The organism is Pseudomonas sp. AU12215 (genome assembly GCF_001675465.2).
Classification (GTDB): Bacteria; Pseudomonadota; Gammaproteobacteria; order Pseudomonadales; family Pseudomonadaceae; genus Pseudomonas; species Pseudomonas nitroreducens.
Genome location: NZ_MACM02000013.1, coordinates 1 through 57671, shown reverse-complemented (window position 1 = coordinate 57671; position 57671 = coordinate 1). Strand labels below are relative to the sequence as shown.

At 54.1% G+C, this 57671-nt stretch carries 53 protein-coding genes and 1 pseudogene (1 of these 54 running past the window's edge); 8 read left to right on the top strand and 46 right to left on the bottom strand.

Annotated features, from left to right (window positions below):
- The 22 genes from A9513_RS04555 to A9513_RS36375 all read right to left on the bottom strand — a co-directional run.
- On the bottom strand, window positions 1-1756 hold the 5' portion of the coding sequence (locus tag A9513_RS04555; protein WP_065327353.1) for an adenosylcobalamin-dependent ribonucleoside-diphosphate reductase. It extends 1106 nt beyond the left edge of the window; only the first 1756 of its 2862 coding nucleotides appear in the window; its start codon is at window positions 1754-1756; the stop codon falls past the left edge of the window.
- A 501-nt stretch (window positions 1757-2257) separates the two neighbouring features.
- On the bottom strand, window positions 2258-3142 hold the full coding sequence (locus A9513_RS04550; protein WP_065327352.1) for a DNA adenine modification methylase: 885 nt from the start codon (window positions 3140-3142) through the stop codon (window positions 2258-2260).
- Window positions 3143-3217: 75 nt separating this feature from the next.
- The gene (locus A9513_RS04545; protein ID WP_083195981.1) at window positions 3218-3706 is read right to left on the bottom strand and encodes a JAB domain-containing protein; all 489 of its coding nucleotides are present in this window, start codon (window positions 3704-3706) and stop codon (window positions 3218-3220) included.
- Window positions 3707-3907: 201 nt separating this feature from the next.
- Window positions 3908-4153, bottom strand: a complete 246-nt coding sequence (locus tag A9513_RS04540; protein ID WP_065327351.1) for a hypothetical protein — start codon at window positions 4151-4153, stop codon at window positions 3908-3910.
- A gap of 145 nt (window positions 4154-4298) precedes the next feature.
- Window positions 4299-4652, bottom strand: a complete 354-nt coding sequence (locus A9513_RS04535; RefSeq protein ID WP_065327350.1) for a hypothetical protein — start codon at window positions 4650-4652, stop codon at window positions 4299-4301.
- 84 nt (window positions 4653-4736) lie between these two features.
- On the bottom strand, window positions 4737-5405 hold the full coding sequence (locus A9513_RS04530; RefSeq protein WP_065327349.1) for a hypothetical protein: 669 nt from the start codon (window positions 5403-5405) through the stop codon (window positions 4737-4739).
- Between the two features lie 252 nt (window positions 5406-5657).
- Window positions 5658-6029 (bottom strand): hypothetical protein, encoded by a 372-nt coding sequence (locus A9513_RS34670; protein WP_176707218.1) that lies wholly within the window; start codon window positions 6027-6029, stop codon window positions 5658-5660.
- Between the two features lie 271 nt (window positions 6030-6300).
- Complete coding sequence (locus A9513_RS04520; protein ID WP_065327348.1) at window positions 6301-7845, bottom strand: DNA cytosine methyltransferase; 1545 nt, start codon at window positions 7843-7845, stop codon at window positions 6301-6303.
- A 112-nt stretch (window positions 7846-7957) separates the two neighbouring features.
- On the bottom strand, window positions 7958-8458 hold the full coding sequence (locus A9513_RS35965; protein WP_065327347.1) for a hypothetical protein: 501 nt from the start codon (window positions 8456-8458) through the stop codon (window positions 7958-7960).
- Between the two features lie 241 nt (window positions 8459-8699).
- Window positions 8700-9461 (bottom strand): hypothetical protein, encoded by a 762-nt coding sequence (locus A9513_RS04510; protein ID WP_065327346.1) that lies wholly within the window; start codon window positions 9459-9461, stop codon window positions 8700-8702.
- A gap of 71 nt (window positions 9462-9532) precedes the next feature.
- The gene (locus A9513_RS04505) at window positions 9533-9736 is read right to left on the bottom strand and encodes a hypothetical protein (protein WP_065327345.1); all 204 of its coding nucleotides are present in this window, start codon (window positions 9734-9736) and stop codon (window positions 9533-9535) included.
- 302 nt (window positions 9737-10038) lie between these two features.
- Window positions 10039-10560 (bottom strand): hypothetical protein, encoded by a 522-nt coding sequence (locus A9513_RS04500; protein ID WP_065327344.1) that lies wholly within the window; start codon window positions 10558-10560, stop codon window positions 10039-10041.
- A 74-nt stretch (window positions 10561-10634) separates the two neighbouring features.
- Window positions 10635-12347 (bottom strand): VWA domain-containing protein, encoded by a 1713-nt coding sequence (locus A9513_RS04495; RefSeq protein ID WP_065327343.1) that lies wholly within the window; start codon window positions 12345-12347, stop codon window positions 10635-10637.
- Window positions 12348-12412: 65 nt separating this feature from the next.
- On the bottom strand, window positions 12413-13519 hold the full coding sequence (locus A9513_RS04490; RefSeq protein ID WP_065327342.1) for a DUF3150 domain-containing protein: 1107 nt from the start codon (window positions 13517-13519) through the stop codon (window positions 12413-12415).
- A gap of 202 nt (window positions 13520-13721) precedes the next feature.
- The gene (locus A9513_RS04485; RefSeq protein ID WP_065327341.1) at window positions 13722-14165 is read right to left on the bottom strand and encodes a hypothetical protein; all 444 of its coding nucleotides are present in this window, start codon (window positions 14163-14165) and stop codon (window positions 13722-13724) included.
- A gap of 9 nt (window positions 14166-14174) precedes the next feature.
- Window positions 14175-15179 (bottom strand): AAA family ATPase, encoded by a 1005-nt coding sequence (locus A9513_RS04480; protein WP_065327340.1) that lies wholly within the window; start codon window positions 15177-15179, stop codon window positions 14175-14177.
- Window positions 15180-15379: 200 nt separating this feature from the next.
- Window positions 15380-16396, bottom strand: a complete 1017-nt coding sequence (locus A9513_RS04475) for a lambda-exonuclease family protein (protein ID WP_065327339.1) — start codon at window positions 16394-16396, stop codon at window positions 15380-15382.
- A 67-nt stretch (window positions 16397-16463) separates the two neighbouring features.
- The gene (locus tag A9513_RS04470; protein WP_065327338.1) at window positions 16464-17654 is read right to left on the bottom strand and encodes a recombinase RecT; all 1191 of its coding nucleotides are present in this window, start codon (window positions 17652-17654) and stop codon (window positions 16464-16466) included.
- 71 nt (window positions 17655-17725) lie between these two features.
- Window positions 17726-18211, bottom strand: a complete 486-nt coding sequence (gene ssb / locus A9513_RS04465; RefSeq protein ID WP_065327337.1) for a single-stranded DNA-binding protein — start codon at window positions 18209-18211, stop codon at window positions 17726-17728.
- 258 nt (window positions 18212-18469) lie between these two features.
- Window positions 18470-18667, bottom strand: a complete 198-nt coding sequence (locus A9513_RS04460) for a hypothetical protein (protein ID WP_065327369.1) — start codon at window positions 18665-18667, stop codon at window positions 18470-18472.
- Between the two features lie 119 nt (window positions 18668-18786).
- Entirely contained in the window at window positions 18787-19107 is a 321-nt protein-coding gene (locus A9513_RS04455) for a hypothetical protein (protein ID WP_065327336.1), read from the bottom strand.
- Window positions 19104-19238, bottom strand: a complete 135-nt coding sequence (locus tag A9513_RS36375) for a hypothetical protein (RefSeq protein WP_255302819.1) — start codon at window positions 19236-19238, stop codon at window positions 19104-19106. The genes A9513_RS04455 and A9513_RS36375 overlap by 4 nt, the downstream gene beginning before the upstream one ends.
- Window positions 19239-19546: 308 nt before the next feature.
- Between A9513_RS36375 and A9513_RS04450 the strand changes: the two genes are divergently transcribed.
- A complete protein-coding gene (locus A9513_RS04450) occupies window positions 19547-20257 on the top strand; it encodes a DUF1845 domain-containing protein (RefSeq protein ID WP_065327335.1) in 711 nt (236 codons plus the stop codon).
- Window positions 20258-20426: 169 nt separating this feature from the next.
- On the opposite strand, the gene traN is transcribed toward A9513_RS04450, so the two are convergent.
- The 20 genes from traN to mobH form a co-directional block, all read right to left on the bottom strand.
- Window positions 20427-23840 (bottom strand): conjugal transfer protein TraN, encoded by a 3414-nt coding sequence (traN, locus tag A9513_RS04445; RefSeq protein ID WP_065327334.1) that lies wholly within the window; start codon window positions 23838-23840, stop codon window positions 20427-20429.
- 6 nt (window positions 23841-23846) lie between these two features.
- Window positions 23847-24902, bottom strand: coding sequence for a TraU family protein (locus A9513_RS04440; RefSeq protein WP_176707217.1), 1056 nt, complete (start codon window positions 24900-24902; stop codon window positions 23847-23849).
- Window positions 24903-24905: 3 nt separating this feature from the next.
- Window positions 24906-25547 carry an EAL domain-containing protein gene (locus A9513_RS04435; protein ID WP_255302818.1) on the bottom strand — a complete coding sequence of 214 codons (642 nt, stop codon included), beginning with the start codon at window positions 25545-25547 and terminating at the stop codon, window positions 24906-24908.
- A 28-nt stretch (window positions 25548-25575) separates the two neighbouring features.
- Complete coding sequence (locus A9513_RS04430) at window positions 25576-26742, bottom strand: TrbC family F-type conjugative pilus assembly protein (protein ID WP_176707215.1); 1167 nt, start codon at window positions 26740-26742, stop codon at window positions 25576-25578.
- Window positions 26743-26774: 32 nt separating this feature from the next.
- Window positions 26775-27281, bottom strand: a complete 507-nt coding sequence (lepB, locus tag A9513_RS04425; protein ID WP_065327331.1) for a signal peptidase I — start codon at window positions 27279-27281, stop codon at window positions 26775-26777.
- Entirely contained in the window at window positions 27274-27615 is a 342-nt protein-coding gene (locus tag A9513_RS04420; RefSeq protein ID WP_065327330.1) for a hypothetical protein, read from the bottom strand. The genes lepB and A9513_RS04420 overlap by 8 nt, the downstream gene beginning before the upstream one ends.
- Window positions 27615-30032 (bottom strand): type IV secretion system protein TraC, encoded by a 2418-nt coding sequence (traC, locus tag A9513_RS04415; protein ID WP_065327329.1) that lies wholly within the window; start codon window positions 30030-30032, stop codon window positions 27615-27617. The genes A9513_RS04420 and traC overlap by 1 nt, the downstream gene beginning before the upstream one ends.
- A gap of 1 nt (window position 30033) precedes the next feature.
- A complete protein-coding gene (locus A9513_RS04410) occupies window positions 30034-30744 on the bottom strand; it encodes a DsbC family protein (RefSeq protein ID WP_176707214.1) in 711 nt (236 codons plus the stop codon).
- 113 nt (window positions 30745-30857) lie between these two features.
- Entirely contained in the window at window positions 30858-37625 is a 6768-nt protein-coding gene (locus A9513_RS04405; protein WP_065327328.1) for an Ig-like domain-containing protein, read from the bottom strand.
- A 79-nt stretch (window positions 37626-37704) separates the two neighbouring features.
- Window positions 37705-38061, bottom strand: coding sequence for a TraA family conjugative transfer protein (gene traA, locus A9513_RS04400; RefSeq protein ID WP_255302817.1), 357 nt, complete (start codon window positions 38059-38061; stop codon window positions 37705-37707).
- Between the two features lie 29 nt (window positions 38062-38090).
- The gene (gene traV / locus A9513_RS34665) at window positions 38091-38618 is read right to left on the bottom strand and encodes a type IV conjugative transfer system lipoprotein TraV (protein WP_083195984.1); all 528 of its coding nucleotides are present in this window, start codon (window positions 38616-38618) and stop codon (window positions 38091-38093) included.
- A gap of 79 nt (window positions 38619-38697) precedes the next feature.
- A complete protein-coding gene (locus tag A9513_RS04395) occupies window positions 38698-40050 on the bottom strand; it encodes a TraB/VirB10 family protein (RefSeq protein WP_065327327.1) in 1353 nt (450 codons plus the stop codon).
- Window positions 40051-40063: 13 nt separating this feature from the next.
- Entirely contained in the window at window positions 40064-41149 is a 1086-nt protein-coding gene (locus tag A9513_RS04390; protein ID WP_065327326.1) for a type-F conjugative transfer system secretin TraK, read from the bottom strand.
- A complete protein-coding gene (locus A9513_RS04385; protein ID WP_065327325.1) occupies window positions 41139-41777 on the bottom strand; it encodes a TraE/TraK family type IV conjugative transfer system protein in 639 nt (212 codons plus the stop codon). The genes A9513_RS04390 and A9513_RS04385 overlap by 11 nt, the downstream gene beginning before the upstream one ends.
- 8 nt (window positions 41778-41785) lie before the next feature.
- Window positions 41786-42070, bottom strand: a complete 285-nt coding sequence (traL, locus tag A9513_RS04380) for a type IV conjugative transfer system protein TraL (protein WP_065327324.1) — start codon at window positions 42068-42070, stop codon at window positions 41786-41788.
- Window positions 42067-42876 (bottom strand): thioredoxin domain-containing protein, encoded by an 810-nt coding sequence (locus A9513_RS04375; RefSeq protein ID WP_065327323.1) that lies wholly within the window; start codon window positions 42874-42876, stop codon window positions 42067-42069. Before A9513_RS04375 ends, traL begins: the two co-directional genes overlap by 4 nt.
- Before the next feature lie 112 nt (window positions 42877-42988).
- Window positions 42989-43642, bottom strand: coding sequence for a DUF4400 domain-containing protein (locus A9513_RS04370; RefSeq protein ID WP_065327322.1), 654 nt, complete (start codon window positions 43640-43642; stop codon window positions 42989-42991).
- Window positions 43642-44082 carry a hypothetical protein gene (locus tag A9513_RS04365; protein ID WP_065327321.1) on the bottom strand — a complete coding sequence of 147 codons (441 nt, stop codon included), beginning with the start codon at window positions 44080-44082 and terminating at the stop codon, window positions 43642-43644. Before A9513_RS04365 ends, A9513_RS04370 begins: the two co-directional genes overlap by 1 nt.
- A 2-nt stretch (window positions 44083-44084) precedes the next feature.
- Window positions 44085-45944: a conjugative transfer system coupling protein TraD gene (gene traD / locus A9513_RS04360; protein WP_065327320.1), complete on the bottom strand. Its 1860-nt coding sequence runs from the start codon at window positions 45942-45944 to the stop codon at window positions 44085-44087.
- Window positions 45937-49392, bottom strand: coding sequence for a MobH family relaxase (gene mobH / locus A9513_RS04355; RefSeq protein ID WP_176707213.1), 3456 nt, complete (start codon window positions 49390-49392; stop codon window positions 45937-45939). Before mobH ends, traD begins: the two co-directional genes overlap by 8 nt.
- Window positions 49393-49529: 137 nt before the next feature.
- Here mobH and A9513_RS04340 point away from each other — a divergent pair, with 137 nt between their 5' ends.
- Window positions 49530-50072, top strand: coding sequence for a hypothetical protein (locus tag A9513_RS04340; protein WP_065327316.1), 543 nt, complete (start codon window positions 49530-49532; stop codon window positions 50070-50072).
- A 50-nt stretch (window positions 50073-50122) separates the two neighbouring features.
- On the opposite strand, the gene A9513_RS04335 is transcribed toward A9513_RS04340, so the two are convergent.
- Window positions 50123-50494 carry a hypothetical protein gene (locus A9513_RS04335; protein ID WP_065327315.1) on the bottom strand — a complete coding sequence of 124 codons (372 nt, stop codon included), beginning with the start codon at window positions 50492-50494 and terminating at the stop codon, window positions 50123-50125.
- 232 nt (window positions 50495-50726) lie between these two features.
- On the opposite strand from A9513_RS04335, the gene A9513_RS04330 reads away from it, so the two are divergent.
- On the top strand, window positions 50727-51797 hold the full coding sequence (locus A9513_RS04330) for a hypothetical protein (RefSeq protein WP_065327314.1): 1071 nt from the start codon (window positions 50727-50729) through the stop codon (window positions 51795-51797).
- 42 nt (window positions 51798-51839) lie between these two features.
- Here the strand turns inward: A9513_RS04330 and A9513_RS04325 are convergent, their stop codons facing one another.
- Window positions 51840-52316 carry a hypothetical protein gene (locus A9513_RS04325; RefSeq protein WP_065327313.1) on the bottom strand — a complete coding sequence of 159 codons (477 nt, stop codon included), beginning with the start codon at window positions 52314-52316 and terminating at the stop codon, window positions 51840-51842.
- Window positions 52317-52772: 456 nt separating this feature from the next.
- Between A9513_RS04325 and topA the strand changes: the two genes are divergently transcribed.
- From topA to A9513_RS04305, 5 genes are all read left to right on the top strand, one after another.
- On the top strand, window positions 52773-54899 hold the full coding sequence (topA, locus tag A9513_RS04320; protein ID WP_065327312.1) for a type I DNA topoisomerase: 2127 nt from the start codon (window positions 52773-52775) through the stop codon (window positions 54897-54899).
- 97 nt (window positions 54900-54996) lie between these two features.
- Window positions 54997-55203, top strand: coding sequence for a hypothetical protein (locus A9513_RS35380; protein WP_141678336.1), 207 nt, complete (start codon window positions 54997-54999; stop codon window positions 55201-55203).
- Window positions 55204-55277: 74 nt separating this feature from the next.
- Window positions 55278-55550, top strand: a complete 273-nt coding sequence (locus A9513_RS04315) for an HU family DNA-binding protein (protein ID WP_065327311.1) — start codon at window positions 55278-55280, stop codon at window positions 55548-55550.
- 107 nt (window positions 55551-55657) lie between these two features.
- Window positions 55658-56146 carry a DUF559 domain-containing protein gene (locus A9513_RS04310; protein ID WP_065327310.1) on the top strand — a complete coding sequence of 163 codons (489 nt, stop codon included), beginning with the start codon at window positions 55658-55660 and terminating at the stop codon, window positions 56144-56146.
- 41 nt (window positions 56147-56187) lie between these two features.
- Window positions 56188-56427, top strand: a complete 240-nt coding sequence (locus A9513_RS04305; protein WP_065327309.1) for a hypothetical protein — start codon at window positions 56188-56190, stop codon at window positions 56425-56427.
- 255 nt (window positions 56428-56682) lie between these two features.
- On the opposite strand, the gene A9513_RS04300 is transcribed toward A9513_RS04305, so the two are convergent.
- Together A9513_RS04300 and A9513_RS36275 are read right to left on the bottom strand one after the other, a co-directional pair.
- Window positions 56683-57375 carry a hypothetical protein gene (locus tag A9513_RS04300; RefSeq protein WP_065327308.1) on the bottom strand — a complete coding sequence of 231 codons (693 nt, stop codon included), beginning with the start codon at window positions 57373-57375 and terminating at the stop codon, window positions 56683-56685.
- Window positions 57376-57581: 206 nt separating this feature from the next.
- Window positions 57582-57671: pseudogene (locus tag A9513_RS36275) on the bottom strand (ATP-binding protein); the annotation flags it as partial.

The window sequence follows — 57671 nt, the reverse complement described above, 5'->3', positions numbered from 1 at the left end:
CACCGCGGACGTCACTCGGACGGTAGGTTGCCAGGCCTTTCAGCTTGGCTTTCCACGCATCCATGTACAGCGACTTGAACTCGTCGAAGGGGTAATCCTCCGGCACGTTCACAGTCTTGCTGATGCTGGTATCGATGAAAGGCTGCACCGCTTCAAGCATGGCCATGTGGCTACCCGCCGAGATCGACAGAGCCGTCACAAAGTACTCCGGAAGATTCTCTTCCGAACCACCTCGTGCGAGCCAGACACGGTAGGCGTGATCCATCACCTTGTACTGCTTGGTGGAACCATCGCTTTCACGCTTGTTACGCGGATACCACCAGCTGAACGGAGGCTCAATGCCGTTGGATGCATTGTCTGCGAACGCCAGGCTGATGGTGCCAGTCGGAGCGATCGACAGCAGGTGCGAATTGCGGATACCGCTTTCACGGATGCGATTCTTGAGGTTCTCAGGGAGACGCTGAATGAACGGCGACTGCAGATACCCCTCAGCTTCGAAAATCTCGAAAGCACCTTTTTCTTGCGCCAGCTCGACAGAAGCCTCGTAAGCAACATCTCGCATGAACTCAGCAATCTCTGCTGCGAGCATGCGCGCCTCTTGAGTGTCGTACTTCGAACACAGCATCAGCAGCGCGTCACCGAGGCCAGTGAAACCGAGCCCAATGCGGCGCTTAGCCATTGCTTCTTTACGTTGTTGCTCGAGGGGCCAGAAGGTCAGATCGAGCACGTTGTCCAGCATGCGCACTGCAACGGTGACCAGGTTACGCAGTTGCTCCCAGTCGATAACAGCATCGTCAGAGAAAGCGTGCTTCACCAAGGCAGCCAGGTTAATAGAGCCCAGGCAGCAGCAGCCATACGAAGGCAGCGGCTGTTCCGCGCAAGGGTTGGTCGCCCGGAGCACTTCCCCGAGACCCGCGAGATTGTTTTCCTCGTTCATACGGTCGATGAACAGGATCCCAGGCTCGGCAAAGTCGTAGGTCAGAAGCATCACTTCTTCGTACAGAACTTTGGCGTCCACAACCTCATAGACCCACACACCATCTTCGAAGAAAGCACCTTTCTGCTTTTGAATCTCCGACGGTTCGGCCGCATGAACCAGCTTGAACTGGCCACCCGCCTCCACCGCTTCCATGAAAGCGTTCGTCACACCCACGGACACGTTGAAGTTGGTCAGAACCCCAGCCTCACGCTTTGCACGACAGAACTCACGAATGTCCGGATGGTCCACTCGCAAAACCCCCATCTGTGCACCTCGACGACCACCTGCAGACACTACGGTCGCACAGGATTTATCGAAGACATGCATGAAGCTGACAGGGCCGCTTGCGTCCGATTTAGTGCCTTTCACAAGGGAACCTTTCGGGCGAATCGCAGAGAAGTCGTAACCGACACCACCCCCGCGACGCATCGTCTCACCGGCCTCAGAAAGCGCCGGATAGATGCCTGGCACACCGTTTTCGTCCACACCGAGGAAGCTGTCGCCAACGGGTTGAACGAAGCAGTTCATCAATGTGCTACGGATACCAGTACCAGCTGCGGACATGATCCGACCAGCCGGGATGAAGCCACCACGCAGAGCGTAGAGGAAAGCCTCTTCCCAGTGAGCAGGATCTTTTTCAATGGATGCCAGCGCCTTTGCGACGCGAGCAAAAATCTCCTCCTGGGTAGTTTCGCCGTCTTTGGCGTACTTCTCGAGAAGGACATCAGTAGAGATCGATTGCGGAATGCTGAGATCGATCGTGGTTTCATGTTTCATGGGTATTCTCCAGTGTTGAGCCCGAACCAGGACCACACCGAAGAACCCGAGGCGGGGTCTTTGGAGTGGCCCCGGTCCGGGGGTTGGAGACCCCCTGCCCCGAACGGGGAGGTAAGTCCCCAGTTGGGTAGTTGAGTGCTGCAAGACGGAGCAGCTGCCGTTTCCCTGACCCGAACATTCGGGGCAGAAGAATCCGCTTTGGTAATGGCTCACCATTACCGAAGTGTCTTCGAGGAGAAGGGACGCCAACGACTGCACAGTAATGCGGCCGCCGATCAAAATATGGTCAATTCGCCCCCAGGACAGGGGCAGAAGAACAGATGTGCTGATTCACAGCTTGGGACGTAGCTTAGGGCAGCACCAGCAACCGGTCTACCCACTGATACCGCCTGCCGCCGAGCGGCATCACTCAACATGCGCTCATCCAGTGGCCAGCATTGTTACCTGTTTGCCTCTCTCCTCCCCCTTGGCACAAGCCAAAGAGGAGGAGCGAGACTGTCTTCAAGCAGCCAGGCGGTAAACACCCGGACTGACACGCTCAAAGTATTTTTCAGCTTGGCAGACCTGTCGCACCTTGGCCTCCCAGTTGCTGTTATCCCGAGTACGCGCAAAAGGCTCAATTTCCTTATAGATCTCACTTAGGTGCAATGTCTTCCCACCTAAAAGTATCTTGCGAACTGCTGCTCGCCAGGTAATGCCTTTCATTGCCGCGGCTCGTTGTTCAACTGCTGCAAGAAAGAACAACTCATGTTTATCCTTCTTAAAAACAAGCAACTTCTCGTGGCTAATTCTTACCAAATTACCACGATACTGCCGCGAGTCCGAAACGCAGTTGTGTTGAATCTTAATCACCTCATCCACGAGCTTACCTGGGGTAACTCGCTCAACGAGAGAAGAAAGATTGTAGTATTCACCGTCACGACGAAGGTTGCCCATGAGGACCCCATAGTGACCGCCTTTTTCCATCGCAGCATGGATATTCATTATCGCGAGCTCCAAGGCTTCGGTGAACTCAGCCAAGTTCATTCGCGACATATCCCATTTATTTGCCTCTCCCCACATATTCCCTGAGTAAGTAATCATATCCGCGTAGGCTGGGTGCCAAAAACAGGTATGAGCTTCCTCATTAAGAAATGTGGAAAAATTATCAAGCAAAAGGTTGAATCCCTGGTGAAGGTCTGTCCCTTTGAAGCGCAGCCCCATCTCAGCGGCCACATCAACCGAGGTACCACCACCAATGCTCGGATCGCAGGCAAGTCCATTGGAACGACGGTGGTAGGTTTCAAAGAAGCCTTTCACCACGTGCCCTGAACAATTACCGCGATATTTTGCGTTACCCCAGCTTCCGCGATCCGGAAAAGAAATAACACTGGATTGGAATTTCATATGGTGCATCTCCGATTAAGAGGACACCATAGCCCCATGGGCATTGGTGCCCATAGTGGGTTTATTGGTTATTGCTTAAATGTCGCAGTTCTCGGTCATGCTGTAACAGACCTTTCCCACAACAAAGTGGTCAATCACTTTTACGCTAAACATTTCCATTGCATCACGAATTTTCATGGTGGTGGAAATGTCTGACTCGCTAGGAGTACAACACCCGCTCGGGTGGTTGTGCGCGAGAATTAGTGCAGCTGCATTATGAAACAACGCTCGCTTAGCTATTTCTCTAACGTGAACCTGGGCAGCCGTTAAAGAGCCACGGAAGAGCTCCTCGTAGGCAACCATTCTGTGCTGGCTATCCAAAAATACTACCGCAAACACTTCGTGAGGCTTATCCCCAAGCTTGTGCTTGAAGTAATGACGCCCCACATCAGGGTTATTGAAGCAGGCTCCTTTAGCGAACCGGGAATCCATAATCTCGCGTGCAGCTTCGAGAATTTCATCTGCAGAAACTGTCTCTGAGAGAACGCGATACACACCAGGATTCTCAGCAATTTCAATAATCATGTATTAGCCTCCAGGTAAGAGGCCTGCCCGCGAGGGAGCAGAAGCCCCCGGACGGGTGATTGGAATGCTTGTAACCACAAGCTGGGATTAACTGCCAGCGCCATGCGCTGACAGAGAATGCTCATGAATAGTCCATTCAGGATGGTCATTCATGAAGATTCTCAGCTTGGCATCGGCCCCCAGTGGGGGCCGGCCATATTCTTAAGCAACACTCGACAACTTTGGCACGAACACTTTTGCATTTCGGGAGTAGTAGTCCACCAGCACCTGAAACCCTTCATGGCGTTCCTTCAGGCTGAAAAAACCCTTCTTCCCGCGGATCAATTCAAGTGTGGCGCCGTCATCGAGCTGCCAGAGGAAAACGGTTGAGTCATCTTTCTTGGCAGTGCCAGTACAGACAATTTTCCGTTTCCCCATCAGCTGCGCTGCTTCTTGTATTGGGTTCATGCTCATTCCCCAACAACGGGCGAATGAGCAGCCCTAGCGGGGAGCTCACCCGCCAGGGTTTAAAAATGGCCTCAAGGTTTCCCCCAATGCCGCATGTGATGTTGAGCCAAGCTAGATGCAGCTCGCCTCATAGCTGTGTTGATCATCAGTGTCGTGTGTACTCCTTCTTCAACGGAGCGCTTGCCGAGCACTCTTGAAACGGCGGAGCCAACGGCACCTCTCTTTCCCGAACGACCAGGGCGCCAGTTCCATCACGCAGAGCGATCAGGGACGCATTGGTTTTGCTGCGCGGCAAGCCTTCATCACTAACGAAGACCTCGCGCTTCTTGTATCGCTGATTTCGCTTAAAGGCCTTGCTGTCCAACCCTTCAAAACGCTCTTCAGCAAGTCGCTTAAGCTCGCTCGGGCAGATATTCGCAGGCACCTCCACAACCTCTGAGTACTCCGTGCGGGTGTACTTGTAGAGATGTAAGGTAACCAGCTTGGTTTTAGGTCTCATAGGAAAGCTCCAGTTTGCGCCGGAGCCCTTCCCCTACCGGGGATGGACCCGGTGGGTTTGTAGGTAATGCGTGTGATGCGAGGGCTAGCCCGCAGTGAACACGGTGCCGGCCAGGCGACTGTCGATTTGGATGAGATCAGCACGGATCTCTTCTACGTTCTCGACTACCTGTCCGTCATGAAGCGTCAGTCGCCCCAATTCATCTTGACCTTTGTAAGCCAAGTCATCCGGATGCACGACGTTGTAGATCTTCACCGCCACATGCTTAGGAACACCTTTAGCCTCCACGTGCAAAACAGCTCCATCGTCTAAGACAACGGTCACGCGAGAGGCCACATGGGAAAGCTCATTGTGGTTCTGAAGGATCTGAGTAACGTTACCTTGAGCAACCGGCCACAACTCCACATCAGTGGTGCCGATCGTAGTCTCCAGGTAACGCTCTACAGCCGAGAGCTTGCGCATAGTCGGCCCACAGATCACGTAGTACTGCTCCCCCTCGTACCCAACCAAGAGAAGCGTGCACGCCAGTTCGACGTCGTTGTCGACGATATCCCCCAACAGGAGGGCATCATTGCCGAACAACGCAAGCGGAACCATTTCCGGGACCAGATCTTTGTTCTCCTGGGAGATCGAAGCCATGGAGATGGCGTAGCTCATCTTCTGCTCGATCGGCCAAGGCGCCGCATTACCGCCGTCATCGACAACCAATACACGGTGGTTCATCGGGCTGTTGTCATGGACATAAACTTTCATGGATCACTCCTTGGTAGAAGCGAAGCCATGCCCCTACACGGGACATGAAGCCCCGCGGGGGATTTGAAATTGCTGACTGCCGGCCAGCTTCGGTTTCACCTACCTCCACATTGGAGCCAGGTCGAATCTTCTTTGGGCAGAAGGTCTATCCAAAAAAGACTCAAGGGCTGTCGCCAGCCCCGGTCTTACCTCTCCGCCTCGAAGGTTCTTTGCGCGATGTGGCAAAACCACTCGCATCGTACCCAGCGGATTTCACTTGTAGTAATTACAGAAGTCGATGCTTTCCTGCAGCGACCCCGGATTTAGCGCGTCGTGTTTGATCATGCCCAAGGACGAGTTAATCGCATTTACCGCGTCGGAATGAGGGTAGAAAGGAAACTCCGCCCTAGGGCCTGCCCAGTAGTCACCAAACACAGAAAACAATTCTCGCAGTTCAAGGATCGAACCACGGAGCAATGCGCCCTCCATCCCCTTGGCATACGACGCATCTTCACTCGCCTTTGAGATGGCTTGACCCAAAAGCACCAGCGAATCATCCCAACGAGTTGCCGTAAGCACGAAGCGCAACTTTTCGAGCGTCTCAGCCAGAGTGTAGTGGTCCTCAAGCTTTATCTTGCGGTTCATGTCCCTTTTCCTAGATCAGTGAAAGGGACGATCACCCTAAGGGCGATTGCACCCCTCAGAGTTGATATGAATTAGTGGCTGCGCCCTACATGGAGGGCTGAAAATCCAGCGACACCGAGATCGCATAGATTCAAAGGATGCTGGGAGTCCAGCTTCTGATACAGACCGAGCATTCGGCTGCGAAGAGCCTTTATTCTGCAGTTTTGCCTGCCTTGAAGCAAGAAGGGCCCGAAGGCCCTTCCTGTTCCAGGGTGCAATGTGGACGGGCTAGTTAAGCCGCCTCAAACTCGAACAGCTGCTGCTGGTACATCGGTCGACCATCACGCACCGCGATGGCCTCCTCTGTCTCCTCGAGCTCCACTTCTGATTCGTTCACACGACGCGGTTGAAGAGATCGAATAGCCAAGCCAGAACGGAAATCCAGGACCTTACAGGGATCTCGGTATTTCATGTTCATGGCCAAGCCCAGCTCCCGACCCAACGATACAAAGAGCGGGAATACCACAGACTGCCCCAGCACCTCGTGAGCCACGGTCATCGACAGGCCAGCGATCATCTCCAAAGGTATCCCCTTCACTCTTGCATGCTCCGCCGGCGTTAGCAGGCGGGTCAATTCAGGGTCAAAGGGATGCATAAGGAAGATACCCGTCGACTGTGCCTTGGCGTAGGTCTTGGTTACCGTCGGAACTCTCGTCGAGTCCGGTGTAACCAAGGTGCGCGCAAAGCCTTTACCTTCAGCCTTATCGCGCAGTTCCTTTTCGACCAGGTAGTCGTAGGTTTTCCACGCCGGAGAATCCAGGGGTACATCGTCAAGAATCTCCCCTAAGGTCTCTGGCTTGACGGCCGTGGGCCGCAGGTTGTCGAAGCTGAAGTCAGTCTCGAGACCCCGCGATATCGCCACCAGGACCATCCGCGATCTACCTTCCAGCACACCGAAATCGTTTCCATCGAGCACCTCCTCAAAAAGGTGGTACCCATACGACTCCAGCTTGCTTCTGATGACAGCCATGGATGCGGACTTCTGGTAGCCAGTGACGTTCTCAAGCAGCGTAATCGCCGGATTGAAAACCTTCACAGCCTCGAGGTAATCCACAAACAGTGACCCAACCTCAGAATGCTCTTCAGCAAACTCAAGGTTGTTTTTCGCAACGCCAGCGATTGACGCACCTGTGCAGGGAATCCCGGCCCAGAGTAGATCCGTCTGCTCGTCTGCATACTCGACCAGGTCCAAGTCACGTATGTCCGAGCACGCTGCTATCGAATGGTCAGCCCAAATCTCCGAGTTGTTCCGTAGCGAGGACTCAAGGTACTCAGGCTCCATCTCAACCCCCAGCTGGATGACGCTCGCAACACCTGCAGCCATCAACCCAACATGGAGAGCCTTATCTATCACTCCACCGCCGTGAAAAAGAGAAACTACGTTGAGCTTTTCTTTTGCAGCCAGCTTCAGCTGAAGACGGCGGACTCGCTCCCGAATCATGACCTCGATCCGAAGAGCGGTGACGACGATGCGCCCCTTGCGAATCGCAACTCGAACTTTTTCCATGCCACTGAAAAGTGACGACAGCAGAGCCGTCCGAATCTCCATCAGTGGACGGATGATGCCCTTGCGCACGCGCTTAGACACCTTGCAGGTTGCCGCAGATGCCGCGGACTCGGCTAGCGGAATGAGTTCTAGTCGACCGTCTTCAGGCTGCTCCCGAATACGGTATTTCGAACCAATCGATACGCCGGCTCGAGCCAGCTTCTCGCCCTCTAGCCAAATCCGCGGAACACCTTTGGACTCACCAATTTTGCAAGTTAGAACTGTTGTCATGTGAACCTCCAGAAAGGAGGAACACCCACCCCTAAGGGAGAGTGTCCCTGCGGGGTGTGCTGCGTAGCAGCGGTTTAGAACTACTGGCCAGCCTAGACTGGCTTTTATGGTGCTAGGCAGCCTGCACCTGGCCGGCAGCCGTAGGAACAACGGCCTTGTAGAGCGAGGTGGCGCGATTGACTGGGATACCAGCCAGGTCGCGTATCTGCTCAAAGGAATACAGCGCCGTCCAGCCATGCTTCTGACTGAACGTTGCAGGCAGAAAGACCGTGAACGTGTTTTCTGGCGCCAGCGGGTCGTACTCCCCATAACGCTTCGGATTGGAAAGGATCGTAGACACTTGGCCATCGAAGAATTCAAACCGATGACGATTGAAATCTACTGCGATTTCCAACGTGAGCATCTCTGGTGAGCCCGTATAGCAGCCTATCTTGCTGATCACGTGTTTCTCGTAATCCGCGCCTTTGTAGCAGCTGATGCTGCGGTGGTAATCCGACTCAGGATAGTGAGTGTCCACACGACGGTTGCCCGAACGCGTGCGGATCATGTAGGACTGGATGCCGGCATAGGAGCTGATGAAATCAACGCCCAACACATCGTTTTGACTTTTCATGGTTCTCTCCAGATGAAGGGCAGAACCAAGCCCGTACGGGGTTGATCCCGCTCGGGTTATCGGCCAAAGGCCGTTGCTGCAGATGCAGCTTATTCACTGGTGGGCTCAAGCTCGCCAGGTGAAATCGCATACCAGAAACTGGCTCTGGGATGAGATCTCGTGACTGAAAATTGCTATGCACTGGAAAAGCCAAAGCCCGGCATAAGCCGGGCTTTGGTGAAGGTAAGCAAGTGGCACGGATTTAACCGATACGCTTGGCTACCCAGGTTTTGCGCTTTCCAGGACGGAGGATGACAGTTTCATTACCCTGATCATCATAGCCAACCTCCTCAATGGTGACTGGCATCATTCCGATGCACTTCAGGGCGATGCGATCACCCTTCTTGAACTTGTGCTCCTTCATGATCCGCTCGAGGTCAACGCCCCAGTGATCCTTCGTACCAAGACGAATGACATAGCTGGGCTTTTTCTTTTGGTTCTCCGGCTTGAAGAGATACGCATACTTTCCGTAAAAGCTGATCTCACCCGTGAAGGCGTCAGACCAATCGATTACTTGAGGTTGCGCAGCCTCCCCTTCTGGACCGACTGGAATACTCTTGTCGCACTCAGGTTCAATTTCGACACCTGCGTACATCTCGTCGTGAACCAGGGTCTGATCAAACTCCGGCGGAACATCACTCTCGACCTTCGGAACCACAGCCACGGGCTCAGAGGTCGCTTTTACTGCATTGTTCGCAACCCCGCGGGCCATTGCCTTCAACAGGCCCAGGTCGACAACGCACTCATCACGCACATCCAGACTCGGCGTGGGATAAGAGCGAATCGAACCGCCATCGGACTTGAGCTTATCCAGGCGCTCCTGGAACAGCTTCTGAGACTTACCTGCCAGCTTTTGCTGCTGACGAGCAAAGTCTTCGATCTCACTCCGCGAACGGAACGACATCGGCTGGAGGTAGGGCCAGGTTTGCAGGGCGGCTTCGGGGAACTTAGTAGATTTTTGCATGCTGAACTCCGGGGATACAGAGAAGCATGCCCCCTGAGGGGAAATGCCCCTCTAGGGTTTTAGGTACTGAATCAGGCTGCAGCGGTCAGGTGGTTCTTCACCTGGGCAACTGTCATCCACGAGTAGTTTGGATACTCGAAGCCGGGAATGGCGTCGAGAAGCGCAGTACGAAGCTCTTCGTCATCGTCGTAGATCGCTGCCAGCCTTTCAGAAGGACGGTAGCGATCCAACGCCGAGAAGACGAGATCGTTCTTGCAAGTTCTTTTTCGGGGCATGGAACCTCCTTTCTGAAGGAACCATTCCCATAGCGGGTTTGATTCCCGCGTGGGTGGATGCTGGTAACACCAGCTGGTATCTCACCAGGCAGACATCTGCCTAAGTGAAGAATCGACATACGAAAACCTAGGCTTTCGTGTGTGGACTCCGCCTAGAGACTATCGGGAAGCCGTTTACATCTCAAGCTGATCGGCCATCCACCCCTTACGGAGTGGATGGCCATATCTCAGTTTTCCTACACCAAAGTGGCATACGTCGCCACTCACAGAGCAGGTTAGTTTCATCAAGGAACTCGCGTCAGTTAACCCTCTCGGAAGAGGCGGAAGTCATTCGCAACGGAATACTCCTTGGACGCGATCCAATCTGTGTTCTGACGGCGATCACTAAGGACCTGGTCGAGCAGGCTGCGCGCAGCCTCATTCCCGAGTGGCATGCCATTCCGCTCACAGAGCAGGACGACTTCCTCACGGAACTGAAGCCAGTCACAGCCTTCGGCCGCAACACACGTCCTGAACGAGAAAGGACCTTCCTCATCGCTGAAGATCCAATCAATGCTTTCCTGCCGCCGTTTCGCACTAGCACGCAGGTCCAGAAGGACACGCGCAGCATCGTGCAGAACGTAAAGGCGAAGATCAGCAATCTCGTCATCAGTCCATTCTTCAACCGGGCCCAGCTCACTTTCTGGCAGGGTCAGCAAGTCGAGAAGCGACAGCTGCCTTTCTACCTTCGGGAGAACCGTTCTCCGGTATGCCCGCTTGATCCTCGCCTGAAGTATCGGGAAAGGACCTTCGTGGGTTTCATCGAGAAGCATGGCAAGTTGCATAGTGGTACCTCCAGAAAACGGAGAGCACCACCCCCAGAGGGGGTGAATGCCCCCTCGTGGGTTTTAAGCTGCGCTTACGCTGCAGCCTTTTGGGTTAGAACGTTCTTGACGACTTCGTACAGCGCATTTCGCAGCTGATCTACAGAGGCCAGGAACTTCCAGTTTTTGCCGTACACAGCATTGAGTTTGTCGATGTTGATTCGGCCGAAAGCGATTGCGAACACTTCAATGCCACTGGCAGAGCAGCGCGCAACCATATCTCGAGCCTCATCGGCACAATTAGGGTCGCCGTCGGTGACTACCATCATCACCTTCCGCTCCCCCTTTGCATAAAGCAGTTCACCCGCAGCAGGCCAGATGGCCTCAGCGAGCGGTGTTCCGCCCTCTGCAGTCATGCCAAAGCGGTTCTCCGCAATAGCCACACGCAGAGGTTGGTTGTGGCGCTTGAGAACGCCTACCGAGACCTTACGATTGACCATCCGCGGAAAAACCATTGCACCAGTGGAGACATGAGGAATCGTCTCCAGCGCGCTTAGGACAGCTACAGCAGCCTCTTCAGCACGCTGCATGGTTCCGCCCTTTTCCATGGAACCTGACCCATCCAGGAGAATCTGGAAGGCCGCATTCACACTTTGCACGGGCTCCTGTTTCCGGAAGATCCGGGTTTCCCCAACCCGAACCTGTGCTAAGCGTTTTGCGTCAATTGAGCGCCCTTGCCGCCGCGTTTCTACGCGGCTGTTCTGGGAGCCCTGGATCAAGCCCATGAGCACTTGGCGAAGCCCTATGGAAGCGGCCTGCCCCGCGGATACCACCTGCGAGCCGAGCATCTCGGATCCCACCGGCGCATCGACAACAGATGCTGGCGTAGCTTTACGTACATGGCTTTTGAGTTTTCCGAGTCGCGCTGCAACTTCATCGCCTAGGTCGGAGACCAGGCCATCAAGCACATCGGAACCCGCTGCAAGCACTTTCTGCTTGAGGGTTTGGCCGGAGCCATCACCATCGTCGCTTTCAGCACCAGCAGGATCGTTGCCGCCATTGCTCGCCCCTGACTGAGGGTCCGCTGGATTGGCACTGTTAGGTTGAGGAGCGCCAGCGCTGGAGTCATCAGAAGGAGAATCCTGCTGAGAGCTCTGCGGATCCTGTGGCTCCTGATTCGGCTGCTGATCTTCCGGATCCTCTTCATCCAGCACATCAATTATTGCGTACCCGAGGGCGGCAACATCTTTTGTGCTGGCGAGTGTTGGAACCTTGCCTAACAGAGCAAGGATCTTTGTCGTACGGCCTGGACCAAAACGCCCTTTCAGTTCCTGCATCAAGGCCTTGGCCTCTTCCTGCAGGGGCTGACCGAGCAACCTCGCCCGACCGACAATCAAGCACGCATCATGCAGAACCGCCGCATCATGCAAACCTGATAGATCACGCACGCCACCTAGCACCTTTCTCACCACAAGGGAGATGTCGGAAACAGTAGCGGGGTGCTGCTTGAACATGAGCCCTTCGATACGGATATCTTCGAGCGCGTTGACCAAGCTTTTAACAAACGGCGGATGGTCCTTAGGCAGGTGATCGACGATCAACCCATCCGTGAACTTTTCGTGTGCCGACTCATGCCCGATGTACCCGAGGGCCATCACAGTCGACTCCAGGGAGTCGTCTAGATCGGGAAGCCCGATCATGCCAGGCGTGTGGTAAGCACCGCTTGCACCAAACTCGACGCGCATCCCGAGGTTGTCACAGTAGTACCGCGCAACGATCGGTAATGCATTTTTCAGAGAAGCTTTCATGAGTGACCTCCGGGTTACGGAGACACTCACCCCCAGAGGGGGCAAGTGCCCCCAGTGGGGTGTGGTTAAAGGCAGAACTCTTCGGCATCTACCTGGGTATCAGCTACCTCAGGCAAATTAACAGCACTCTCAACAGACTCGACCAAACCTTGGCCAATGCTGTGAGCCACGATGCCAGGAACGACAGCCACCGTGTCGAGATCGAGGGTAGAAGCCACGAAATCCACGTAGGACTCAGCACCAACTTCCTCTTGTACAGAAGCAGCTATATCAGCCGGCGCAACTGCATCCTCCTCGACCAGGCTTTGATCAACCTGGACACCACTTTGCGCACTGTCGAACAGCTGGATCAGCTTGGCGATCTTGGTTTCGTCGCTGAGGTTAGTTAGCAGAGAGACGAGCTCCTGCAGCTTTGCCCCCTCGACATCGCCCCTGGTAGGGAACTGAGCCAATTTCGCTTGTACATGATCAGCAAGGGCCAGCACCGTAGGATCCAGAAACGCCAGAGACAGCAGCTTCTCGTGGATACGACGGATGCAGTTAACGGCTTTCTGCCCAACCTTGTCTTTGCCAGAAAAGCTCTTTACGAGCAGCTCTTCAGATGTGTCGGCAATCTCCTGGAACAGCTGGCCATGAAGGCCTTGAACTTCGCGATCAAGCTGCTTGCTCAATTCCGGGGTTTTGTCGGGCATCACGCGGCAAAGCGAAAAACGGAAGGCGATCCGCTCGGCAACGATAGCCTTAGGAACAATGGCGCGAACGATGGCTTCTTTCAAAGCCGGCGTAGGCCAGGCGCGGTTCATCCAGTCCAGAACAGCCTTGTCGTACCGATTCAGGAAATCCGCGCGAAGGTCATTGAACTCCTTCTCGATTTTTTCCAGTTCGGCATTGGCCAGGGCTGCCTTTTCTTCGGGAATCGCAACGACTCCCATGAAACGAAGACCCATTTTTTCTACAGTCCGCTTTGCCTTGCGACGAAGCTTTTCGAAAGCCTGAATATCTTCGGGATTGATAGAGCGCAGAGTGCCCAAGGAGGCAAGCTCAGCTGGCGGGATTTTCGTCGGGTCAAGACCAAGATCTTTAGGTTCGAGCTTTTTCCGCGCGGACCAAATATTCACCTGGATACCGACGAGAAGGATCTTGGAAAGAACGGCAATTTTTTGGGTTTGCATGTACACCTCCGGGAAGCGGAGGCGCTCTACCCCAACGGGGAAGAAACGCCCCGTTGGGTTTAGTTGAATGCTGGTGTTGTGTGACCAGCTACACATCCATTGCCACCTCACAGGAGGGAGCAAAGAACCTGTATTGCTATGTATGAATCATAGCGATAAAGGCTCAGAAAAGTAACCACGGGGGAATCCCCCGTGGCTTTCGTCAGACGCAGAATGCGGATCCGTCTTCCTCAACAACATCAGCCAAAGCCGAGATGTTAGGAACCTTCTCTAGCACTCCTAGGAGCTCCAGCAGCTCAAGTCCTCTGTCGAGAACTTCAGAAGTCAGGATCCCTACGCCTTGAAGGTAGTTCACCCACTCAATGCCTTTCGAGAACGACAGAACGTTCCCATCAGCATCGGAGAGCGACAGGCCTTCATCCTTTTCCAGCTTGTTCCAATGGTGTCGCAGGGCAACCACAAGCAAAAGCTCGTCGAACTGCTCTGGGGACAACTCACTGGACATCATCTGGGAAGCCAATTTCTCAACCACCCAGTCCACTGCACCCTCTTTAAGTACCGCAGATGCGGCAGGGGCAAGCCCCTGCAGCACCGCGATAATTTCTTGTGAAACGGCCTGGTCGTTCAGGTTGCCGAAATAGAACATTTCAGCTCCTTAAACAGCCGGGGTCGGGATGACAGGATCGTTCACCCAGCCTTGGCCGAACTTATCTTGCGCGATCTTGTGAATCGCCAAACGTTGCGCGGTATCACAGCGGTTGGTGAGCGACTCACGAAGTGCTGCGGCAAGCGGAGCTTGAACCTTAGCTTTCGTGTAGGTAACGCCGACACGCGCCCAGCGCAGCAGGGTGCGAGTAGAGAACGTCACAGTGAGAGTTTTTACCCCATCGCCCAAAGAGCCGATGAATTGGTTACGAACCTCATTTGCCACGCTAACCATGCCGTTCAGAACATCCGCAGGAGCGCCATTGAGATGGCGGGTGAGCACCTTCAACTCCTTGTCCGGAGACATGTAGTTGAACTCAACGATCCGATAGCGATCCCAAGACGCAAGGTTCTGCGCCATGGTGCCGCCGTGCAGACCAGTTTCATCACCTTGACCGCGGGTGTTGGAGCACTGCACGAAACGGAAGTTTTCATGGGGATGAATTACCTCCCCTCCATTTTCGGCGATAACCAGCGGCGCACCTTCCTTCACGGCGTTCATACCAACATCCACTTCCGGCGGCAGAACGTCAGACTCGTCGAGGCAGAACACGAAACCGTGCTTCATTGCCAGGGCGAGAGGGCCGTAACGGAACACCGTACGCTGATCACCAGTTGCAGGATCACAGTCCAACCCATTCATGCCAACCAGGTCAGGCATCTCCATACGCGAGTGGCAACTCACGCGAAGGAGCGGCCAGTTAAGCCGTGCACAGATCTGAGTCAGATGAGAGGTCTTACCGCAACCAGTCGGTCCTACCAATCCCAGCGAGTCGCCGGCCGGGGTATGGAGGAAGTTCATGATGGGGCGGCGGTACTCAGTCTCGAACTCATAGTGAGGGTCGAGCTTGGGAACCAGGTGCATGAACTCATGACCCGCTTCGAATCCGAAAGCCTTCACAGGGGCGTTCTCGATACCGAAAGCAGACAGGTCGATGATTTGTTGAAGTTTCATGGTGTATCTCCAGTTTAAGGAGGCACCACGTCCCTTAGGGGCGTAGGTGCCCCAAGGGGTTTAGGAATGCTGAGTTATCGTTCAGCTGCGTTATCAGCCACCAATCGCATGATTGGAAGGCAGAATCTGGAGATGACTCTGGAAAAGAATCTTTTCCACAGGCGACTCCTTGAGAGTCGAGGGGGCAAAGCCCCCTCTTCTCACAGACAAAATGCCTCAGCGTCGATATCAGAGTCAACGGCTGTTTGGGCCATTAGAACCTGAATCGATTCCGAGGTCAGCGGAGTATCAGGGTCAATGGTGACCCTGCTGCGTTCCACCGTTTGGTCGCGGTAGCGATCGATGATGTCCTTCGTAATGTTGGGGCATTGATCCTTCACGAGGGAATTCCAGTCGACCTTGCCGTTTTGGTTGAACCGTGTGATCCGTACGCCATGCGCTTCTGCCAGCATGAAATCCCCCATGAGGGACACCATCTCAGACTGATGCTCTGCACGTAACGATTTAACCTGGTTCAGCCGGGCTTCGATCCGCTCCCTGACACGCTCCAGACGACGGAGCTTATCAGCCGCAAGAATCCACTTTGAAAGCACATCCCCTTCCGGAAGGAAGAAGTCGCGCTTGGGATCCTTAACCGGCTCCCTGGCATCGAGGTAGAGATTCCAGAAACCGAGCTCCTCAACCACTAGGGTTTGCAGAACCGCTTCGTCTCTCGCTATCTCAAAAACCAAGGGGGTCTCGCGGGTATGGTAGAAAAGCAGATACCCACGCTTGGCGCCCGACACAAGCAACTGGTGCTGTACCTGCCACCAGTGCAGCTTGTAGTACTCAGAAGCGGTGCCATTGTCTCGAACATCGAAGAAGATCGGATCCGCGTGGATCTTAACCTCTACCGGTTCGAAGTTCTCCAGTAATCCATCAAAACTGGCACGGATGACTGGGAACTCGTCGTACTCACCACAGACCGGCAAACACTCTCCACCGTACTGCTTTTGAAACCACTGCAATGCATATGGCTCCAGGTAGATGGCCATCCTTACCTGCGGAATCACGGATAGGTCAGGAACCTGAACTTTTCCATGCAATTCAGCCCACAGACGCCAAGGCGTCTTCTCGGGATGCTGCCGCAGAATGGGAGCAGCCATCGTTGCTCCAATACCTTGCTTTCGCCAGGCATGCCATTCAGGAGTGCGTTGCCGCACGTCTACAAACTTCATACCTGCCTCCAGTTGAAGGCGAGACAAACCCCAGCGGGGTTTGCCCCGCTAAGGGTTGCTTTCATGGTTAACCTGCCGCAGCGTCCAAAGGCTGCTGCGCTGCCAGGTAAATTTCCTGGTACTTCTCCTGAGCGTAGGACGCACAGTCACCAGTGAGGTTGGCTGCTATCCAGTCCTCACAAGCTTTCCAGGTTTTTTGCCGTTGTGTCCTTGCAAGCACTTGGTCGATCCGATCGCGCATCTGCTCGGTCAGATTGCTGGGCTCACCGTCGCCGGTGCCAGCGTCAATGCCTGTGGATTTGGGTTCAAGTTGAGTCACCGTTGCGGAGCCCTTTCGGGCCTGCGCAGGCTTCGCTTCTTGACGAGCATTCTGCTCCTGCCGCGGCTGCCCCTGCCCTTCTCCCTGGGGATTAGGCTTGGACTGATTAAGGTCGACAACGTCTCCCTCAAAAGTTTCACCTTCCGGCTTGCCAGTTTCTGCAGCAGCACCGCCATTGACGATATTTGCCGCCATATCCACAGTGATGGGACCACCCGTGAAGCCTTCTCCGCCCTCCTCATTGAGGTAAGCGATTGCTTGCTCCAGAACAGGTGAGCTCATCGGCCAGTACTTTCTTGAGATTTTAATAGTCGTCTTAAGAGTCATTGGCTCAGGATGGGTTTCCCAAGGACCTTTACTCTTGCCCGGTTTTGCCCTGGACCAAGCTGCCGACATCGCACGCGCTGCGTAAATGTCTTCAGCCCGAACCGGCGTAACCAAAAGCATGCCTATCGCAAGGTGAGCCACGGTATAGGCCCCTCGCAACTCGCCCCGGCCCTCAACAGGCATGAACGGGTCATATACATGCTCAGGCTGGGCATGATCCCCGCGGTAACGGAAAAGATCATTCGAGTACACGGCCTTGGCTGTTACCAGGTTCACTGCACGTGAGCGGATCGCGATGTCGATCAGCCCCCGATAGGAGATGTCGGCAATCACTTTTCCATCGCGAGGAACCAGGTAAGCGAGTTGCATCGCAGGATCAAGAGTCAATCCACACGCTGCGACCTGAGCCATGGCAAGGTCCAAGCTGACGGGGTTTTTAAACGCCGTATTAGCCAGGAGCTCGTTGTTGAGCATCGCCTGCATCGCGTATATCGCTTCGGTCTTGAACAGCAGACTTCCGGACGTATCAGCGATGATCGAGTTGAAGCGAGGCTGGGTCCTGTTGACCAACTGCCTGCATTGATTTGCGTAGTCTTCGTAAGTGTTGGACATAAAGCCTCCGGGTAGGTAGAGGCCTTACCCCTGTGGGGGAAGACCCCCATAGGGTTGAATTGCTTAGCGGTTTAGAACGGGATGTGGTCGTCTGCCCCGAACTCACCATCTCTCCAATCGTCCGGCAGATGCGGCGAAGGTTGAGATGGGGCTCGCGGACTTGAAGCTGGCTGTGACTGTTGGGCTGCAGGCGCCTGCGGGGAGCGCTCCTGCCGACTGTGAGAGTGGTACCCGATAATCTCGAGCTCACCTTTCATGTCGACCACGACTTCGGTGCGGTACCGCTTGATACCGTCCTTCTCGTAAACGAAGGTCTGGTTTCGACCAACAACTGAGAACAGCATGCCTTTCTTTATCTTGAGGGCCTTTTCAGCCAACTTTCCAAAGAAAGAAACGTTGTGCCAGTCAGTGACCTCCTTCCAGCCACTTTCCTCCATCCAGCCACGCGTGGTCGCGAGTGTCACCTTGACGACGTTGTTTCCATTCCCCAAGGAATTGGACACAGCATCGGCGCCGGCGTTACCCAACAACCAAACCTTGTTGACGCTATAAGACATATTTTCACTCCGGATGAGCGGAGCAATAGCCCCAGAGGGCAATTGCCCCGTTGGGGTTGGTAGGAATGCTGGGTTTGACAGCCCAGCTGCTGCATCTGCTGGCACGCTAAGGTGCGCAGCAAGAAGCTTGTGGGACGGGGGATTTGAAGGACGAAGGTTCTTCGTTAGAGGGGAAGGCTTTCCTCAGGTCTCTCTCACGAAAGAAAACAGGAAAGCGCTTCAGGAGGGGCGAACCCCTCCTGGCATCTAATCTCTCTCTTAGCACACCACCCCGACTTCCGCGGTTGCGGGGAGGTAGTTGTTCCGGACTGCCCAACGCTTCAAATAACGCAAATCGAGGACATCAGGCGAGACGGTTTGAGCAATTCGATCAGGAACCGAAATTACTCTATCCCCCGCACCTGGGAACAACAGTTCTTTGAGATCAATCAGATAGACGGCTTCTACTTGTGCCATGGTTGTTTCCTCGCCAGGGTGATCCACCAAAACGCTTCGAAAAGCGCTTTGGTGGACCACCCCAACGGGGAAGTCCTGCAGCATCATGGGTAGCAAAGCTACCCACGACCCAGGCTAGCTCAGGCGAAGCTGAGCTGGACACCCAAACGCTGGAATGCCGGCTCCTCGTACATGGAATAATCCCTGGGAGGAGGCAAGACATTCACTCTGGTCGCACCACGCAAAGCGGGGGCAACAGAAGGAATGGATGTAGATTTCGCTGCTTGCGCACGCGCGGCCATTGCTGGCGACACATGCAGGTAGTCCTCAAGCGGCTCACGACGGTCAATCGAAGGCTCCTGGCGAGGAGTGTTTTTCTTCGATTTAACCGGACCATGGCGGTACCAGAGGATGCCCACTACTGCAAAAAGCACCATGACAGTGACGAAGAGCCCATTCATTTGGACGCCTCCTCAATCATTTGGTGATGCTTTTGCATAGCCACTTCAACCTGAGAACTCTCAACGAACTGAGAGGGCAGGTATTGAAAAGCGGCAACCGAGAGAACGGCGATAGCGAGGATGATTTTCATGGAGGCCTCCAGAAAAAAAGGAGACCTCGATCCCTAAGGGAAAGAAAGTCCCCCTAGGGTTAAGACACGTTCGCGAAACGTATCTGGTTAGATGCTGAAGAGTTTCAGCTGCACAGACCAACCGACTAAGCGGCTGGATCAACACACAAGCAACATGCTTGCATGAGGATTAGGGTCAGAATATCTCCACATTTTTCGTCTGTAAAGGGGGCCAGGGTCAGTCTGTACCCACAATCGGGGTCAGATAGCGCACTTCCCATGCGGGCCATTGAATAATGTTAAGGCTCCCCAACCAAAGGAGCCATGACATGGCAAACGGAAACACGTTCGAGCCCCAGGGCAAGTACTCCTCCCCTTCGCTCGACTCCAGCATCACCCTCGACTCGGCTCAGGCCATCCGCGTCTTCCGCCGCTGCTTCGAGACAGCCTCCCACTCCCTGTTCGTGATCGACGTGATCTCGCGTGCCCTGGCCTCCGCCTATCCAGACCCTGAATTCAAGAAGGTGGATGGCGCCGTTGGCCAAATGATGACCGACATGGAAAACATGATCGCCGGCGAAATCGGTCGCATCAATGCGCTGCTCGAAGCGAACGGCCAGGGTCACCAGAAACCGCGGTACAGCAACTCTGAGACGTTCTCTTTCGCTATCAGCTCGCCTGTTATCTTGCGCTTCGCTTCGATCCTGGTGCGCTTCGATGAGATGTACAACCGCCTCGACACCGCCTGGCTGTGCGGCCTGGTCGATAGCACGAAGGCACAAGAATTCCGCCGCGAAAAACTGCACTGGATCCAGCGCATCGTTCGAAAGCTGCAGAGCCTCTCCACCAGCGCCATCAAACGCGGCCGCAAGGCAAAACTCGATCAGTCGATGCTCGACGGCCTGGAGCAGAAGAGCAAAGACAACGCCAAGCAGATGGATGCTGACGAAGAAGCTTCGGCCGATGGGGTCGACGCTCGAGGTGCCGCCGGCGCCGAGCATACGCAAAATGCAGAAGAGCGCGAACCAGCCGTAGCTTGATAGGCTCTGACCATAAAAAAGGCGTCCTGATGGACGCCTTTTTTGTGCCTTAGGAATATCCCATATTTATCGATGTCAGAGTCCCGCCCTACTGCACGCTGGAATGCGGGTCAAAAAGGTGGAGCAAAAAAAAGGCGCCGAAATCGGCGCCTCTTCTACCTTACTAATCTTATTGGCCTACTGTTGCGCGGATCGAGTCCTCTGCTTCTTTGCGTGCATCGCCGAAGTCTAGGCCATCAAGTCGACCTATGTTTCGCTCCAAGGTGTCCGCTCGACCACCTTTGACGTTCAAGGCACTCCCCTCACCCGTCAGCTTATCCAAATCCATACCCTCGACTGTGGGGTAATGGCCAGTGACCTCAAGGAGCCCAACCCATTCAGAAATATCGATTTTCGACCAGTCAATCTTGGGGAGGTCCTCGATTCTTAATCCTTCACATTGGGGATTCTCAGCCTCTCCCCATTCCTGGCCAAGCTGCGGCCTCGCTTGCTCCTGGATGATTCGCCCCAGAGGTGAGTTGAAGCAGCAATAGGCTTCACGCTTTTCAATGCACCCGAAGGGTGACTTGGAAGCGCAGTACGACCCAACAAAGTGACAAACTTTCGTCTCCTTCTTCGCACCCAGCATGAACTCCTCTTCCTCACACTCCCAGATGATCTGCACAAGAATGTTGGCGATCTGGTAAATCATGTATGCCCACATGATGACGGAAAGAGCAGCACCAAGCATTGGAGCAAACGTCGCACTACTCGCTGTCCCCGTTGTCCCCGTCGCTGCGTTGGTAGTCGCATACTCTGCACCAGTGGCGCCCCCTTCGAGCGTTCCTGCAGCAAAAATAGTGTTCGCGGCGGCAGCGCCAAAAGTCTTAGCGGTCCATTCTGCAGCGGCATTCATAATCGCCTGCTTCATGGCAGCCAAGCCCCAGGTCTGAGCTGCTTCTTTCGTCAATTCTGCAGCGGCCGCATCTGTAGCTGATGCGAACACACTATTCCAGGCAGAGGCGATCATCTCCTTACCATAGGTCCAGGCCCCGTCGATGATAGAGGCGTTATCAATCACCCCTGCCTTCTCCATCAACTGGAGGGTGTTCATCGTCAAGTTGACGTAGTCCATGAGAGATACGCCGTCAGGGGCTTCACAGCAGTCCACCCACCCACCTACGGCTTTCTTGCACTCCATTGCCTCACCTTTCCAGATGCGGCAATTCGCGTCACCAGATCCCTCCTCGCCACAGTCAAGGTCGTGCTCAGCGAACATAGCGATCTGCAAGGAGGCCGCCGCGTAGGCAAAGTCAGATGACTTCTCATCCACGGGGTTGTAGCACTCGGTTCCCAGGCAGCGAACTGGCCCATCACATTGGTAGGAGGTTTCTATCTCAGCCGAAGGTACTTCGACGTTGTAGCCACAGTCCCATACCTCTTCTTGGACGTAGCAATAGCCAGACGCACCTTCCGCCCCGCCAACGCACTTCTGCGAAATGAACCCGCACGAGTTGTTCTTTTCAAAGTCGCCGCACGTGCTAGACCTGAGCCCATTCTCAATGCAGCCCTCAGCTCTCACCTGCAGCGCAAGCTTGTCGATGCCTTGTATGGGGGACGGCATCATGGCGTTGTAGAACGGATCGCCAGGGCACACATCCACGCCTGAGAGCGTCAAGCAGCCCGACGCGACGCCTTTAGTTACCCTGATATTGCCTGTAGGGCATTGGCCTTTGGCAATTCGGTTTGCAGCCTCAATGCAGTTGTCCGGCCCCCACGACTCATTGAGCAGTTGTACACCCTTGAACTTGAGCACATGGGCGAAGTACCAGGTTAGCTCACCAACCGCATGGTCCGTAATGTTGATGATTGCCTTTAGACCATTCTCACAGTTCGGCGACTGAGGAATGCTCACACTGGCCAGTGGAAGTGTTTTGGGGGCATACGGTTGGTCTTGCCAAACAGAGACATCAGAAAGCACAAACTTAGTCGGAGTTGGCTTACCGTTTGGACCGGGCCCACACAGGTAGTTGTAGTCCGCTTTTGTAACGCTGCCAACGATGTTGAATCCTTGCAGGTTGGTCCTTTTTACAGTCCCTTCCACGAAATCGACAACAACCTGATGAGTCTCATGAGCCTCAATCATATCTTCGACAGCTACTTTGACCGTCAAAGGAATCTCTCGCAGGTTTACCGTGTGGTTTACAGCGCAAACCTTGTCAGAGTTAGTTGGGCACTGCTCTACACCATTGCCGTCGACGTAGCAGTCCATAGCTCCTTCGTTAAAAGGACAGCTAACCTGACCTACAGAGACTTTCACTGCTGTCTTAGGAACATCCGGAATCGGCGGCTCAGTGAGCTTTGCGTAGATCGGATCACCTGGGCAAACATCAAAACCGGAGAAGTTAACGCAAGAGGAACCGCCAGATGTGACCGAGTAAGATCCAGTACAGAATCCATCCTTAGTGGACTTAGCTGCCTGCACGCAATCCGCCGGACCCCAGGAGTCCTTAACAACGGTCAGGAATTGGGCAACCTTGAGCAGCCCGCCCGCAGTAAAGGTATTACTGATGGGAGTACCAATGGATTTGATGTCTGCGTTGTCATGGAAGATGAAAACATCAATACCCATAGCAGCGATCGAGCTCAGAACCTGAGCTTTACCAGAGCCGCCGCTATCGTTGTTACCGATCACGACAACAACCTTCTTTACACCGTCGCGCCAATAGTTGTTGGCTACAGCCCAGTTGAATGCTTCAAAGTTACTGGTACCGCCACTACTTATACCAACGCTGTTAATCCAACCCTGAAAGCCTGCTACACCTTCTGTAAGCTTGATATGGTTGCCGAGCCATTGACCGTTCCTTGTAACGGCCCCACCAATTCTTAGCTGCCCTTCGTTTTTAACCCCGAGCAATTCGGCTACTCGATAAACGTTCTCCCGGAGCGAGGCAATGATACCCTCCATTGACCCGGAGTTGTCGACCAAGAAGAATAAGTCAGTCGGCAGGGGCTCAATCTCAACGTCATGCACAATGTCACAGCTACCTGCTGGCTTGTTCACCCGCTCGCAAGTCTTGTAATCGGGAATGTGCTTTGAGGTTGTTTTGGGTGTAACGGTATTTGTCTCTTTGCAATCAGCGAAGTCCTTCTCAAAGGTACTCTGATTGTTCATAACAGAGTCGGTGTTCGTCCAAAGAGGATCATTCTTTATGTTGGGACGGGTCATTCGTGCAGTGCCAAGAAGCACCCGGTAAGCATCGCCATCCGCAGACTCTTCAGTCTTCAGGCGGGTATTGGCAGCCCCCCCGACACTCAACGTTTCATGATCGTCACCGTAAAGATTCTCAAGGTCTTCCTTCGACTCTCCAGCACCGATCCCTGGGAAGAGTTCGTTGAGGCTAATATTTTGCTGCTCGCCAGCCCCGCCGAAAATTATCGAGCCATCAGAGACAGAAGGTGTGCTGAAGTTACGAAGCGCTTCAGCTGCAGCCGCATTCCCTTCAGCAGCCGAATTCGTAACAGTATCAGCCCAAGCAGGCAGCATAATGCTGTACGAATAGAAAAACAGCGTGACTGCTGCCGCGATAGATTTAAATTTCATTCGTTATCACTCGATCGTGTTGCAGCAGTCGTTCCATCGGAACATGACATACATGGCATCTTCGCCGGTTACGGGGATAACTCGTCCCTCACCACCCTGCCAAGTCATTGGATGGGCGCCGATGTAATGTGCCTTTTTGGTTTCAGCGCGAGGGAAGAAGCTCGCAAGCTTGTACTGCGACTTAGGAATCGTCGGGAAAATCATGCCTCGGCAGATTGTTTCGTCACCCGTTGTGAGATGCGCCATTCCTCGACGGTGCATCTGCGCAATAGAGCGAGCAGCAAGCAGCGATGTAGTCCTGCCGAAATCGTTTGGAACAGTGGAACCAGCCATTGGGTAGATGCTCCCCCAGGTCCCTGCACACCACCAGAGCGCGGAAGTGCCTTCTGCTCCTACTACACCCAACGCTGCGTCTGCAGCACAAGCGGCCTGAGCGAGGGGATTGGCTACAGCTGCGGATTCAGGGTGAGTAAAGAAGGCCAGTTCATCGTTATTCCAAGTTGGGTCCAACTCAGTTAGCTCGATAATGTCAAAGTCCGCATAGCCATCAGGCGAGCACCGCTTTGGCATGTACATTTCCAAGATCGAAAGCAATGGAAATGCGTAGTAATGGAGGTGATAGAACGACATCTTTTCCTTGGTGATGTTGTTCCCGGAGACCGCATCGGATTGAGTCCCCCATGACCTCTTGTCACCAATCGGGAGGGTCGCTCCGCCTAGAGACATCGCACAGCCAGGCTGACGAACCACTTCGATGAGTCGAGCAGGCTCCCACATAGAGTTAACGATGCCGGGCTGGTACATGCCGAGATTGTCTTGGCACATGCAAAAGCCCTGTTTAGAAGCGCCTGAAGGCGCTTCGCCCGGAGTAATAGAGAACCCGGCAACACGAATCGGGAACATGCATGCCCAGCAAATGTCAGTGAACATTTTCCCACTGAACAAGCCGGCATCTTTACAAACCAATGCGTCCGTAGTGGTAGTTGTTCCCTCGGCCGATGCAAAAAATGCAGGGAACAGTGCTATTGCCAGTATAAAAATGGATCTACGGAAAAAATTCATTGACTAGCCCAGGCCAACCGAAAGTTGAGGAGTTGAACTTTTCTCGCTGAGCAACTGCGGCCGCGAGAATGCGTAGCCCTGATAAAGGCTATTTCGGAAAGGTTGCAGTAGATCTTTCGAGCCTTGGGATTCAAAGCGCTCGAGTACGATTCCGATTCGACGCTGATCGCAGTGAACCTTGGCTTCTATCAGCCAATCGAGGTTATCCGCGGCCGCAAGTGAATACAGATCGATTTTGCAGTACGACCAATCATGCTCGACCAGCCTTTGGAGGTTAGAAAAGCCAACGCCGAAATCGTCCATAGCCACCAGGGCACCCACCTGCTTTAAATCGCAGAGGCGCTTATCCAGAAGCGGCCCGGTGACATCAGACTCTTCGGATATCTCAATAACAGTCGGAGCAGAACGAGATTTTGCGATATCGCGAACCAAACTGAGCGCCCTGCTGAAGCAGCCCTCAACCTGGAGCGTCTCTGGCGACATGTTGATGAAGAGCGGCCAAGGGTCCTTAACCAGCACAGCACTCTGAGCGACGAGACGGTATACCGTCATATCCAGCGAGAACCAGTCCTCTCCGCTAGAGCCGGCCATAAAGATGCCAGGCGCAGCAACACGGTCGCCATCTATGACCTTGCGTGCAAGCACCTCATGCCCACATATTTCCTGGTTTGCTTCATGGATCGACTGTATCGCTAGCCTGATCATTGACGTGCCCCCGGCCGACATAAACCTCTTTGATGAAAAATGACTGGCCGTCGGCAGTTACAATTGATGGTGTTCTTTCAATTGCAAATCGGTCCTTGACGTCAGACTTCAGCAGGTATGCAGGCGCAGAAACTGCACCCTGAATCCGCTGAAGATCGTCCCAGCCAGCTTCTACATCCACTGATGACAAAATCAGTGTGACAGTCTGGGACTTTCCGTAAGTCTCGATCTGCTCCCTAGCGAGGGACACCTGTTCAGGAACCGAGGGGTCAATGACCAGCATTCTTTGAGTGAAAGGGCGAATGCTTAGGGGGTTTATCTTGTCGCCAGCTCTATGGATGACTGTCCCATCCGGCGCGATCATGTCCTGCTGCACGGTTACAGTTGGGTCAAGACGCCTTGTACGATCCTCTTCGGCATGTGGAAGATCGAACATCTTCTGGCCTTTCCAGTACCTGGCCATTGCCTTCTGCTTAAGCTCCTCCGGATCCAGTTTGGCCGCCTTCTCCTTCATGACCTCAATGAGGTCTCGCTCTGCAATCTCGAGTGAGGGCCCAACAAAGCCAAGGTCACCACCTTTTCCAGACTTCAGAGATTCTTCAACCCGCGCGACCGACGAAGTACCTTTGGCCACTGCCTTGACGTCATCGCCATCCTCGATCACTACGGCCGGGACGACGGAAATGGCGTGCTTCTGAAAAGCAACGGGATCCAGAAGCACCGACACACTAGACTTTGTGTCAAGAGACAGCTTCTGCACTTTGGCAAGTGCATCAACCATCTTTACGCCATCTGGGATACCCCTGAAGAGCAAGCCCACATCAGTTTCCCCGTTGTATTCTTTGAGCAGCTCTTTAATTTCGTGCTCACCCATGGACCAAGAGACGAATATCAGCTTACGCCTACCCTCTCCTAGCGGGTGTACTGGCTCTTTCTTTGAAGGCTCAATACTGTCAACTGCAGCTTTATGAGCTTGCTTCTCAAGATCGCGTGCCCACTCCAAATCCCCGCTATTCATTACAAAATCAACCTGCTGCTGGGTTGATTGTTGGAGTGCAGAAAGCTCCTTCTTCACTTCATCATCAAACTGAGGAAGCTCAACAGGATTTGCCAGAACCCTAGCGGCCAGGCACATAGCGATCGCACAGGCGACGAACCGGCCGCAATTCACCATATCGGATACGCTCGCCCAATCAGGTCACTCTTCTGGACGTAACCCCAATACCGAGAATCAAAACTGTCCAGTGTTTTGCCCATAAACCAGTACTTATTCGCAGGAACAATTTCCTCACGAACAAACCGACCCGCCGGCTTTTTCAAAGGCTTGGAAAGACGAAGTCCCTCACCAACCTCTTTTCCATTTACCAACACTTGCTCAGGGGTAACCTTGACTCGATCCCCAGGCAGGCCATCAATCACTTTGATCATGTGAGTGCCTTCCTTGAAAAAGGGCCGAAGATCCTTCGCCTTAAAAGCGAAGATGGCTCCTCTTTCTGGAGTAACGTCATGCTTGTCGATCACGAAGACTCTCCAGGGGAGACAGGTGTTTTCCTGCGGATCAATGCCCAGCGAAAACCGTGAGCTCGCGTAGTACGCGAGCCCCCCGACCAGCAGGGCTATCGGGATGGCCTTAAGCGCAAAGGCCTTATACGAGCCCTTCTGCGCTTTACTCATCCCCACCCTCCAAGGCTTCAGCAGCGCCTTGTGGTACCTGGTTCCCCTTCACCTTGGGGGTGACAGACTCGAGAGCCTCCCGCGGAATCTCAACTTCACCTGGGTAGCCCAGGAGGGCGCGGGAATCGATTACAACGTACCCCTCTGCCGCCAGGATCGAAGAGTTCGATCGCAGCGCAGCGAGCGCTTCATTCGGGTCGTCGATCACCGATAGCGCCATGTCGTAATTAGCGACAGCGACAGGTGTTGGTTTAGCTGCGAGGAACTGGTCGTACGCGAATACGGAAGCAATCGAGCAAACTGCACTAATCACAACTGTTTGTAAGAGTTCCATTACGCGGCCGCCTTTTGTACGTTTCGATCACGGAGCACGGCGTTGATCGCTTCATTCATGCTCAGCCCTTGATTCCGATAGTTGTTAATTGCCTGGACATCATCTGGCGCTGTGGAATAAAGCAGGAGGCTGAATGGGTCCACAGTAAGCCTGCCAATACCGGAGCCGTGCTCTGTCATAAAGAAGATCTCGGAGTACTGGCCCCGCATGGTGTGCACCGTCTTGAGAAGGTTGAAGCCACCATCGGAAAGAGAGAGTCGACCTTCCTTTTTAATCAGGTTGATCGCATCCGCCTTTTGGCCGAGCAGGAAGGTATTAGCCGAGTTTTCTGCAATCGCACGCCCTGTCGAGTTGGAGTACAGGTCGTTAACCGACTGGGTAATAGTGATTGCCGCACCGCCGTATTTACGGAAACGACGATAGCCGTGCTCAATGAACTTCGACACGTCACCTTCGGTAAGCAATGACCAAGCCTCGTCGATGATTACGATCTTGCGACGGTCGCGAGCACCCAGGTACATGTTCTGCTGAATCTGGTAAATCAGCTGAAGCAAAACAACCTGCTGTAGGTGCTTACGACCTTTGAGCTCTTCCAACTCCAAGACCGTGAAGGGGTTTTTGAAGTCGACGTTATTTTTACCGTTGAAGTACTTGCCGTAAGTGCCCTTGCTTGTGAAGGCGTACAGCTGGTGGCCGATGTCTTGAATGCGCTGGTCATCGTCCGACAAGCAACTTCTTGCCACATCGTCGACCATCATGTCTGTGTGCTTTTCTTCCCAGACTTGAGCACTATGACGCCGAAGCCCTGAGAGTTGATAATCGTCGAGAGGAATAGTGGGTGCAGCCATTGCAGCGAGGAGACCAATCAGTACGTCTTCTTCTTCGCTGTAACTCTTTACCAGCTCGAAAGGGTTCAGACAGATGTTTGCGTCTTCCGTAAACTCGATGAAGTCCCCATCAAAGGCCTTAGCTAGCTTCTCGTAAGATCGACCAACGTCAATTACCCAAACCTGGGCCCCTGCCGACCGATAGGCGGTAATCAGGTAGTTTGTAAGGAAGGACTTACCAGAGCCGGACTGCGCTGCCACTGTGGCGTTATAGTTTGTTTCAGAGTCGAACAGATCATATGACATCAACTGTCCATTCCTGGACACGAAGGTCATCATTGGCGTACCCGTACCCTTCCAATCCCCATAAATTGGGATGAGTGGTAGTGCATGCGTGATCGCCATAGTTTTATAGCGGTACATGTCCGTTACGGCTTTAGCGTCTGCGCCGAACGGCAAAGCATTGATGAAAAGCGGAAGGACAAAGAATTTGTCCTCCATTACAGAGAACTGTCGAATGCTGAAGTAGTTCTTAACTTCTGCGGCAGCTCGAACCATCCGGTCCTTGTCACCAGCATTGGCAAAGACAACGATCGTCATGTTGCACTTGACGACGGTCTCGCCATCGTCAAGTTCTTTGAAGAGGACGTCGAAGCCACGTTTCTTGGCTGCAAGCACCGGCACGAACTTCAGGATGGGACCATAGGCCTGGTTGTTCGCCCAAGTCCTTTTGGTATTCATCTTATCTTTCGTCCCCTGCTGATCAGGGAAGTAGATTGAGAAGGTGATAAGGCAGTTATCACGAATACCAGTCTTACCTGTCAAAAGGTCGCCTAGGTACCAAGCAGCCGAGCCCTGGATGGTCTGCCTTGGGAACCGCTTAACGCTAAGCGTTTTCACCAGTGTGTCGCCGATTTGCAGGTGATCAGCGTGAACATCAACAGTGCGGTCGTAGTCCAGAATCTGGTGCTTCAGCGGCTTGTCATCATCTGCGACGACTTCTGTGCGATCACGCCACGAAGCACCTTTGCCCTGGTTCACAATAGCGGACATGATCTCAACGTAAAGATCATTGGTGAGGCTGCGTGGTGCAAACCCAATTGAGGCGAAGGTCGATTCAAACTGCGCTCGAAGCTCCGAGGCTGTCTGAATTTCCTTGTCAGTTGGGAACATATCAGCGGTAGGAATTATCACGCTGATAAGAGCATGCGTCTCTCGAATCTTGATACCCGAGTAATCATCGATCGGCGTCATGGTGCCGTTGAAGAGGTACGATGCTCGGTTCGAAATAGCCTGTGTAAGGATGTTTTCTTCGAAAGAAAGGCGAATGCGCAGCATTGAGTTAACTTGCGCATTGATGTTTTGTGAGGCGAAGAGACAGAACGAAATCATCGTGCCGGCTGGCCAGGCCTGTTTCAGCACAGACTTCAGCTGGTCAGCCTCTTTGCCATCCGAACCAGGAAGGGGGCGGCAGAGAAAGCCGAAACCAATCTGGTTGTCATCCAGCAGGAAAATACGATCATCCGAACTGTAGGCTTCTACATTCAGAAGATCGCCAAAAGGAAAACTTTGTTTACGGAATGCGGTCATGTCAAATCCCCGGAGCCGATAGCCAATTATTTAGCTCACCCTTGTCATATCCGAGACGAATCAAACCGTCGTCCCGAATCATGAAGGGAACACCTTTAATGCCAAACATGTGCGCAGAAACAATTCGCTTAGCTATTGGCGATGTGTCGCAAGCCGGAACTTCTGCTTTCCCTACGATGGATTGAGGCTTCGCCTGACCGAGCATCACATCTTGTGCGCTTTCCCGGTCTTTTATGCACTGCATTGCCCTAACCACTTTGGAGCTCTCATCACCCATAAGGGGGACATACACAATCTTGAATGTGTAACCCTCGACTTTCTTGAGGTCGTCAAGCAACACATGACAAGAAGGGCAGAATGGATCAGTAAAAATAATTACTGTCTTGTCGCCCGACCCGACAGTTAGTGGATTCAGATCATCCACCTGGAACTTGGTCTTCTTAACGTCGATAGTTTTATAGGCGAGTTCAGCATCACGAAGCGACTCGATGTTTTTCTGGGACCAGGTGTCATAAACAGTGCCCTGGAAAACGAACCGTCCGTTATCGCTGACGAACGCCAGCTTGCCGTTTTTCACAGCGGCTACCATGCCGTTCAGTGGCAAGGGCGAGGTCACGCCTTCTTTAATGCCTGTTGCTTGATCCGCGGCATAGCTGCAATTGACCATGGCAGCCATCGCGAATAGCGAGAAAAGAATCTTTTTGAGCGTCAAGGGAAAACCTCCTTTTGGATATGAGGAGGTTATGCAGGTTGTAAAGACGTTTGGGCTGAGTTCGACCCCATCCAAGGGACTAACAAGAAGGGCGCCTTTCGGCGCCCTCCTTGTTACCAGATGACAGCTTCTGAATCCTCACCTGAGTCATCCGTGGCGAACAGCTCGATCCGCGGTGGCTCCGTGTAGGTTCTCTTGGAGATCGTAATGACAGATCCGCCCAGGCCCTGCTTTTGGTCATTGATGAACCAGTTGTGCCGTGCGATACGCCCGTCCTCGTCCTTGCACTTAGCTGTGGCAGTCCAAGCGGAGCCGCCCTCCTTCACCTCCAGGTCGCACGTTGGCTTCTTGTTCTCATGGACATCAATGCTCACCTCACCCTCAGCCGCTTTGCTCATTCGTGTGGCGATCTCAAGCTTGATGTCATAAGACCCTTCTGTCGGAAGCAACGCCCTGGCGTAGCGGGACCCTCCAGTTTCGATGGTCTGCCCATTGAGGGAATACTTCATATCAGTGATGACATCCTTGGGATGGCCCCCGGAGATCTTCGGCCTTACGAGAATGCTCAATGGAGCCCGCTCAGCCTCGTTATTACCCGAGTAATCAAGCAGGACCTGCCAAGGCGGCGGCTCTTTGAAGGTCATGTCCCTTTCGACCAGCGAGTAGTTGCCCCGAGCGTCATAGACATGAACCTTGAAGGGGTAGGTATTGGGATCTTTGATCGCAAGAATCCGCAACTGACTGTTGTCATCCTTAACGACGTCATACCCCGGCATCTCTGGCAGCTCCCAGTCGTAATAGACGCCTTCAACAGCCTTGAACTGACCGATGTTCCGAATTCGGAGAGTCAGGTCTGCCGGCGCATATTCCGCACTGTAGGTTGGCTGAATGCTCCATTCAGGCCAGTCGTACAGCCAGAAGGTAATTCGCTGCTGGGTGATCCCCTCGCCGCCCTGATCGCGATAACCATTGATCCACGCGCGATACGCAAGCTGTGGCTTCTCGCGGTCAAGGTCTGCGTCGGTTGGCGTGTAACGCATCTCTGTCCCAGGGATAGTCCCCTCGCCATCGAAGTCGATGAACTCGCCGTCCATGGTCAAATCCATGTTCGGATAAGGCATCAGCATGTTCGCGATCCAGACAGTTTCCACCCCGAGCTCAGGTCGGCGGGTACCGATGATCTGAACACGCGGGGGACGAACTTTTCGGAAAGCCACCCCGGACCGGATCGTTTTCCAGACACGAGGTTCCTCGACTGGGGCGTCTTTGTACTTGAGCCGCACGTACACGTACTCGCGCTTTTCCACGTCACGAGTTACAGAGAAAGTATCTTCGCCAGACGTCCAGGTAACTCCGCGGTCAAGACTCCACTGCACCTCAACAGCCCCCAGGTCGATCGGAAGACTATCGGGCTGCCGAACCTTGAAGGTTGCAGTCGACTTCACAAACGTGTTCCCCGGCCCCTTAAGAAGAGCCTTCGGCACGTTGTAAGCGACGATCTCAACTTCGTCAGTCATCGAGAGCGCACCCGAGTTCTTGTTCGTCAGCTGCGCCCTGACTTTGTACAACCCCTTGGGCAGGGTCATGGCCATGCGCTGTGGCGTCTTGGAAGTGTTTGGCAGCTCTACGAACGGCCCACCATCCGTCGACATCTCCCACTTCACAGCCCCAAGATCCTTCGTCCAAGCGCGGTTTGTGACATCCGCAAACAAGGTCACCCGGAAAGGAGCCTCGCCAGTCAACCGCAGCGCACGAACGGAACCATCAAGAGCGGCACCATTGAGAATGGTGATGCTCAGTGGCTTCGGCGAAGTACGAACCACCTGATACTCCGGTACCGGCGACACAATCCGGGCCTCAGCATAAATCCTCATGCTCTGAGCTGACGCCAAGGACATTGGAATTTCGAATGCAGCGTGGCCGGAGCCATCTGTATCTTCCCAATCGGTCAACGGCTCAGTGGTATCCCATTTCGGCTTGGTGACCAGGCGCACCTGCCAGCTGCCCATTACAGCCTGATCGTAGGCTCGACTATCAACATAGGCGTCGCCCATGGTCACGCCGACTTCAAGCGTCTCAGTAGAAAGGATCTTCCCATTCTCATTGTCGATGATCGGCATGATGCTCTCTTCAGGAACAGAGAGCAGTTGCACCTCAGAATGAACCTCCGAGCCAGACAAAAGCGAATAGCCCGCATCTACGAAAATCGTCCTGCGATCCCAAAGGCTGCTGAAGGCCTCGGAATAGATACGGCGGTAAATTGTGTTAGTCGCTGCATAGGAAGGTGCCACAGTCTCTTCAGCAACTTTTCCTCGATCCAGGTTGTGTCGCAGCTTCAGTTGGCCACGCACGGATTTGATCAACGCATCGCCGATGTTGTCGCCCGTGATCGAGGCTGCGTAAAGGCCATCAGTCACTTTCTTCTTCGAGCTATAAGTGATCTCAACAGCCGGCGGCTCAATCGACTCAAAACTGAACTCTCCTGTACCCAAAGGTACTTTTGCCCCAGCTGGGTCAAAGACGGATATCGTCCAGGCAGCCTTGTTCTGGCCAAGGAACTGAGAGATACCCATCAGGTAGGGTTTTTCCCAGTTCGCACGAACGCTTAGACCAACGGGGATATCAGTCCACTCAACCAAGCACATTGGCTTAGACGAGTAGCTCGCAGCACTCGTTTGCGCCCTTCTCTCCACGGTAGTCAGGTCGCAAGCGGGGCCAGCCGTCTGAGACAGCTCAATCACGCGGTCTTCGATCTTATAGAAGGCGGTTGTGAACGGGTCTTTAGGAGCCAGTGTTACGGCACCCACACCGGAGACCACAGTCACCGGCACTTCATAAGTACCGAGGTCGTAGCGCTGCTGGGCAGCGTCGACGATATAGGCCTTCGCTACGATCTTCTTGACGCCAACGGTGCTCGACGTGCCATCCAACGCAAGCGTGGAGTCGCTTGAGAGATTCTTCGATTGATCCAGCTGCTGGACAAACTCAAGCAAGCAGATGGGCTTGTCGTAAGCGTTACCCTTCGCGGCCTCAGCGATTTTGACAGTCTGCGTGCAGTCTGCGGACTCGGGCATGAACTGCGCCCGAGTACGCTGGAGGGCCTGAATGATCGTCGGCTGAGTCAAGGAGATCTGACCGTGCAGCTTCCAAAACTCGACCGGAACCGAGTAGACGTTGCCAGTGAAATCAGCACGAACCAGAAGTACCTTCGCAGTGCCTTCGGTCTCGGCCTCTACCGCGGCAATTGACGTGCCCAAAGCAGCGCCACTGAAGAACTCGACCGGGAATTGCATACCTTCCCCTGGAGCGAGCTCCCGGCCTCCAAGCACTACCGGTTTTTCCGAACCTTCCTGAAGGACTGCTACGACATCAGAGCCAAGGCTATTCAGCGCTTCCTCGTCGTAGAGCATGAAGCCCGGAGTTCCATCAAGCCGCCGCATTGGCTGAGTAATGCCAGGCGTGCGCACTGCCCCATCCACGTCGACAACGGGAAGATCCTTTATCACTTCTGACACAGGCTTAGGCTTGAGTGTGATGGTACCAATGAAGAAGAGCCCCTCCTGGTCGGTCACCCGGATCTTGGCTGTGGTTTCCACTTTTCCGTCAGTACGGTAGACAAGCTTGTTCTTGTCGAACCAGATAGACCCGTGGGCAGGCTGCTCTTCCACTGCGAAAGTGAAGGAAGCCCAACGGTTGCGATCTGTGGCACTCAGGCGCTCCTCGGTGCCCACCCCCTCGACGAAGGAAATCTCGTTTGGAGTAATAGCTGTAGGGGCGTAGTTGTGAAGCGCAACCGAGACAATCGCCGCCTCCTCGATGTACTCCCCGCCAGCGTCAACCACTCGGAAATTGAACGTGTCATTCCCGTAATAGCCTTCGTTGGGGGTGTAAACGTACCCCTGCTCGGTAACTACGACTTGGCCATGCTTTGGCTGAGTTACGACTTCATAGGTGAATATGTCCCAGGTGTTGACGTCATCAATCACAGGAAGCGTCGCTTCGGACGGTATGCCCTCCTCCGCATAGATGCGAAGAACTGCAGTCGCCGGCGGTTGGTTTACTGCGTAAACCTCAACAGAAATATCGCCCTCAATAGCCAGGCCGCCAGCATCGGTGGCTTTAACTCGAATAGTGTCCGCGCCAACGAATTGGTCTACCGGGGTATAGACAATCTTGTTGCCTATGACAGAGGCAGTGCCGTGCTGCCCGGACGAGACAATCTCAAAGACGTGCCTGCCTTTGTCGTATGGGTTTGGATCGCTAACGATCGGGTAGTAAGGCGAAGACGGAGTGCTTTCAGGGACTCGAATGTGCCCTTCGACATTGGTCGGCGCGGAGTTGCTGCCGGATACCGTAACGAAGCCCTTACCAGATACTGAAGCTCCACTGGGATCAGTAGCCTCAATGTCGAAAATCGCACGACCTGTCCAACCAGCTTGGGGAGTGAACTTAATACCCCCTGCTACCACTTCAACCACTCCGCCAGAGGGCTGAGAAAGCACCTTAAATGTATGAGTGTCCTGCGGGTTACGGTCGACAACCACAGGAACGCCGGTAACGGGCACCCCTTCTGCTGTAGACATGTCGAGGGATACGGAAGAAGGTGCGTAGTTTTTCTGATTAACCTGAACCGTCACCTTGCCCTTAACGGATAGGCCCCCAGGATCAGTGGCGACAACATCGAACACCACGCTTCCAGTGAAACCGACTGGGGCCTGATAGGAGAGTTGATTCCCAACGACCTGGGCAAATCCATTGATTGACTGAACCGGCAGGCTGAAGGCGTGCTGGCCTTGATCGTATGGGTTAGGGTCAACAACAGTCAGTGGAATGGAGGCGACAGTTTCCCCCTCGAGGACTGTTGCAGATCCTCCAACGGAGGTTGGCGCGTAATTGTATTTTTCTACCTCGATTTCGCCAGTTACGACGTCTGTCTCAAGCCCGTCAGCATCTCGTACCTTGTACGTGAAGGTCGCCGAGCCAAAGTAGCCCTGGACAGGCTCAAAGGTGACCTTCATCCCGGTCGCAGTAACGGTCCCTACGTTTGCAGGGGGCTGGCTCACGATGATGATCGAGTGGGTATCACCAATATCAGGGTCTGTTGCCACAACCTGGTCAGCGGTAACTTGAACAGTCACCGTCGCCTCCGCGGAGACTGCACCGCCAGGATCAGTAGCAGTGACTTTTGCCACCGCGGTACCAACAAAGCCAGTCTTCGGAGTGAACGTCAGGTCAGCTCCAGACAAGGAAAAAGAGCCTTTGTCTGAGGTAGTGTTCTGAGTCAGTGCAAAAGAAAGTGGCGCATCGTTGTTCGGGTCAGACGCCGCCAACTTCACAGTTACAGGAGTGTCCAATGCGGCTTGAAGCGATACGGGCTTGACTACCGGAGGCTTGTTAACTGGAAGCACAGTCAAATAGAGGGTCGCCGGCGTAGAGACGGCGCCTTGGGCATCCTCAGCGACAACCTGGATCGTCTGAGAGCCAGAGAACTGTGGAGCGAGGACAACCTTAACCGACTTACCGACAACACTGACTTCAGCGAAATTGGGATCTGCGGCACCGACTAGTCGAACCACGTGCGAATCGCCGGCGTCCGGATCAGTAAGAGTGAGAGCCAAGGTACGCGTCTCACCCTGCGAGAGGGTCGCGGTTACGTCGGCCACAGCTGGCGCGTCATTCACGTTAGTAACAGTGATAGTCGCATCGACTGGCTTAGACCTTGCCCCTCCTGCATCCATACCAACCAAGCTGCAGGTGGTAGTGCCAACCCAGTCTTTTGCTGGCGTGAATTGAAGGACGCTGCCAGATACAGAGCAAACCCCCTTCGATACGGCCGGCTGCCCTACAACCGAAAACACATACGGCCCGTCACCGTCGACGTCCAGGAAGGCAATCGGGGCGCTTCCCGACTCATCCTCAACCACTGAGAAGGCGATCGGAGTCAGTACGGGAGCGTCATTCTCTGGCTGGATCTGCACCTTGATCAACGCAGGTTCGGAGACCGCCCCATCACTGTCAGTAGCTGTGAGCCAAAAGGAATCCTCTCCCGACCAATCTTCATTTGGCACATAGCTGACACCTGCCTGGGTGACGGTAACCTGACCATGTTCCGCAGGATCTCCGGTCAAAGCAAAGGTGAATTCGGTATCGCCATCGGGGTCTGTCACGACAGGAACAATGGGAAGCGGATTGTCCTCGACGCCAACATAGGTTTTGCTGGTTATTTTCGGCGCACTGTTGGCAGCCCCCACGAGAACCGTAACCCCAGCTTCCTGGGACCAGTTCCCCGAGGAGTCCTGAACGCGGAACGTGAACTCGGCTTTGCCATTCCAGTCCTTCGCCGGCGCGAACGTGACGGTCGAACCAGTTAGAGAAATATCGCCATCTTGGGGGTACGGCATCTTCAGCAATTGATAGCTAACGAGCTCGTCTCCCTCGGGATCGGTTGCTTGCAACTCGATATCAAGCGGAGTGTTCTCAGACGTACTGACAGTTTGGGGCTGAGCGATTGGCGCGGTGTTCACCTTCGCCACATTAATCTTTGCAGACTGGCCATTCACCTGGACGACCATTGCGCCAGTGAAGCCCTCTGGAATCGGAAACTCGCCTGAACACTGCACGGAATCTTTGGTGCGATTACCTTTGCACTGACCCAGCTCGGCACTAGAGGAGCCACCTATTGTAATCGGATAGGTGAAGCCGCCGGCATTAGAACAATCCGTCCGGTTGGCCTGGTAGCTAACGGAGATGGTTTGATCCGCGTATGCATTAGCGGGAGAGACAGAGAACTGGACCACTTGCTCCGTGCATGCTGCTAGGGCGCTGTTGGCCCCCAGAGGAAGCGTCAATGCGGCCATCACGAGAGTCAGGAGGGGTTTCATCGCAGTCCAGTCCTATCCATAAGCAAAGTCCAAGAAAGACCAAAAGCCGGCCATTGGGCCGGCTTGGTTCAACGCGAAATCAGTTCGGAATCTGGATGGTCGCCGTCATGATCGACTCGATGATGGTCGGGGTGTTGTACAGGCCGACACCGCCGCCAACACCGGTAGCGAAGGACATGATGGATTGGCGCACGATGCCGCCGACGATGCCTACCAGCACCATCGCACCGGCCACGACGCGGCCCAGGGTGCCTTGCATCCAGTCGGTGAGGGTCACCCAGATGCTGTCGAACGAATCACCACCAGTGCCTGCCACAGCTACCTGAACAGCGCACAGGACGCCGAGCAGCAGCATGGCTTGAGCAGCCTGACGGCGGCGAGTGGATTGCTCTTCCAGGGATTGGAACTCACCGGCGAGTGGGGTTTGGTCTTTCATGTAGATCTCCTGATCTCGGGTTGGGGACATCAATTGCCAGAAGGGCTAGTGCCCTGCTGTGCGGGAGGGGTTTTTCGGGATTCGAGGGGGCGGATCGAAGGAGTCGGACGCGGGGCAGGAACACCAATTTCCCAACGGCGAGGCTCGATCTCTGTGTACATAAAGCCGGGGACGATCAGATCGCCCGAAGTGTTCTCCCATGGAGCGACCCAAACTCGCATCACTGTTGCTTGCGAGCGAATCGGCACGGGATTTCTTGCAGGACGCGGAACGACATATCGCTCCCCGCCAACGACTGAAGGAGCCACGGGAGATGGCTCAGCGGCCTGCTTGCTGCCACCATCACCCTCACCTTTCACGCTTGCCTGAGCTTCGACTTCCTGACGGAAATTTTCGTTTTCGGTCAGCTGGTAAACATCACGCGCGGACATACAGGTGACGCCGTTTGGCATCCCTTTACAGCCGTACTCGCTCTCACCGATCTGCAGAAACGAACAGCCAGTCATGCTGGCCGTTAGACCGGCAAGCAGCGCGATACGAAGAATCTTCGGATTCATAGTTTTCATAGCCTCAGTATTCAATTTTGGTGAGGGGCGAATTGGTCAATTCGCCCCTTTTAGCGGTCAGCGGAAATTGTTACGCGGCCTTCTTGATCTTGAGTTGCGTGCCTTTCTTCACGACGAAGTCGATTTCGCGGGCAGCATCAACCTCGATAACCGGATAAAGGTTCTCTGCCATCTCGAGGTAGAAGTCAGCGATACGCTCAAGCGCTCGACCGGTACCGCCGATCGCAGCACCTTGAAGCGCCTGGGAGTTAAAGGCCTGCTGGTAAACAGGATCGATAACGCCGCTGCTGCCGCTGCCACTGCCGGTACCCGTAACGTTGATGCTTGGCACCTGGCGGACACTGAAGGCCTCAGACACACCCTGCATGAAGCCAGCCATGAGGGAACGAGCGAGGATTGCCCCCTGCTTGGAGACAAGACGCCCCCTCACACCAGCTTTACCGTCCTCACCGCTTGCGTAGGCATCCATTCCGTTCTCAATGACGCCGCCGTCGTCACGAACGCAGGAGATCGTCTCTGCGCGCATGTATGCACGCTCGGAAGACAGATCACCAAAGGCGCTGGCGATAAGGAAACATTCGCGCACATCAGCACGGAACCGGTTTGGCAACACGGCCTCCTTTTTGATGCGCAGCAGAACTGGGAAAGGATCTTTGCGCGCGTTACTGCCGGTAGGCGCATCGATACCCGTGATCAGTGCCCCAGAGAGAATCGAGCCGGCCGGGAGGTACACTTCGTCTTCGTGATCCTTCTTAGCCGAAGGATCTTCGACAGGGGTGGACTCGATAGTCCGGATAGCCACCCTGTCGTCCTTCTTTTTCGCCTGCCCAGGCTTTGCTGTCTCGACTGCCGGCTGAGGAGCGTTTGCAAAAAATGCAGCCTGGTGCTTGTTAGGGTCCGCCGCAGCACTGTTGAAGCGCGAGGCCTCTTTTTCGCGCTTTTCTGCGTCAGCCTTAACCTCGTCAGGCGACTTACCATCGGGCTTAGCTGCCGGGTTCTTCTTCTCCTTTTCCAGCGCCTCAGCCAACAACTTATTCTGCTGCTCAACTGCCGCAGATTTGTCCTGGGCCGCCTTCAGTTGCTCCTGGAAGCCGTCCAAGTTCTTTTTGATGTCGTTCAGCTGACCGCTAAGCTCTTTCTGGGACGAGCTCTGCTCCATCAACGTTTTCATGTTCTGATTGATCAGACGGATATCACGCTCATTTTGCTGCGTAGAAGTGACGAGCGAGTCAATCCCCGCCTTGCGCGGATCTTTATCAGTCAGGATGGTGGTAATGGTCTTCTTTTGGTAAGTGCTCTTTTCAGCCTTTCCACCCATCTCAGAAAGGACATACACAAAGCTAAGAACCACAAATGCACCACCACCGATTGCAACCCAACGGCGATGCTTGGGATCGAGACGATTGAATAGATCTTTAATCATGATTTCGCCTCAATTAGTTCAGAAGACTCGGACGAGAAGACTCTTCCGCAGGCGCCTCGCCTACTCGAGTCACGATGTAAACTTCCGTCTTCTGACCAGGCTCCAGCATGTTTTCAGGCCAGGCAGCGACTGCAGCAAGGTTCGGGTGAGTGCAGGAAGTCTCATCAAACATTTCTGGTGCAGACGAAACATTTTGAGCAACACCGACAACAACTCGGAAGTTGTGCCCCAGAATCACCTGCGAGCGAGAGAAGTCGAAGGTAACGCCGCTCTGATCACATGCAGGAAGGGAATCAAATCGACCTAACTTTCCGATCGAGAAGCCCTTCGGAAGTTTTCCAAGCGCGAGAGCGCGCATGATGCCTTTAATTGCCTCTTCATATGGCTGCCCTTCTTCCCATTTCTTCGCCTGCCCGGAGTAGCGGGCGCCCATGCCCGCCCCAGGAGCAGCCATAGTTTGGCCAGACATTGGTTGCCCGATGATCAGGTTCGCTTGGATAGGCGGTACTTTTCTAGGCGCGAGCGTCAAGCTAATCGCAACCGACTCGTCATCCTTGGGAGTGATATACATCGTGACAGGAGACTCATCTTTAGTAGAAACGTAGATGACGTTCTCAACGGTTTTAATCTCCGCGGAAGAAACCGTTTGCACAATCGGCTTATCAAACGGCGTCACGATGCGGTTCAGATGGCTAATGGACGCCGGAATAATTGTGTTAACACCCGGCTGAACAACGACATCCTGATAAGAACTAACCACGGGCTGAGACTCATCCGCTAGACGAGTCTTGGCAACGTCGGCAGAAACAGCTGGAAGGTCTTTGTCCCTGCCCCCACCTTCCACTTGAAGGATTTCCTTTTTCTCAGTAGCCGGCTTCACGCCCGCAGAGCTTGCCTGCTTTGGTGCTACCGACTCACTTTCCGGGGCTTTGGTACTTGCCACGAGCCCGTATTCGCTTGGATCTACCTCTTTCTGAGGAACAACAACCTCGGACTTATTGGAGGCAGTGGCCATCTGCGGAATGACCAGTTCTTTGGCGTGAGCATTCACAGACCCGACAGCCAGAGCGAGCGCACAAAAAAGAGTATTAGCTTTCATGGTTGGCTTTTTCCATACGCTTGCGTGCATTTTGGGTCTTCTCTACACGGCGAATAACATCCTCAGTACGAGGCTTGCCCTCGTATGTGGTCAGGTAAGTAATGATCGGCTTGTAATTACGGATAACCAAATCAACTTCATAAGTCGTATTGCCACGCTCAGGCTTGCCATTAGGGCCTTCCATTAACGAGCGACCGACCACGAAGAACTTGTTAGGGTTGTTCTTCTCTCGAAGAATTTCTTTTGCCTCGAAAGAAATACGCACTCGATCCCGGCGAATCTCGTGTACCTGAGACTCAATTTTGTTAACCACATCTTGATAGATGCTTGGGTCAAGCAGTGGCTCGATTGTCTTCCGGATCATCGCGGAGTTGCCGGGAGTAACGTTGCCGACGGTATTGGCCACGTATAGAGCCCAAGACTCGGTATATTCCTCTGAAGCCTGGCTTGCACTCACCCATGCAGACTCCACCAAAGTAGGAGGAGTCATACTCACCACGGTATCTTTCGAACCGACGAAAATTGCCAGGATGAAGTTGACGAAAATCGAGCCCGCGAGAGAAATTCGCAGAAACTTATTCTCGCTAACCGTTCCATTAAAATTGCGTTTGAAGATACTAAGCTTCATGGCTTATCTCAGTTGTATTCGCGAATGAATGGATTTGGGATGCTTCGGGCCTTGGACGTTCCGGCGATACCGGCGTACCAATAAATCATGTGGGCCATGAAGCCATCAGGATGGTCATCGCGGTATTTCCGATACCACCTTGCCAACAGAAAACCCCCGAGGGTCATAACTGCGGCATATCCGGTGAACATTCCGAATACCAAGCCTATACCGATTGGAGCAACCTCATCAGACTGCCAAAAGAGGACATGAGGAGGCTCATCTACAAGCTGCGGAATCTCAATAGGGTTCATTTTTGATCAGCCTTCATCTTGACAAGATTTCCCATAGCACTCAGCAGTCTCTCCGGCGTTACAGCTTCTTTAATAAGAACAGTTTGCCCGGTGGGCTTGTGCCTAATTAGTGTCGAGGGGGTTACATCGATACCAAGGTCAACAGCCTCTTTAAAATCAGCTCTGACCTTTTTAACGAAGAAGTTACTATCAATGCAGCTCGCGAGTTCCTGACCATTCAAACCGAGGTCTTCTGCGATAGAGCTGAGCGGCTTGTTGGTTCCAGCACCGCCGCTACTGGTAGATTGAAAGATGGCATCAGCCATACGGTAAAAAGCGTCATTCCCACCTTGGGCACCAGCACACTCTGCTGCGTATGCTTCGCGTCTAGATGCATCTCCATGAACCGGAACATGCTTGAACAACAGAGAAATATTGCCCCGAGAGCCGTCTACTAAGGCTTTGGGTACTGGGAAGAAACTTTTGCAGTAAGTGCACTCGAAGTCGCTGAACTCCACAATTTCGAACTGCGCCTCAGGATCACCGTATCGGCGCTCGACGGCTTCCATCTTCGGCGCCGTCTTGGCCAATTCCGACGAAGATCCTTCGACTGCCGCAACGTGTTTTACGTCTTCAAGGGCCGTACGCAACTCGCGCTGACTGAATGCCCAGGGCTTGATACCGGCCGCTGTGCTATTCAACTGGGAGACGAGAGCCTTTGTAGTCTTCAGCTCCTGCCACAGCAGCCACGAAGACGTGACCGCAAGGAGCGATACAGCCAGTCCTAACGCTGCCCAGGGGAATCCACTTTTCTTAACGTTGTCCATCGAGCACCTCATATCGATGAGGAGATGGTGCTCAACTTTGCAACCCGATAGTGGTCAGTTCGTACCGTTTGGAGGGTCAAACACGAGGGCCCCGAGGGGCCCTGCAGCTTCGTTACAGACGCTTAGGAAGGTTCCCGATTAGGAGAGTCGAGGCGATCGGAATCAGAAGGATGACAATCAGCGGGATGATCATCGGCGGGATGGGCAACGGCGCAATGAAGCTCACCATCACACCAATGACCGAAAACCAAATCAACCTGGAGCTATGAGTGTTCAGGAATGGTGACGAGTGGGCAAAAGAGTACCTTTTCTTGTGCCATGTCATGTACCCACCGAAAATCGAAGGAACCAACATCACAACCATGTACGGAACCCACATAAACAACAGGAGCATTCTGTAATAGATGTGATAAATGACCTTTGTAAGAGCTTCGCCACGAGCGCTGATGAAGCTAAACCAAAGGTCGCCAAGGTTCTCCCACCCCTTCGACCGCTCCCGCTCTTCCGCTGTTGGGATAAAGAAGAACTTTACAGTCTCGTTGACACCACTATTCAACATGAGGTCGGTGTAGAGCGAATTGGTGCTTTCGATCAACAGGTCATGGGAATCTTTCCCCATGAGGATCTCACCCCACTCCTGCTCTTTCAGGATCGATTTGTCGATGAATGCATTTGGAACCAAACAAACGATGAGGATGATCTCGATAAAGAGAAAGACAATTGTCCCCCACAGCCCTGAGGGCATCTTCTCTTCAAAATCTGCCATTACACACCTCTTGCCTTTATAGACTTCCAGACCCGGCCCAACGAAGTATCTTCGGGCAGAAGCAAATCTTCGATCCTCCGGCGCACAGCCGCTTTCTGGCCCTCGGTACCGCGGCCAGCGAGGGAGTCGAAGATCATTTCCACGGCGCCACCCTCTGGGGGCGAGGCGAGGATTAGGCTCGACAGCCCATCGATCAGCGGGTCCAGGAAAGCCTTAAGCCTTACCTGATCCGGCGAGCCAAGTGCCGCGTTGTACGCAGCCAGGGAGGCCCGAAGGATCTTCTCCCCGTGTGCAACATTTTCTCCCGTGCGCATATATTGCAGCGCCCTTGGCACAACTTGCATAGCTGTAGGCCAGTCAGTCTCAAGAATATGGAGGATGATCTTTGCTTTCTCATCGTCCTTGAAGTAGCGAGTAAGTTGTTCGTCACGATTACGCAAAATTATGCAGCCTCAGATAATAAGAGACCCGCCCGCTGGACGGCCTTTTTGAAATTCTTTGGTTTTTTGAGAACCGGTATCTTCCCTTTGTAGACCTTGCCGCCAGCCAAGATGGCCAGAAACTCCAGGTTGGGAAGTGAACCGAGCAACTGCGAGGGGAACAGCTCACCCTCTTCATCCATAAGGCGCTCACCAACGTTGAGCGAGTGCATATGGGGATCATCTTTTGTTGTGTTGCCCTGGGTTCGCATGACGTATTTGAAGTACGTGGGCGGAATCTTCTCGGCAATAAATTTCTGAGTGTCTGGGTCCGTTAGGCGCAGAGCAATTGTATGGTTGGTGTTACCCAAGACCTGGCGTGCTTTAGCCAGCGACCCCATCCTTGCCTCAAAGTCAGCGATAGTCTGGGTGGCCACATACAGAGCCATACCCGCGCCACGGCCTTTGTTGAGCAGCTGAATTAGTTGATCGTTTACAGTCTCTGCAGCCTCATCGACGAAGATATTCACGCGATCAGGAACTTCAGGGCCGAAGTTGTAACGCTCACCACCAACAGCTGCCAGATCTGCCAGGAAGATACTGCCAATTGCAGAACCAACCATTGCGTCGCTCAAAGAGTCGAGGCCCATATAAAGAACTTGTTTGCCTGCGATGATCTTGCTCGAGTCTGTAATCTCGCGATCATCATTCGGGTCATCCATTGGGGACAACAGCGGGCCCATGTGACCGGCGGTAAGCATGTTCAAGACAGGAATCAGAGATGCAATCATCTTCCCGAAGTGTGCACGGTCGTGGTCGAACATACCGATTACACCTTCAAGGTCAGAAGATGGCTTAACCGGGACGATATCGGAACGATAGAGTTGAACCAGTGCCTTTGCTTTAGCCTCGTCATCCTTTGCTGTTTTGAGCCGCGCTTGAGCAATAACCATAAAGTCATCAAGAACAGTACTGCCGTAGGCTGTAATAGCTTTAATGACCAAGGGTGCCAATCCAATTTCAAGGGCACGGCGCAACTCTACGAGCGTAGGAAGAACACCGCACAGCAAGAGCGCTTGAATGACGTTGTTCAGCGCCATGTTTGCGTAAGCCTGGAACGGGTCTCCGCCTTCAGATTTCATTAGAGCCGCAATACGCGCAGCAACTTCAGTTGGCCTGCCAAAGTTCTTCGTTGGTGAGATGCGGACACTCTTATCAGGGAATGCCGGGTGGAAATATTTAAATCTATGCGGATGCCCTGAAAGCTCACAGGCACGCCGTGCGTTTTCAGCAAGTTCTTTATCGCCTTTCGGGTCTAATATAATTACCGACTCTCCGCGGAGGATGGCCTGGCTAATTAGCAAATCGAATAAGCGGGTCTTACCGCTACCTGTAGTGCCCACAATCAGAGTATGAAGCGAAGATAGTTGATGCGGCAGACCAATAGGCGCATCTTTCTGCATTGAAATTCCGTGAATCCATGGCGCCCCCATGAACCCATCCGGAACTTTTGGCATCAGCTTGGTGATATCGCGTTTTAGCAACTCAAATACTTGCTGCGCTTCTGATTGCCCCCATTCAAAGCCGACACCCAAGTACATCATGTCTCTTTTTTCGAGCATGCGCTCAATGAGCTCATCCTGGCCCATAATGACTGCATTCTTAGCAGTCAGGCCTTGGCGGATTTTGTAAAGGTGGATAGCAGCAGGCAAACGCCGGAGTGTAAAGCCGCCCATAACAGCGAGAGTGATATAAAAGGGCTGCGCTGGCAGAGATGACAACAAGTGGACTGCAGACGTCGCCCCCATGCCCAAGGTCCATCCGGCAATTTCGTAGGCTTCGAAATTCGGCCGCCAGGGCATTTCATAGTTCCACTCACTCATAGGTCACTGCCTTTGCTTCAACGCTGACGACATAATTCTTACGGTCTAGTGATATCTGCTGGGTCTCAATTAGCGCCCTAATCAGGTCCGATTCTCGGACTCCCAGGTCACTTACCAACGCAGAAATCAGCCTGGGCGTTAGTACCGCCACGGGCACCCCGTACGTGTCTGTGTTTACTGGGACTTTTTCGAGCGCTGTTCTTGCAAGCCTTGCCATCTCATCGGACGTCAGCGAGGAAGCAGGCTTGCTAATTGCGACTTTGAACTCAGCGCCACAGATGGCCGCCAGTGCATCAACTAAGTAAGGCGCCAGAACAACGCCCTTGTCGCCAACGACTCCAAACACAAGCCGCCCAGGGGCAGTGATGTCGAACCACAGCCAACGCGCTTCGTTTAGCGCTTCCTCATCACCAGGCATGAAGCCACCTTCCCTGAATAGGAAAAGCAACTGGTGTCGCTTGAATACCCTCACCCCTTCATCGACGTTTCGGGTGTACCAAAGGAACTTCTCAGCCAAATCTGGGTGGCGCCCCAGGTAAGCCATGTAGTCGCCAACAAGAGGCTCGCTGAAAGTCTGCTCTACTGGTTTTTCAGTCTCAGCTGAAGGCACGGCGGGCACGGCGGGCTCTGCCGGAAGAAGCGCCGGCTGGGCGGTAGGCTTACGAACAGGCCCTATCTGGATCCCTGGAACTGGGCCGGTGATAAGAGGTGTACCGAGGTTAGTCTCCGGCATTGGGGCAATTACCCCACTCTTCCGCTTCTTCCGTTTGCGTCTTTTCTTGGCACTTGGGGATGCATCCGTACTCGTCACACCTGCCTGGTGAGAAGCTTCTTCAGCATCAGCGTGTTCATCATCAGCATCCATGCATTCCAGATCTTCCAGATCCCCCATCTGCAAGATGGGCTGTGAGGGGATGCCTCCAAGGAAGACATTTGAATCCAGAGTAGGAAGGTCATAGCCCTCAAGGGATACGGGCTGTGGCGCTTCTTGGACCGCAAAGGAAGAGACGTCCAGGTCGGCGAATTCAGCAGGTGCAGAAATTCCCAACGGGTTATCAATGGGAAGGTCAGGCACATCGAACTCATCCAGAACTGAATGTTCGGCGTCAAACCTAAATGCTTCCTCAAAAGCTCCGGGAGGCGGCGGGGTGTACCCACCCTTACGGGTCGACTCGCCCCTTGGCTCTTTAGGCAAGGTGGAGATCAGCGGAGGTTGAATGACGGCAGGCCCTGAGCTGTCCGAAGTATCTTCGTCAGCTACCACTGCTGCTTTGACAGGCACATCAGCAAAGGCCTTTTCGATGCCGGTGAGTTCAAGGACTTCAGGATCAAAATCAGAGGTGATATCGATCGTCTCGAAACCTTCACCGCTGATACCTTCCACCACTTCCGCAGGAAACGCCGGGACCACCAGGTTTGCTTCGTGAGGCGCGCGAGATTCCAATCCCACCTGCAAAGCTGGTGCAGGGTTCTGTTTTATCACCTGCAACTTCGGAGACTTAGCTTCCTGTCGAGGTGCATTGGGGCGCGGTGACTCGCCTTTGGCCACATCGATTAAGCTCGACGGTTCCGCGTCGGGTTGGACAACCTCTTTTTTCGGTTGAGGCGTCTGGCTCTGCTTAATAGCAAAGGGATCGCCGTCCAACTGCGCATCGGGGGCGGCAAACGGATCATCCCAGGTAGGCTTCTGAGCTGACGGCTCTACTTCATCCTCAAGGGCCGAAATATCGATACCGACTTTCACGCCCGCAAACAGGTCAGTTCCCGCCGTGGCAGGCTTCTGCTTGGAGTCGGTTACTCCTAGCGCAACCTGGGGCTGTGGTGGCGGAGGCGCACCAATTACCAGGCCAGGTCTTTTTTGCGCCGACGTATCGGGCGCCAGCGACGGCGCTGCAGGCGCGGCAGCTTTCTTGCTGTTGTCAGCAGGTGCCGGCGAAGACATAAGCGTGGGAGCTGAGAATTTCGAGTTTTGACCAGAGGGCTGCGGTGCCGAAGCGGGAGGAGACCCACCCTCGAGATCAAACATCGGTTTGAACTCATCACCTGCCTGCATCGGCAACTCAGCGCCAGCAAGCTCGATTCCCTGGCTCTGGGACTCTTGCGCCCCTTCGCCCACAGGCACACCCATTGCCCCATTGGCAGGGTCATATCGAACGGCTGTTTTCTCATCGCCGATTATGACGGCCACAGAGGGTGGCAGCGGATCGTAGGGGTAGAGTGTCGATGGAGAAGACAGCTTGATGCATTGGAGACGAAGTATCTTCTCCTTGCCCTCAGAGAGGACGTCTGGCGCGACTTTCCAGTAGATAGAGCCGTTGGGATTACGCTCGAAAACGTCGTGGTCCGCTAGAATTTCCCCCAGGGAATCAGCACTCCGCGGGAAAGCCTTGAGACCGTCCGCAAGCATTTTCTCAACCACCTCAGCGGCAGCGGAATTCCAGGCGATAAAGATGCCTTGGGTGGTTGACCAGATTCGATCGCCTTTGCCATTAGCCTTCCAAACACCATTTTGGCGGAGCAACCGCATTGCGCTGATTACATGGCTTGCAATCGGAACACCTGTTCCTCCTGCTGCTGTACCAGCAGGGTCGCCACCGCGCTTCTTCAGATCTAGTTGAACCGAGGCGGAATCCGCCTTGATCACAATGCCTGTGAGCGCGCTTTTTTCATCGTCCCCAGTGATGGCAGCGACCATCGCCGTGTAGAGGTCTTGGCCGCCATCCATGAGCCATTCACGCACTTCGGGATGGAGAATCCTGTCAACCATGGTGATCGACAGATTTTTATGCCGCTCGTGGCGACCAGGATTCCAATGGAGGTAGTACCGTTCAATACCGTGCTCAGCCGCCCAATCAGGAATGCTCTTGGATACTGGTTTCCAGAAGCGCTCACCAGTGGCATCCGTTACACGGAAGTCAGAAAGCGGCTTTCCCGTATCGTGCAGCAAAGAGGCGAAGACCGCGGCCGCATACCAGCGTTCTTTGCGTCGAGTCCGTTCCTGCGGAACACGACCATGATCGAACGAGGTGACCTGGCAAGAGTTAAGCGCCAGCAGCGCCACCTCCAAGCCGTGCGCAAGAAGACCACCCCATGCACGATGATGGTGATTCTGCGATGCAGGAACCAGATGAACGAAGTTGGCATAGCTAACCAGCACCGGAAGAATCAGTTTGTTGAACTGACTCGGCGGCAAGCCAATGCCTGAAGCTATTTGCCCGACTTTTTCTTTGTGGTAGTCGAGCAGGACATGGCCACCAATGAAGGCCGGGTAGCCACGGATGTAGGGTGGATAGCGGAGAGCATCTTCATCACCCTCCTCGAGCTTCTTGATGAGGTCAGGAGTCAACGACTTTGGGGAGGGATGATCCCCGCCACCCACAGGCCGGACTACACCTGGGCCTGGTGGGCGCTTAAACGAGAAGAGATTTCGAAGTGCATTCGCGAGCATACAGCCTCCTGGATGTGGAGATTGTGAGCAACCGCGAGCCAGTAATTTTGGCAATCCAACCCACTTATGGGATCGGACTAAGCTTTTAAGGATGAACGCGCTGCGTAGCATTACCCTCAGATCAAACTGGAGGGTCTATGAACCGTCACCTGCTTTTCATACTCGCAACTGCAGTTGCAGTCGCTTCAGCCGGCTGCACAAGCAGCAAGCATCAGAAAGACGTAGACGTGGAAACCCATGTCCAAGTGCCTCAGCGACTCGCGCATGAGTTCTACGCAAGTTGGGGGCATGACGGCCGCGGTGGCGCAGCCCTGCGGAAGCCCACCTACCAGCATGTCATGGGTAGCGAAGACGTTCTCATGACCACGCAAGGCAAGCTGAGCGACTGGCCACAGCCCAAAGCTCCTGATGGCGTCGTAGTCACAGCGCTAAACCAGGGTATGAACAAGGCCATTTTCACAGCCATCGAATCAGCCCCTGCGGCACCTGAAGCGCAGATCAACAACAGCTCTCGACTGGCAGCTCTAAATGCCACTGACGACGAATATCAGCGGGCCTATCGCAAGTTTTGCAGTGGCGGCGGCATGGCCATGACAGAGCGCGAGTGGGAGCTCGTTGCGCTGGGTGGCCCGAACGGAATCCCGGCCAATCTTCGCGATCGCTGCATGCGGCAGAAGTAAGAAAAGCAAAGCCCCCGATGGGGGCTTTTTTGTGGGCGATAGAAATCTAGCTAAAACAGAGAACCAATGATTGCGGTGACACTTTGTTGCAGTGGCGTGCCATCCAGCATGAAGCCCAATATCACGCCGGCAATGCTTCCTAAGCAACCAATGCACGCCATGAGCGGACCGAGGTTCATGCCAAACATAGCTCTGCACTCTGCGCCAACTGTCAGAGGTGCAGGTTGAGCAACCTCAAGAACATCATCCGGGAAAGGATCGTCGAAAGGCCCGCCCTTCCCGCCCTCCATCTCTACCATTGCAGAAATCTCACCAATGGTGCGACGACCGTCAACGATCGCCATTTCAGCGCTATCGAGCGAGCTGCGAGTGGCTAAATGCCGGCGCTTTCTCTGCGGCCGGTTAGCGGTGTTGTTGCCCATTGGGATGGCTCCTCTAAATCACACCGCCACCATACGAAGGTCAGCCATGCAAATGGTGTCAATTGGCTACCTATTCAGGGTCGGACTCGGGATTGCAGTTCTGGCAAAGCGTGTAACTTGTTCCCCGACCAGTGGCAGGCTGTTTACTCCATTTCCTGGAGGGCCGGCCGAGTAATCACTAACCAATCCTTTTCTGGCTAGCTTGGCCAGTAGCTCGACGACGGGGGCAAAGATGCACGACCAGGACTTCGATTACGCACAGCACGACGACGATGCCGAGCTGCCCAAGGGCGAAAGCCAGATAAACGACCTCCACACCCTTTGTGAGTCCCTGAAAACTCAGGACGAGAGCCTGGTTGGTGAGACCAGCCTCCTGTGGCTTTCCCCTGACGTCCTGGAAGAGGAAGACGGCTTCAACCTTCGCGAGTACAGCCGCCCCGATACCGTCGCTCACATCCAGAGCCTGAAAGAAGCCTGGAAAAATGGCACGCAGCTCCCTCCCCTGGAAGTGAAGATTGAAAATGGCCGCTGCTTCGTGAGAGATGGCCACTGCCGCCTTCGAGCTGCTCGCTTAGCCATTGAAGAAGGCGCAGCAATCAAGCGCATTCCCGTAATCGAGTTGTCTGGGTCTGCCGAAGCCTCATCGCTCAGAATTCTCACCTCCAACCAACAGCTAAAGCTCACGCTGATGCAGCGTGCTCGTGGCTACAAGCGACTTCGAGATCTGGGCTGGACTGACCAGAAGATCGGGAAGCACATCTGCAAGACTGACACCCATGTCCGCGAAACAATTCGATTGCTCACGCTTCCAGAGCGTCTGCAGGACCTGATCAGCCAAGACGTGATCAGTCCTGACATGGCCTCCAAGATGTTCGCCCGCTACGGCGAAAAAGCCGTCGACTATATCGACGAGGCGTACGAGAAACAGAAGAAGCTGCACGAAGAGCTTCTTGAGCAGGATCCCAGCAAGACGGCGCCCATCAAGGTTTCGACCAAGCACATTGCTGTTCCTGCACCTCGAATCACCAAAAAAATGGTTTCGAGCATGTCGACCAGCGTTCGCTCAATCCATGATGTGTTCGAAGGCAGCGCCAAAGTGGATTCCGAGGCCGGGGTTGTAGACCTCAAGCTTCCTCTGGAACTGTACGAGCAGTTCATGACCATGGCCAAAACCCTCAAAGAGGTCAGCGAAGTACCTTCGAACACTGACAGCGATGGTGCTGATGGCGCCAGCACCCAGAGTCCAGCCGGTGCGGCGAAGGCCGAAGTCATTCAGATCGGAACCGCACGCAAGACAGGTTAACAGTGCGCTAGAAGAGAAAAGGCAGCCCAGGGGCTGCCTTTTTTATCGTCTCTTCCCAACCGGACAATTGGCCTTCTTGGGGCATTTGACGCATTTGAAGGGCTCAGGAAGCCGCGGCTTAGCCTCTTTCCTCTTGAGCTCCCAGTAACGATTCCACAGCGCGATGACCTGGGTGCTGCTCAGAAGCTTCACTGGAATGTAGGTGACATCACGCCCCACCACTGCCCGAATGAAACCATGACTAGCGACCGGGTAGTTTTGCCCAAATAGCGATCTGGAAGCCCGCGCGAGAATGAACCCGTATGCCGACAACTGAATGATGTCTTTCAGGTATACAGCCGGCTTACTTCTGCGCTTCGTATCAACAGGCACCAGCCATCCATTGGCGAGGAAGACCTGGTCTCCCCGGCCGTGGATCGGTACCGGCACGTCGGTCGACAGCTCCGACTCAGACAGGACTAACCGAGCCCCTTGAAGGGCTGCCGGCAATGCCTCGCGCCAAGCTGCTGCTCTGGTCATTTCGAACCTGCAATATCTATTTCCATGCGCTTACATTACCCGCTCTTCCAAATATGCAACCCGGCGAGGAATGGCTTAAGACAGCGTTGTGGTCATGCACTTGCACTTGCACTTGCACTTCTGACGTACATGCGATGATCGAGGTGTGTACAGGAGACCAACGATGAGTAGTCAACGAAAAGGCCGACGCCATGCAATGTCCGTTTCGGCAACAGAGCTCGCAAAGCTTGGGTCGTGCGAAGTAATGGTGGCGCTGGGATTAGCAGACGCAGCGGATGCGGCAATGATTGCGAGTGCGAAGCAAGGCGAGCGGGATCACGAACGGTTCCATGTCAGAGCAGTTCTGAATGCTGGGGACGGCAGCCTAATCGCCCGCGGGTGAATGGCCCAAGGAGGGAGCGAACTTACCGCCTGCAACTTGGCTTTGGTGGCATCTTTCCAAGCAGAGAGGTGCTCATGTCCAAAACGCTTTTAATTGTTGAGTCGGCTACTAAAGCCAAGAAAATTCAAGCCTTCCTGGGGGCCGACTTTGTGGTTGCTGCATCCGTCGGCCACATCCGGGATCTACCGAAACGCGAGATCGGCGTCCAAGCGCCTGATTTTAGACCGCAGTATGTGATCAACGATGACAAGGCCCAGACGGTCAACAGGCTTAAGAAACTGGTTAAAGAGGCCGCCATGGTCTATCTCGCCACCGACCTAGATCGAGAGGGAGAGGCGATTGCGTGGCATCTAGAGCAGGTGCTCAAACCGAAAAATTACAAGCGTATTAAGTTCAATGCCGTGACCAAAAAGGCAATCTTTGAAGCCATCAAGAATGCCGGAGACATTGATTACAAGCTCGTTGCCGCCCAAGAAGGAAGGCGCGTACTCGACCGGCTGATCGGATACCTCGTTTCGCCCCTTCTCACCATTCTCGCCAATTCACCATTACCGCTTTCTGCAGGCCGGGTACAGAGCACAGCCTTACTCCTAGTCGTGCAACGCGAAAGGGCAATCACGGGCTTCCAACCTGTCGATCACTTTAAGCTCAAGGTCTCCTTCCCCAACCCGGCAGGTGGCACCTGGTCTGCTGTATGGCTGCACAAACCGCTGCAAGAAACGTTCGGCGTGGAGAAGACCGATATTTTCACTGACCAGGCCACAGTTCAGGCGATCGCCGGCATGGTGCAGCAACAACCGGTTTTCATGATCTACAGAGTTGAAGGGAAAGAAAAGCAAAGGAAGCCCCCTGCAGCCTTCACCACGTCGACCCTTCAGCAAGCGGCGAGCGTAAAGCTCGGTTTCAGCGTCAACACGACGATGAGCAATGCGCAGAAGCTTTTCGATGCGGGCTTAATCACCTATCACCGCACGGACTCGCAGAATTTAGATGCCGAACCTGTTGAGGAGATTCGACAGTGGCTTACTGCAAACGGTTTTGAGGTGCCTGAGGCCCCCCATACCTGGGAGTCGAAAGAGAACGCACAGGAAGCTCACGAGGCCATCAGACCAACTGTCATCGCCGATAAAATGCCCAGTGAGCTCAGCGAAGGAACTGAGATGGCCAAGCTCTACAAGCTCATTTGGGAGCGAGCCATTGCCTCCCAAATGCAGCCGGCAGTCTACTTCGCCACGCAGGTCCTGCTTCTAAGCCAGGTCAAAGTCAGAGACCAGCACCTCCAATTCTTGGCTAAAGGCCGCCGTCTGCTCTCCCCTGGTTGGCTGGCGCTTACCGCAGACGACGCGACAGAAGAAAAATCTGAGGACAGTGATGATCAAGATGAATCCGACCTCGCAGATCTGCCGCCACTCTCAGAAAACCAACAGCTGACCTGCAACAAGGTCGATCAGATCACGTCCACTACGAAGCCACCACCACGCTTCACTGAGGCATCACTGGTTAAAGCACTTGAGGCAGCTGGCGTCGGAAGGCCGTCGACCTACGGCGCGATCATCCAAACACTCTTTTCCAAAAGCTACGTGGGCGCTCAAAGCAGGAAGATCATCGCCCTACCCTTGGGCTGCTTCGTGATCGACTTGCTGCACGGCCGGTTTAGCTTCGTCGAATTGGAGTTCACGAGGATCATCGAAGGAGGCCTGGACAAAATCGCGGCAGGACAGACCAACTTCAAGACTGTCGTCTCATACCAGTACAACATCCTCGAGCAGGAGGTGAACCGTGTAAAAGCGGACACCGCGGCACTGGAGAGCAGTGCGGCCGCAAGCACGGAACTGTTCGGTCACCTGGTTGAATGTCCAATCTGCAAAAAGGGACGACTGCGCAGAAAGGGCAGCTCTGGCTCTTACTTTTGGGGATGCACCAACTACCCTGAATGCACCGCGACTTGCAGAGAAGTCAAAGCGAAAGGCAAGGATCCGGAGCCAGACCTCGACACGATCCGGACGAAGGATAGCGAGGACGGCGACAAGCCTGAACGGGTCCTATCAGAAGAAAACTGCCCCAAATGCAAAAAGAAGAAACTAGCCTTACGTCCGGGGGCTAGAGGTCCATTCTGGGGGTGCACGGGATACCCTAAATGCAAAGCCACGTATGAGGATGACAATGGCAAGCCCGTGCTGGAGAAAGCTCAGGCCAGTTGAGCCCACTTGTGGGGCTCAACTGAAAGGACACGCTAGGGGTTACCGAATACTCTCCACTTCACCACCACCATTTACCGCCTAGGCCAGGCTAGTTCATATGCAAAGCGAAAGTATTCCTGCTGAAGTCGCCGCGAAAATGCAGAGACTGATTGATCTGACAGCTCTGCTTGAAAGACTGAATAACAAGCTGATCTACGGCGCTCAGCCAACAACCAAGGAATACGAAACACTCAGTGATGCGAACCGTGAGTATGGTGAGCTGCTGGGCCAGTTCTCACTTCGCCCCCCTCATCGGTCGTGCTGACTTGCACTTTCTAAGTAAGTGGTAGCGTTTCAATGCCCCTGCATCTGCAGGAAACCTCAGGAGAAACAGGAAATATGAACAAAGAAGACCTCATCAACTCCGTTGCCGACAAGACCCAACTCAGCAAGGCAGACGCCACCAAAGCCGTCAACGCTGTGGTGCAGAGCATTACCGAAGCCCTGGCAGCTGGTGACCAGGTTACCCTGGTTGGCTTCGGCAGCTTCGCGGTTAAAGAGCGAGCTGCTCGTGAAGGGCGCAATCCGCAGACCGGCAAGCCGATCAGCATCGATGCAGCAAAAATTCCGGGCTTCAAGGCAGGCAAGGCCCTGAAAGATGCGGTGAATTAAGCAAGCACCGAGGCCGGCAGAAATCTTGCCGGCCTATCCCCTACCCACAAGTTGCGCTTTCCAGTTCCGGTGTTACCAAAGAGGCAATGAAACCACCAGGAACTGATATGTCCCTCCGCATCTCCGCCGACGAAGCACTCAAGCGACGCTTCATTGATGAAGCTACCGCCAAGGAGATCAAAGCCGGTAAAAACGATCGGCTGGCTAACCTTGGCAGCACTCAGCGCCCAGCACCAGCATCCCGCTCAAGCAATGCAGGCGACGTTAACGCTGAAACCTCTCCGCAGCGAATTCTCTTCAATGCCCTATGCCATCGCCTCCCTGGTCGCCCCCAATGGGAGGTGAAAGACCTCATCCCTGGACGGCGTATCAGAGCAGATATTTTCATCCCCCCCTGTGTGATCGTGGAGATGGATGGCTACCGCTTCCACAAGAGCCTAGACGCCTTCAAAAAGGACAGAAAGAGACAGAACTTGCTGACTGCAAATGGCTTTCTCGTGTTCCGAACCTTTGCGAAAGAGGTCTTCGACGAAGAGGAAAGGCGCGCACTGGTGGAGATGATCGCTACCACCGTTGAGAAGGGCTTGCAGTTTTGAGAAACCCAGTAGCCTGGCGCTAACCACTCAAGGAGGTGCCTATGGTCCGCTACATCATCGCAGTCTGCCTGACCGCTCTTCTCATTCTGCTTTCAATCGCCGGGCTCATTGTTTGTGCGTTTGGAGTGCTTAACGACGTCGACCACGTAGTTGCGCTCCAAACAGCTTGCTACATCGGGCTGATCGTCCCGTTGTACTTCCTCAGCCGGAGTAACGTCGGCGATCTGTCCCCTGAAGATGTTGGACGTGCTAACCCTGAGGTACATCCCAATGAGGCGTGAGAATCAATCGGAGCTGGACAGCCTGATTGCCATCGCTGCAAAGACGAAGATTCTTCGTGAGGTTCGTGCGGCATTCCCCTGCGGGCTGACCGTGTTTGTCTATCCAGATGGTCAGCTCGTCTCCAAAGGCCGACAACCCAGCGGGTGCCTTCATTCGGAAGTAAAAAGGCTCTTAACCTATGGACCAGTCGAGATAACGGCCAACCACGGTGTGACTGGCCGACTCGTACGTCTTGGGGCCAGCGCCCTACTCTCTTAGGGCGCACTCAATGTCGGAATGAATCGCTTCAGCGATTCCGGTACCGATGAGCGCTTCATGCGCGCAACAACAGCTCTGGAAGTGAGTTGTGCCATCTCCCCACCGTCATAATCGATAGTAAGTTGGCTCCCTGGCGGGAGCCAATCTAGGCTGCCGAAGGACGAAATTACCGTAAGGGTACTCCCCTCCCTCTCGCATGGGGCGTAAGCATGCCTCGTCTCATGCCAGCCACCTTTCACCCCTCCAATGAGGCCCAGGCACAATTGCTGCTCGCTTAGCAACAGATACCCTTCGATATCGTAGGCAGGGAATTTGCCTACGGAGAGGTCGAAAGCCCAGCACCCATCAAAAGAATCAGGCAGTTCCCTCCCCTTCATCTGCTCAGCGTTGGCGGAGAACTCTGCTGATGCGGGAGGAACAACTCCACTGCTGACCTGATCTAGGTACTTGATAAACCGTGCCCTTGCATCGGGGCTGTCGACGCTAGTTCCTAGCCTCTCAAACCAGGCACTAAAGCCCTTGATCAGCATGACAACGCTCAACAAAATCCCGATCGCATAGACCAAAGGCGCAGCGAGAGACTTCTCGGGCATCAGCACCCTTAGCAGCCAGTAGGACACGAGTGTCACACCCAGGACTATTAGACCTGGCTTCAAGGCCTTACCAAGCGCTGCAATCGATCGAAGCATTTTCTGTACTCATTCCAAGGTTTCTTTTCTGAATCCATACAGCGGCGGCCTGGTATCCCGGCGCCACGTCGCGGCCATTTCGAGCAATTTCGAAAGCTTGCTGCGGATTCCACGCCATTCGGACACTCAGCCCACGCTGATCCGGACACCTGTTCCACGCTCATTCGGACAGGCAGTCGGAGCGCAGCGACGCAGGGGTGGCATTGTTAGTCCGGGTTGGCTGGCGTCGTCAATTTCTGCGTCCGTTTGCGCATTGATTCCCCCTTCAGATTGATCCGGTAAGCGTTGTGCACCAG

Bases quoted from the DNA above. Each gene is read 5' to 3' on its own strand.
- A9513_RS04550 (WP_065327352.1), bottom strand. From the start codon at position 3,142: ATGAAATTCCAATCCAGTGTTATTTCTTTTCCGGATCGCGGAAGCTGG.
- A9513_RS04545 (WP_083195981.1), bottom strand. From the start codon at position 3,706: ATGATTATTGAAATTGCTGAGAATCCTGGTGTGTATCGCGTTCTCTCA.
- A9513_RS04540 (WP_065327351.1), bottom strand. From the start codon at position 4,153: ATGAACCCAATACAAGAAGCAGCGCAGCTGATGGGGAAACGGAAAATT.
- A9513_RS04535 (WP_065327350.1), bottom strand. From the start codon at position 4,652: ATGAGACCTAAAACCAAGCTGGTTACCTTACATCTCTACAAGTACACC.
- A9513_RS04530 (WP_065327349.1), bottom strand. From the start codon at position 5,405: ATGAAAGTTTATGTCCATGACAACAGCCCGATGAACCACCGTGTATTG.
- A9513_RS34670 (WP_176707218.1), bottom strand. From the start codon at position 6,029: ATGAACCGCAAGATAAAGCTTGAGGACCACTACACTCTGGCTGAGACG.
- A9513_RS04520 (WP_065327348.1), bottom strand. From the start codon at position 7,845: ATGACAACAGTTCTAACTTGCAAAATTGGTGAGTCCAAAGGTGTTCCG.
- A9513_RS35965 (WP_065327347.1), bottom strand. From the start codon at position 8,458: ATGAAAAGTCAAAACGATGTGTTGGGCGTTGATTTCATCAGCTCCTAT.
- A9513_RS04510 (WP_065327346.1), bottom strand. From the start codon at position 9,461: ATGCAAAAATCTACTAAGTTCCCCGAAGCCGCCCTGCAAACCTGGCCC.
- A9513_RS04505 (WP_065327345.1), bottom strand. From the start codon at position 9,736: ATGCCCCGAAAAAGAACTTGCAAGAACGATCTCGTCTTCTCGGCGTTG.
- A9513_RS04500 (WP_065327344.1), bottom strand. From the start codon at position 10,560: ATGCAACTTGCCATGCTTCTCGATGAAACCCACGAAGGTCCTTTCCCG.
- A9513_RS04495 (WP_065327343.1), bottom strand. From the start codon at position 12,347: ATGAAAGCTTCTCTGAAAAATGCATTACCGATCGTTGCGCGGTACTAC.
- A9513_RS04490 (WP_065327342.1), bottom strand. From the start codon at position 13,519: ATGCAAACCCAAAAAATTGCCGTTCTTTCCAAGATCCTTCTCGTCGGT.
- A9513_RS04485 (WP_065327341.1), bottom strand. From the start codon at position 14,165: ATGTTCTATTTCGGCAACCTGAACGACCAGGCCGTTTCACAAGAAATT.
- A9513_RS04480 (WP_065327340.1), bottom strand. From the start codon at position 15,179: ATGAAACTTCAACAAATCATCGACCTGTCTGCTTTCGGTATCGAGAAC.
- A9513_RS04475 (WP_065327339.1), bottom strand. From the start codon at position 16,396: ATGAAGTTTGTAGACGTGCGGCAACGCACTCCTGAATGGCATGCCTGG.
- A9513_RS04470 (WP_065327338.1), bottom strand. From the start codon at position 17,654: ATGTCCAACACTTACGAAGACTACGCAAATCAATGCAGGCAGTTGGTC.
- ssb (WP_065327337.1), bottom strand. From the start codon at position 18,211: ATGTCTTATAGCGTCAACAAGGTTTGGTTGTTGGGTAACGCCGGCGCC.
- A9513_RS04460 (WP_065327369.1), bottom strand. From the start codon at position 18,667: ATGGCACAAGTAGAAGCCGTCTATCTGATTGATCTCAAAGAACTGTTG.
- A9513_RS04455 (WP_065327336.1), bottom strand. From the start codon at position 19,107: ATGAATGGGCTCTTCGTCACTGTCATGGTGCTTTTTGCAGTAGTGGGC.
- A9513_RS36375 (WP_255302819.1), bottom strand. From the start codon at position 19,238: ATGAAAATCATCCTCGCTATCGCCGTTCTCTCGGTTGCCGCTTTTCAA.
- A9513_RS04450 (WP_065327335.1), top strand. From the start codon at position 19,547: ATGGCAAACGGAAACACGTTCGAGCCCCAGGGCAAGTACTCCTCCCCT.
- traN (WP_065327334.1), bottom strand. From the start codon at position 23,840: ATGAAATTTAAATCTATCGCGGCAGCAGTCACGCTGTTTTTCTATTCG.
- A9513_RS04440 (WP_176707217.1), bottom strand. From the start codon at position 24,902: ATGAATTTTTTCCGTAGATCCATTTTTATACTGGCAATAGCACTGTTC.
- A9513_RS04430 (WP_176707215.1), bottom strand. From the start codon at position 26,742: ATGTGCCTGGCCGCTAGGGTTCTGGCAAATCCTGTTGAGCTTCCTCAG.
- lepB (WP_065327331.1), bottom strand. From the start codon at position 27,281: ATGAGTAAAGCGCAGAAGGGCTCGTATAAGGCCTTTGCGCTTAAGGCC.
- A9513_RS04420 (WP_065327330.1), bottom strand. From the start codon at position 27,615: ATGGAACTCTTACAAACAGTTGTGATTAGTGCAGTTTGCTCGATTGCT.
- traC (WP_065327329.1), bottom strand. From the start codon at position 30,032: ATGACCGCATTCCGTAAACAAAGTTTTCCTTTTGGCGATCTTCTGAAT.
- A9513_RS04405 (WP_065327328.1), bottom strand. From the start codon at position 37,625: ATGAAACCCCTCCTGACTCTCGTGATGGCCGCATTGACGCTTCCTCTG.
- traA (WP_255302817.1), bottom strand. From the start codon at position 38,061: ATGAAAGACCAAACCCCACTCGCCGGTGAGTTCCAATCCCTGGAAGAG.
- traV (WP_083195984.1), bottom strand. From the start codon at position 38,618: ATGAATCCGAAGATTCTTCGTATCGCGCTGCTTGCCGGTCTAACGGCC.
- A9513_RS04395 (WP_065327327.1), bottom strand. From the start codon at position 40,050: ATGATTAAAGATCTATTCAATCGTCTCGATCCCAAGCATCGCCGTTGG.
- A9513_RS04390 (WP_065327326.1), bottom strand. From the start codon at position 41,149: ATGAAAGCTAATACTCTTTTTTGTGCGCTCGCTCTGGCTGTCGGGTCT.
- A9513_RS04385 (WP_065327325.1), bottom strand. From the start codon at position 41,777: ATGAAGCTTAGTATCTTCAAACGCAATTTTAATGGAACGGTTAGCGAG.
- traL (WP_065327324.1), bottom strand. From the start codon at position 42,070: ATGAACCCTATTGAGATTCCGCAGCTTGTAGATGAGCCTCCTCATGTC.
- A9513_RS04375 (WP_065327323.1), bottom strand. From the start codon at position 42,876: ATGGACAACGTTAAGAAAAGTGGATTCCCCTGGGCAGCGTTAGGACTG.
- A9513_RS04370 (WP_065327322.1), bottom strand. From the start codon at position 43,642: ATGGCAGATTTTGAAGAGAAGATGCCCTCAGGGCTGTGGGGGACAATT.
- traD (WP_065327320.1), bottom strand. From the start codon at position 45,944: ATGAGTGAGTGGAACTATGAAATGCCCTGGCGGCCGAATTTCGAAGCC.
- mobH (WP_176707213.1), bottom strand. From the start codon at position 49,392: ATGCTCGCGAATGCACTTCGAAATCTCTTCTCGTTTAAGCGCCCACCA.
- A9513_RS04340 (WP_065327316.1), top strand. From the start codon at position 49,530: ATGAACCGTCACCTGCTTTTCATACTCGCAACTGCAGTTGCAGTCGCT.
- A9513_RS04335 (WP_065327315.1), bottom strand. From the start codon at position 50,494: ATGGGCAACAACACCGCTAACCGGCCGCAGAGAAAGCGCCGGCATTTA.
- A9513_RS04330 (WP_065327314.1), top strand. From the start codon at position 50,727: ATGCACGACCAGGACTTCGATTACGCACAGCACGACGACGATGCCGAG.
- A9513_RS04325 (WP_065327313.1), bottom strand. From the start codon at position 52,316: ATGACCAGAGCAGCAGCTTGGCGCGAGGCATTGCCGGCAGCCCTTCAA.
- topA (WP_065327312.1), top strand. From the start codon at position 52,773: ATGTCCAAAACGCTTTTAATTGTTGAGTCGGCTACTAAAGCCAAGAAA.
- A9513_RS35380 (WP_141678336.1), top strand. From the start codon at position 54,997: ATGCAAAGCGAAAGTATTCCTGCTGAAGTCGCCGCGAAAATGCAGAGA.
- A9513_RS04315 (WP_065327311.1), top strand. From the start codon at position 55,278: ATGAACAAAGAAGACCTCATCAACTCCGTTGCCGACAAGACCCAACTC.
- A9513_RS04310 (WP_065327310.1), top strand. From the start codon at position 55,658: ATGTCCCTCCGCATCTCCGCCGACGAAGCACTCAAGCGACGCTTCATT.
- A9513_RS04305 (WP_065327309.1), top strand. From the start codon at position 56,188: ATGGTCCGCTACATCATCGCAGTCTGCCTGACCGCTCTTCTCATTCTG.
- A9513_RS04300 (WP_065327308.1), bottom strand. From the start codon at position 57,375: ATGCTTCGATCGATTGCAGCGCTTGGTAAGGCCTTGAAGCCAGGTCTA.